General features: G+C 71.0%; 57 protein-coding genes and 1 pseudogene (2 of these 58 cut by a window edge). 26 read left to right on the top strand and 32 right to left on the bottom strand.

Features of this window, described 5'->3' with window-relative positions:
* Positions 1-140, bottom strand: partial view of an FUSC family protein gene (locus G3I54_RS21425; protein ID WP_164616486.1) — the 5' portion only. It extends 1963 nt beyond the left edge of the window; the window shows 140 of its 2103 coding nt (coding positions 1-140); the start codon lies at positions 138-140; the stop codon falls past the left edge of the window.
* A 372-nt stretch (positions 141-512) separates the two neighbouring features.
* Entirely contained in the window at positions 513-1553 is a 1041-nt protein-coding gene (locus G3I54_RS21420) for an NAD(P)-dependent alcohol dehydrogenase (RefSeq protein ID WP_164616485.1), read from the bottom strand.
* Positions 1554-1715: 162 nt separating this feature from the next.
* Between G3I54_RS21420 and G3I54_RS21415 the strand changes: the two genes are divergently transcribed.
* Positions 1716-2645, top strand: coding sequence for a helix-turn-helix transcriptional regulator (locus G3I54_RS21415; protein WP_164616484.1), 930 nt, complete (start codon positions 1716-1718; stop codon positions 2643-2645).
* Here the strand turns inward: G3I54_RS21415 and G3I54_RS21410 are convergent.
* From G3I54_RS21410 to G3I54_RS21395, 4 genes are all read right to left on the bottom strand, one after another.
* The gene (locus G3I54_RS21410) at positions 2608-3351 is read right to left on the bottom strand and encodes a class I SAM-dependent methyltransferase (protein WP_164616483.1); all 744 of its coding nucleotides are present in this window, start codon (positions 3349-3351) and stop codon (positions 2608-2610) included. The two genes, G3I54_RS21415 and G3I54_RS21410, sit on opposite strands and share 38 nt — an antisense overlap.
* An 83-nt stretch (positions 3352-3434) precedes the next feature.
* A complete protein-coding gene (locus G3I54_RS21405; RefSeq protein ID WP_164616482.1) occupies positions 3435-4151 on the bottom strand; it encodes a ScbR family autoregulator-binding transcription factor in 717 nt (238 codons plus the stop codon).
* A gap of 331 nt (positions 4152-4482) precedes the next feature.
* Positions 4483-5328: an NAD(P)H-binding protein gene (locus tag G3I54_RS21400; protein ID WP_164616481.1), complete on the bottom strand. Its 846-nt coding sequence runs from the start codon at positions 5326-5328 to the stop codon at positions 4483-4485.
* A gap of 12 nt (positions 5329-5340) precedes the next feature.
* Complete coding sequence (locus G3I54_RS21395; RefSeq protein ID WP_164616480.1) at positions 5341-6285, bottom strand: ScbA/BarX family gamma-butyrolactone biosynthesis protein; 945 nt, start codon at positions 6283-6285, stop codon at positions 5341-5343.
* A gap of 156 nt (positions 6286-6441) precedes the next feature.
* On the opposite strand from G3I54_RS21395, the gene G3I54_RS21390 reads away from it, so the two are divergent.
* Positions 6442-7080: a ScbR family autoregulator-binding transcription factor gene (locus tag G3I54_RS21390; protein WP_164616479.1), complete on the top strand. Its 639-nt coding sequence runs from the start codon at positions 6442-6444 to the stop codon at positions 7078-7080.
* Between the two features lie 56 nt (positions 7081-7136).
* Here G3I54_RS21390 and G3I54_RS21385 read toward each other — a convergent pair whose 3' ends face one another.
* Positions 7137-7748 (bottom strand): LysE family transporter, encoded by a 612-nt coding sequence (locus tag G3I54_RS21385; protein WP_164616478.1) that lies wholly within the window; start codon positions 7746-7748, stop codon positions 7137-7139.
* A gap of 67 nt (positions 7749-7815) precedes the next feature.
* On the opposite strand from G3I54_RS21385, the gene G3I54_RS21380 reads away from it, so the two are divergent.
* The 5 genes from G3I54_RS21380 to G3I54_RS21360 all read left to right on the top strand — a co-directional run bounded on the left by G3I54_RS21380 (position 7816) and on the right by G3I54_RS21360 (position 12953).
* Complete coding sequence (locus G3I54_RS21380) at positions 7816-8748, top strand: LysR family transcriptional regulator ArgP (RefSeq protein ID WP_164616477.1); 933 nt, start codon at positions 7816-7818, stop codon at positions 8746-8748.
* 123 nt (positions 8749-8871) lie between these two features.
* Positions 8872-9942, top strand: a complete 1071-nt coding sequence (locus G3I54_RS21375; protein ID WP_164616476.1) for a methyltransferase — start codon at positions 8872-8874, stop codon at positions 9940-9942.
* A gap of 81 nt (positions 9943-10023) precedes the next feature.
* Positions 10024-10698, top strand: coding sequence for a response regulator transcription factor (locus tag G3I54_RS21370; protein ID WP_164616587.1), 675 nt, complete (start codon positions 10024-10026; stop codon positions 10696-10698).
* Positions 10698-12038 (top strand): HAMP domain-containing sensor histidine kinase, encoded by a 1341-nt coding sequence (locus G3I54_RS21365; protein WP_164616475.1) that lies wholly within the window; start codon positions 10698-10700, stop codon positions 12036-12038. Before G3I54_RS21370 ends, G3I54_RS21365 begins: the two co-directional genes overlap by 1 nt.
* A gap of 54 nt (positions 12039-12092) precedes the next feature.
* A complete protein-coding gene (locus tag G3I54_RS21360; protein WP_164616474.1) occupies positions 12093-12953 on the top strand; it encodes an endo alpha-1,4 polygalactosaminidase in 861 nt (286 codons plus the stop codon).
* A 4-nt stretch (positions 12954-12957) separates the two neighbouring features.
* Here G3I54_RS21360 and G3I54_RS21355 read toward each other — a convergent pair whose 3' ends face one another.
* Positions 12958-13755 carry a VOC family protein gene (locus G3I54_RS21355; protein ID WP_164616473.1) on the bottom strand — a complete coding sequence of 266 codons (798 nt, stop codon included), beginning with the start codon at positions 13753-13755 and terminating at the stop codon, positions 12958-12960.
* Positions 13756-14018: 263 nt separating this feature from the next.
* Between G3I54_RS21355 and G3I54_RS21350 the strand changes: the two genes are divergently transcribed.
* On the top strand, positions 14019-14603 hold the full coding sequence (locus G3I54_RS21350; protein ID WP_164616472.1) for a DinB family protein: 585 nt from the start codon (positions 14019-14021) through the stop codon (positions 14601-14603).
* Between the two features lie 66 nt (positions 14604-14669).
* Here G3I54_RS21350 and G3I54_RS21345 read toward each other — a convergent pair whose 3' ends face one another.
* Positions 14670-15347 carry a lysophospholipid acyltransferase family protein gene (locus G3I54_RS21345; RefSeq protein ID WP_164616471.1) on the bottom strand — a complete coding sequence of 226 codons (678 nt, stop codon included), beginning with the start codon at positions 15345-15347 and terminating at the stop codon, positions 14670-14672.
* A 269-nt stretch (positions 15348-15616) separates the two neighbouring features.
* On the opposite strand from G3I54_RS21345, the gene tsaD reads away from it, so the two are divergent.
* Positions 15617-16687 (top strand): tRNA (adenosine(37)-N6)-threonylcarbamoyltransferase complex transferase subunit TsaD, encoded by a 1071-nt coding sequence (tsaD, locus tag G3I54_RS21340; RefSeq protein ID WP_164616470.1) that lies wholly within the window; start codon positions 15617-15619, stop codon positions 16685-16687.
* A gap of 107 nt (positions 16688-16794) precedes the next feature.
* On the opposite strand, the gene G3I54_RS21335 is transcribed toward tsaD, so the two are convergent.
* From G3I54_RS21335 to G3I54_RS21305, 8 genes are all read right to left on the bottom strand, one after another.
* Complete coding sequence (locus G3I54_RS21335) at positions 16795-18399, bottom strand: glycoside hydrolase family 13 protein (RefSeq protein WP_164616469.1); 1605 nt, start codon at positions 18397-18399, stop codon at positions 16795-16797.
* Positions 18400-18518: 119 nt separating this feature from the next.
* The gene (locus G3I54_RS21330) at positions 18519-19379 is read right to left on the bottom strand and encodes a carbohydrate ABC transporter permease (protein ID WP_164616586.1); all 861 of its coding nucleotides are present in this window, start codon (positions 19377-19379) and stop codon (positions 18519-18521) included.
* Between the two features lie 133 nt (positions 19380-19512).
* Positions 19513-20448, bottom strand: coding sequence for a sugar ABC transporter permease (locus G3I54_RS21325; RefSeq protein ID WP_164616468.1), 936 nt, complete (start codon positions 20446-20448; stop codon positions 19513-19515).
* An 84-nt stretch (positions 20449-20532) separates the two neighbouring features.
* Entirely contained in the window at positions 20533-21768 is a 1236-nt protein-coding gene (locus G3I54_RS21320; protein ID WP_343240375.1) for an extracellular solute-binding protein, read from the bottom strand.
* Between the two features lie 726 nt (positions 21769-22494).
* A complete protein-coding gene (locus tag G3I54_RS39025) occupies positions 22495-22656 on the bottom strand; it encodes a hypothetical protein (protein ID WP_170994476.1) in 162 nt (53 codons plus the stop codon).
* A 173-nt stretch (positions 22657-22829) separates the two neighbouring features.
* A complete protein-coding gene (locus G3I54_RS21315; RefSeq protein WP_164616466.1) occupies positions 22830-23369 on the bottom strand; it encodes a DUF6630 family protein in 540 nt (179 codons plus the stop codon).
* A gap of 113 nt (positions 23370-23482) precedes the next feature.
* Positions 23483-23686 carry a hypothetical protein gene (locus tag G3I54_RS21310; RefSeq protein WP_164616465.1) on the bottom strand — a complete coding sequence of 68 codons (204 nt, stop codon included), beginning with the start codon at positions 23684-23686 and terminating at the stop codon, positions 23483-23485.
* 2 nt (positions 23687-23688) lie between these two features.
* Positions 23689-24393, bottom strand: coding sequence for an alpha/beta fold hydrolase (locus G3I54_RS21305; RefSeq protein WP_164616464.1), 705 nt, complete (start codon positions 24391-24393; stop codon positions 23689-23691).
* Positions 24394-24539: 146 nt separating this feature from the next.
* On the opposite strand from G3I54_RS21305, the gene G3I54_RS21300 reads away from it, so the two are divergent.
* The 5 genes from G3I54_RS21300 (at position 24540) to G3I54_RS21280 (ending at position 30467) form a co-directional block, all read left to right on the top strand.
* Positions 24540-25568 carry an LLM class flavin-dependent oxidoreductase gene (locus G3I54_RS21300; protein WP_164616463.1) on the top strand — a complete coding sequence of 343 codons (1029 nt, stop codon included), beginning with the start codon at positions 24540-24542 and terminating at the stop codon, positions 25566-25568.
* A 112-nt stretch (positions 25569-25680) separates the two neighbouring features.
* Positions 25681-27714: a regulator gene (locus G3I54_RS21295; RefSeq protein ID WP_164616462.1), complete on the top strand. Its 2034-nt coding sequence runs from the start codon at positions 25681-25683 to the stop codon at positions 27712-27714.
* 228 nt (positions 27715-27942) lie between these two features.
* Complete coding sequence (locus tag G3I54_RS21290; protein WP_164616461.1) at positions 27943-28443, top strand: GNAT family N-acetyltransferase; 501 nt, start codon at positions 27943-27945, stop codon at positions 28441-28443.
* A gap of 409 nt (positions 28444-28852) precedes the next feature.
* A complete protein-coding gene (locus G3I54_RS21285) occupies positions 28853-29983 on the top strand; it encodes a serine hydrolase domain-containing protein (protein ID WP_164616585.1) in 1131 nt (376 codons plus the stop codon).
* Between the two features lie 157 nt (positions 29984-30140).
* Complete coding sequence (locus G3I54_RS21280) at positions 30141-30467, top strand: hypothetical protein (RefSeq protein ID WP_164616460.1); 327 nt, start codon at positions 30141-30143, stop codon at positions 30465-30467.
* Positions 30468-31053: 586 nt separating this feature from the next.
* Here the strand turns inward: G3I54_RS21280 and G3I54_RS21265 are convergent.
* Entirely contained in the window at positions 31054-31203 is a 150-nt protein-coding gene (locus G3I54_RS21265; RefSeq protein WP_164616457.1) for a hypothetical protein, read from the bottom strand.
* A 1232-nt stretch (positions 31204-32435) separates the two neighbouring features.
* Here G3I54_RS21265 and G3I54_RS21260 point away from each other — a divergent pair.
* The 3 genes and pseudogenes from G3I54_RS21260 (at position 32436) to G3I54_RS21245 (ending at position 35302) form a co-directional block, all read left to right on the top strand.
* Positions 32436-34022, top strand: a complete 1587-nt coding sequence (locus G3I54_RS21260; protein WP_343240374.1) for a M4 family metallopeptidase — start codon at positions 32436-32438, stop codon at positions 34020-34022.
* A 529-nt stretch (positions 34023-34551) separates the two neighbouring features.
* Positions 34552-34659: pseudogene (locus G3I54_RS39590) on the top strand (IS5/IS1182 family transposase); the annotation flags it as partial.
* A gap of 472 nt (positions 34660-35131) precedes the next feature.
* Complete coding sequence (locus tag G3I54_RS21245; protein ID WP_164616454.1) at positions 35132-35302, top strand: hypothetical protein; 171 nt, start codon at positions 35132-35134, stop codon at positions 35300-35302.
* A 656-nt stretch (positions 35303-35958) separates the two neighbouring features.
* Here the strand turns inward: G3I54_RS21245 and G3I54_RS21240 are convergent.
* Positions 35959-37419 (bottom strand): M28 family peptidase, encoded by a 1461-nt coding sequence (locus tag G3I54_RS21240; protein ID WP_239144462.1) that lies wholly within the window; start codon positions 37417-37419, stop codon positions 35959-35961.
* Positions 37420-37720: 301 nt separating this feature from the next.
* Between G3I54_RS21240 and G3I54_RS21235 the strand changes: the two genes are divergently transcribed.
* Positions 37721-38050 carry a hypothetical protein gene (locus tag G3I54_RS21235; RefSeq protein ID WP_164616453.1) on the top strand — a complete coding sequence of 110 codons (330 nt, stop codon included), beginning with the start codon at positions 37721-37723 and terminating at the stop codon, positions 38048-38050.
* Between the two features lie 282 nt (positions 38051-38332).
* Here G3I54_RS21235 and G3I54_RS21230 read toward each other — a convergent pair whose 3' ends face one another.
* Positions 38333-39142 (bottom strand): PepSY domain-containing protein, encoded by an 810-nt coding sequence (locus G3I54_RS21230; RefSeq protein ID WP_164616452.1) that lies wholly within the window; start codon positions 39140-39142, stop codon positions 38333-38335.
* 199 nt (positions 39143-39341) lie between these two features.
* Here G3I54_RS21230 and G3I54_RS21225 point away from each other — a divergent pair, with 199 nt between their 5' ends.
* From G3I54_RS21225 to G3I54_RS21200, 6 genes are all read left to right on the top strand, one after another.
* A complete protein-coding gene (locus G3I54_RS21225; protein WP_164616584.1) occupies positions 39342-39590 on the top strand; it encodes a DUF6296 family protein in 249 nt (82 codons plus the stop codon).
* A gap of 194 nt (positions 39591-39784) precedes the next feature.
* Entirely contained in the window at positions 39785-40546 is a 762-nt protein-coding gene (locus tag G3I54_RS21220; RefSeq protein WP_164616583.1) for a DeoR/GlpR family DNA-binding transcription regulator, read from the top strand.
* Positions 40543-41490: a 1-phosphofructokinase gene (pfkB, locus tag G3I54_RS21215; protein WP_164616451.1), complete on the top strand. Its 948-nt coding sequence runs from the start codon at positions 40543-40545 to the stop codon at positions 41488-41490. Before G3I54_RS21220 ends, pfkB begins: the two co-directional genes overlap by 4 nt.
* A 133-nt stretch (positions 41491-41623) precedes the next feature.
* Positions 41624-43654 (top strand): fructose-specific PTS transporter subunit EIIC, encoded by a 2031-nt coding sequence (locus tag G3I54_RS21210; RefSeq protein ID WP_164616450.1) that lies wholly within the window; start codon positions 41624-41626, stop codon positions 43652-43654.
* A gap of 49 nt (positions 43655-43703) precedes the next feature.
* Positions 43704-43976 (top strand): HPr family phosphocarrier protein, encoded by a 273-nt coding sequence (locus tag G3I54_RS21205; RefSeq protein ID WP_164616449.1) that lies wholly within the window; start codon positions 43704-43706, stop codon positions 43974-43976.
* Between the two features lie 61 nt (positions 43977-44037).
* Complete coding sequence (locus G3I54_RS21200; RefSeq protein ID WP_164616448.1) at positions 44038-44484, top strand: protein-tyrosine phosphatase family protein; 447 nt, start codon at positions 44038-44040, stop codon at positions 44482-44484.
* Here G3I54_RS21200 and lepB read toward each other — a convergent pair.
* The 10 genes from lepB to G3I54_RS21145 all read right to left on the bottom strand — a co-directional run bounded on the left by lepB (position 44481) and on the right by G3I54_RS21145 (position 52145).
* The gene (lepB, locus tag G3I54_RS21195) at positions 44481-45182 is read right to left on the bottom strand and encodes a signal peptidase I (protein ID WP_164616447.1); all 702 of its coding nucleotides are present in this window, start codon (positions 45180-45182) and stop codon (positions 44481-44483) included. The genes G3I54_RS21200 and lepB overlap by 4 nt on opposite strands.
* A 93-nt stretch (positions 45183-45275) precedes the next feature.
* On the bottom strand, positions 45276-45566 hold the full coding sequence (locus G3I54_RS21190) for a hypothetical protein (protein WP_164616446.1): 291 nt from the start codon (positions 45564-45566) through the stop codon (positions 45276-45278).
* 124 nt (positions 45567-45690) lie between these two features.
* Positions 45691-46200 (bottom strand): DUF664 domain-containing protein, encoded by a 510-nt coding sequence (locus G3I54_RS21185; protein ID WP_164616445.1) that lies wholly within the window; start codon positions 46198-46200, stop codon positions 45691-45693.
* Between the two features lie 208 nt (positions 46201-46408).
* Complete coding sequence (locus tag G3I54_RS21175; RefSeq protein ID WP_164616444.1) at positions 46409-47455, bottom strand: alpha/beta hydrolase; 1047 nt, start codon at positions 47453-47455, stop codon at positions 46409-46411.
* 158 nt (positions 47456-47613) lie between these two features.
* Positions 47614-47847 (bottom strand): hypothetical protein, encoded by a 234-nt coding sequence (locus G3I54_RS21170; RefSeq protein ID WP_164616443.1) that lies wholly within the window; start codon positions 47845-47847, stop codon positions 47614-47616.
* Between the two features lie 6 nt (positions 47848-47853).
* Positions 47854-48528 carry a TNT domain-containing protein gene (locus G3I54_RS21165; protein ID WP_164616442.1) on the bottom strand — a complete coding sequence of 225 codons (675 nt, stop codon included), beginning with the start codon at positions 48526-48528 and terminating at the stop codon, positions 47854-47856.
* Positions 48529-48715: 187 nt separating this feature from the next.
* Entirely contained in the window at positions 48716-49231 is a 516-nt protein-coding gene (locus tag G3I54_RS21160) for a lytic polysaccharide monooxygenase auxiliary activity family 9 protein (protein ID WP_164616441.1), read from the bottom strand.
* A 274-nt stretch (positions 49232-49505) separates the two neighbouring features.
* Complete coding sequence (locus tag G3I54_RS21155) at positions 49506-50210, bottom strand: DUF4230 domain-containing protein (protein WP_164616440.1); 705 nt, start codon at positions 50208-50210, stop codon at positions 49506-49508.
* A gap of 131 nt (positions 50211-50341) precedes the next feature.
* Positions 50342-51442 carry a winged helix DNA-binding domain-containing protein gene (locus G3I54_RS21150; RefSeq protein ID WP_164616439.1) on the bottom strand — a complete coding sequence of 367 codons (1101 nt, stop codon included), beginning with the start codon at positions 51440-51442 and terminating at the stop codon, positions 50342-50344.
* A gap of 133 nt (positions 51443-51575) precedes the next feature.
* The gene (locus tag G3I54_RS21145; RefSeq protein ID WP_164616438.1) at positions 51576-52145 is read right to left on the bottom strand and encodes a DinB family protein; all 570 of its coding nucleotides are present in this window, start codon (positions 52143-52145) and stop codon (positions 51576-51578) included.
* A 100-nt stretch (positions 52146-52245) separates the two neighbouring features.
* On the opposite strand from G3I54_RS21145, the gene G3I54_RS21140 reads away from it, so the two are divergent.
* Entirely contained in the window at positions 52246-53256 is a 1011-nt protein-coding gene (locus G3I54_RS21140) for a YafY family protein (protein ID WP_164616437.1), read from the top strand.
* Here the strand turns inward: G3I54_RS21140 and G3I54_RS21135 are convergent.
* Positions 53253-54044: a DUF4389 domain-containing protein gene (locus G3I54_RS21135; RefSeq protein WP_164616436.1), complete on the bottom strand. Its 792-nt coding sequence runs from the start codon at positions 54042-54044 to the stop codon at positions 53253-53255. The two genes, G3I54_RS21140 and G3I54_RS21135, sit on opposite strands and share 4 nt — an antisense overlap.
* A 112-nt stretch (positions 54045-54156) precedes the next feature.
* The gene (locus tag G3I54_RS21130) at positions 54157-54888 is read right to left on the bottom strand and encodes a VanZ family protein (protein WP_343240373.1); all 732 of its coding nucleotides are present in this window, start codon (positions 54886-54888) and stop codon (positions 54157-54159) included.
* A 147-nt stretch (positions 54889-55035) separates the two neighbouring features.
* Between G3I54_RS21130 and G3I54_RS21125 the strand changes: the two genes are divergently transcribed.
* A protein-coding gene (locus G3I54_RS21125; protein WP_164616434.1) for a tetratricopeptide repeat protein crosses the window boundary here: on the top strand, positions 55036-55194 show its beginning. Its footprint extends 342 nt past the window's final position; only the first 159 of its 501 coding nucleotides appear in the window; the start codon lies at positions 55036-55038; the stop codon falls past the right edge of the window.

Below are 55194 nucleotides of genomic sequence, written 5' to 3'. Positions count from 1 at the left end.
GCGATCGGCGCGAAGAGCGCGTACAACGCTGTGACCGGGAGCCCGGCGCCGTACAGCAGCGGGTAGAAGCCGACGCTCGCCGCGCCCGCGACCCGGAAGGACCGGCGGGTGATCGTCGCCCGCTCCTGCCCGGCGATCACCCGCGCACCCCCTCCGCGGGCGGGGCCCCGTACCTCGCCCGGCGGGGCACGCGGACGGTGGCGGGCGGGGGTCTTTGCGGGGGCCCGTGCGCCGGGAGCCGCTGTGCGCTCATGCCGCGCGCTCCTCTCCCGGGACCGGCCCCCGGTGCCGCCCGTCGGACTGCCTTCGGCCATTGTCGGCCGGGACCGGGCCGCCCGCGCGCGATGGCGGGACGACCTCGGGCGCAGGCGAGGGCAGCGCGATCAGGCCGTGCGGCCGGGCGGGCGGGCGGGCACTTCGCGGTGTACGGGAAAGGCGTCCGCCCCGAGCACCGGTGAGGTGCTCGGGGCGGACGCCTGCGAGGTGCGGGCCGCCGGGCGGGCCGTGGTCGCTCAGATGGTCGCCGTGTCGATCACGAAGCGGTAGCGGACGTCGCTCGCGAGCACCCGCTCGTACGCCTCGTTGACCTGGTTCGCGCCGATCACCTCGATCTCGGCGCCGAGCCCGTGCACGGCGCAGAAGTCCAGCATCTCCTGGGTCTCCGCGATACCGCCGATCGCCGAGCCCGCGATCGACCGGTTGCCCATGATCAGGGAGAAGAGGTTCAGCGAGATCGGCTCCTCGGGGGCGCCCACGTTGACGAGGGTGCCGTCCGTGCGCAGGAGGCCGAGGTAGGCGCCGAAGTCCAGCGGGGCCGAGACCGTGGAGAGGATGACGTCGAAGGTGCCGGCCAGCTCCTCGAAGGTCCGGGGGTCGCTGGTCGCGTAGTAGTGGTCGGCGCCCAGCTTGAGCCCGTCGTCCTTCTTCCGCAGGGACTGGGAGAGGACCGTGACCTCGGCGCCGAGCGCGTGCGCGATCTTGACGGCCATGTGGCCGAGACCGCCGAGGCCGACGACGGCGACCTTCTTGCCGGGGCCGGCGCCCCAGCGCTTCAGCGGCGAGTACGTGGTGATGCCCGCGCACAGGAGCGGCGCGGCCTCGTCGAGGGCGATGCCCTCGGGGATGGTGACGGCGAACTTCTCGGTCACGACGATGTGCGTCGAGTAGCCGCCGTAGGTGGGCTCGCCACTGCGGTCGAGAGCGTTGTACGTCTGGGTGTTGCCCTCGGCACAGTGCTGCTCGCGGCCCATCAGGCAGGCGTCGCACTTTCCGCAGGAGTCGACCATGCAGCCGACGCCGACGCGGTCGCCGACCTTGAACCGGGTGACCCCGGAGCCGGTCTCGGCGACGATCCCGGCGATCTCGTGGCCGGGCACCATCGGGAAGATGCCCTCGCCCCAGCCGTCGCGGGCCTGGTGGATGTCGGAGTGGCAGATGCCGGCGAACTTGATGTCGATCAGGATGTCGAACTCGCCCACCGGACGACGCTCGATCGTGGTGCGCTCCAGCGGGGCCTTGGCACGGGGAGCGGCGTAGGCGGCAACGGTGGTCATGCCGGAGGTTCTCCTCTGGGTGATGCGGTAGGAACGTGTCCCAGCTTCACGCCGTGTCCGACGTTTACCCAGTCCACCGCTTCGCCTACGACCAGTGGTCCTACTACTGACGGGGACAGGCTCGGCCGCCTACGACCACGAATCGCAGGAATAATGGAACCCATGGACGATCAGCCGGAGGCCGCCGCACCCGAGCCGCTGGACCGGCGTGCCGAGCTCAGCGAGTTCCTGCGCACCCGGAGGGCCAAGCTCCAGCCGCAGGACGTGGGACTGCCGGAGTTCGGCCGGCACCGCCGGGTGCCCGGGCTGCGCCGGGAGGAGCTGGCGCAGCTGGCCGGGGTGTCCGTGGCGTACTACACGCGCCTGGAGCAGGGCAACGGGCGCAATGTGTCGGCCGAGGTGCTCGACGCGATCGCCCGCGCGCTGCGGCTCACCGACGCCGAGCACGCGCATCTGAACCATCTGGCCCGGCCGGCCCGGCACAAGAAGAAGCGCCGCCCGGCCAAGGTGCAGCGGGTGCGGACCGGTCTGCTGTATCTCCTCGACAGCATGGAGGGCATTCCGGCGTACGTGGTCGGGGCGCGCTCCGACATCCTCGCCTGGAATCCGATGGCGGCGGCGGTGTTCGGCGACTGGGCCGCACTGCCACCGGCCGAGCGCAACTGGGCCCGCCTGGTGTTCCTCTCCCCCGCCTACCGGGACCTGTTCCTGAACTGGGACTCCAAGGCCTCGGACATGGTCAGCTATCTCCGGCTGTACGCGGGCTGCCACCCCGACGATCCGCAGCTGTCGGCGCTGGTGGGCGACCTCTCGCTGAAGAGCGAGGAGTTCCGGCGGCTGTGGGCCACGCACAACGTCAAGGAGAAGGGCCACGGCATCAAGCTGATCCGGCATCCGCTCGTCGGCGACCTGACCCTGTCGTACGAGACGCTGAACCTCCCGGACGACGAGGACCAGCAGCTGGTGACCTACCACGCGGAGCCGGGTTCAGAGTCCGCGCAGGCCCTGCGCCTGCTGGCGAGCTGGGGCGCCGACGCGGCCCGGGCGGACGTGATCAGCGGCGCGGGTCGGGGTCCGGACGACGAGCGATGAGGACGAACTCCCGGCCCGGCCGGTCGGGTGCGTCACGGACCTCGCGGACGACGAATCCCTGGGCCGTCAGGTCCGCCTCGACCTCCTGACGCTCGCGGAAGCGCAGGGTGGAGTCGGAGGTGAGGACCTGCCCCTCGGCCGGGAGGACGTAGGTCCAACGGAACGACACGAGCGGCCCGGCGGCCTCGGTCACCTCGACCCAGCTTTCGACGGGGCCGACGCCCGCGATCTCGGTGACACGGTGCGAACGCTCCCGGTTCCACGCCTCCCAGGCGCGCCGGGCCGGGTCCCGCGTCTCGAAGACCAGGTGCCCGCCCGGTCGCAGCGCTTCGTAGGCACCGCGCAAGGTGGCCCGCCAGTCGCGCGGGTCGGTGATCTCCTGGGCCACGTTGGCCGTCATGGTGACCAGGTCGACCCGCAACGGCGGCAGGGTCGAAGCGTCAGCGCAGATCCAGCGGACCCGGTCGCCTCCCGGCTTCGCGCGCGCCAGGTCGACCGAGGCCCGAGCGGGGTCGACGGCGACGACCTCGAACCCGCGATCCGCCAGCAGCAGGGCGAAGACACCTGTACCGCAGCCGATGTCCAGCACCCGCCGTGCCGCGAACTCCTCGGCGATGCGGACGTACGGGTCCAGGTCGCCCCGGTCGGGGTCGAGCGGATCGTAGAGAACGGCCAGTCGGGGATCCACGAACATCTCGTCAGCCATGCGGCGGAAGGTACCGGGTGGGGGGAGGGCCAACTCTCGCCGGGTCGGCGGGCGTTCGGTCGGTGCCGGGGTCGGACGACCGGTCAGGTGACCTCTGCCACGGCCGTCGGCACCGCCTCCTGCGACGACACCTCCGCCGCATCGGCGGCGAACGCCGTGGGCGCGGGGATCCGGGTCGACGCCACCGCACCCGTGCCGGCCGGATCCATGAGCGGCAGCGTGTGCGGGGCGGCGAGCCGGGGCAGCAGCAGCCGCCAGAAGCCGGTGAGCATGTACGGGGACAGCCACACGGAATCGTGCCGGCCGAGCACTTCGAACCCGGCCGTCGCGGCGACCGTGGCGGACGCCGCGTCCTCGTGGGAGACGTCGTCGGCGAGCGTTCCGGCGGCGGCCGCCTCGTCCAGCAGTTCCCGTACGCGGTGATGCCACTCCACCCTCAGGTCCGGGGCGGTGGTTCTCTCGGCGTCGCAGCTCAGCCGGAATCCGGCCCGGCTCACCGGGTCCTCGCGCAGCCGTTCCGCGAGAGCGTGCGAGCTGTCGACGAGCGCCTGCAGGGCGGTGTCCGTCCTGCGCCGGATCGTGTTGGACATCTCGCGCAGCCCTCGGGACGCCTCCACCACCACCGCTTCCGCGACCGCGGCCTTGTTCTCGAAGTGGAAGTGCAGCGCGCCCGTGCTGACGCCCGCGCCGGAGCTGATCAGCGTCAGCCGCGCCTGCGCGTAGCCGTGCTGCTCGAAGACGACGGCGGCGGAGCGGATCAGCGACCAGCGGGTACGGGTGGCCCGCTCCTGCTTGGTCACCGGGGCCTCCGCTCGAAGAATCGGCGGCCGGACAGAGGCCCGGAAAAGGGGGCGGTGCCGGTCGAGGACTCCCCGCCGGGGCAGTGGGACGGCTTCATGGAGTTATCAAACCAACTTACCGGTTTCATTTCCAGAGAACGGAAGAATACGGCGGGGCCCCGGGATCCCTTCCGGCCACTTCTTCTCTTCCGGCCACTTCTTCCCCGCGGGTCCGCAAAACCGGGCCGGAAAGAGAAAAGGGCGGATCGTCGCACTTATCGGAGGTCTGTCGGGCGGCCGACGCGTCGCACTCTCCCGCGAACGGGCCTTACTCACCCGTGGATTGACGGCATTACGCCGAGAACGCGTCCGCGTGGTCGGTCGACCAGACCCGGAACGGCCTGGCCGGACGCCCGGTCAGTTCCTCGACGGTGGGCACCACGGCCGCCTTCGCGCCGGCCCGCTGCCGCTCCGCGCTCTCCAGGAAGGCTTCCGCGACGGGCCGCGGGTACTTCGCCAGCAGGGCCGTGCGCGCGGCGTCCACACTCAACTCCTCGAAGCGCAACGGCCGCTCCAGCACCCGGGAGAGTTCGGCCGTCTGCTCCCGCGCGGTGATCGCCTCCGGGCCCGACACGGCGTACGCCCTGCCCTCGTGCCCCGTACCGGTGAGAGCGGCGACGGCCACCGCCGCGACGTCGCGCGGGTCGACGCACGCGACCGGCGTATCGCCGTACAGGGCGCGCACCACTCCGGTCGACCGGATGCCGGGCGCCCAGGACAGTGTGTTGGACATGAACGTCCTGGGGCGGACGAACGTCCAGGGCACTCCGGACTCCCGCACGGCCTGTTCGTTCTCCCGCTGCCGCCGGGTGATGAAGTCGTCGGCCCCCGGCTCCTCCACCGCCATCATGGACAGCTTGACCAGGTGGCGGACGCCCGCCGCGGACGCCGCCGCGGCGACCCACTCGTCGTGGGGCTCCGTGGGGCTTTTCGTCACCAGGAACACCGAGTTCACGCCGCGCAGGGCCCGGTCGAGTGCGGAGCGGTCCCCGTACTCCCCCTCGACGACCTCGACCCCGTCCCCTCGTACGGTCAGCCGCTCGGGACGGCGCGCGAGAATCCGTACGGGGCCTGCCGCCGCCAGCTGTCCGGCGACCTCGCGGCCCACCGCCCCGGTCGCACCCGTCACGAGAATCACTCGGAAACCCTCTCAGCCGTCGGCCCGCGGGCCGGACAGGACGGTGGAGAACACCGGCTCGCCGCCCTGATGACCTGTCACCTGGACCGTCACCGTATCCTCGGCCGTCCCCGGCACGACCACCGCCCCGATCGAGCACGGGCTGTCGAACTCGGCGTACCGGTGGAACCGGCTGCGCGCCTCCGCCGGAACGATTCCGCCGGGCCCCACCGCCAGGCAGGCCGCCTGACGGGCCGCCTCCAGCAGCAGCATGCCCGGGACATGGTCGTTGGGGCGCTGGAACAGGGTCGGGTGCCGGGTGTCCACGCGCAGTTCCCACACCCCGTCCCGGCCGGTCTCCGAGAGCACCACGTCCTCGGTTCTGGTGCGGCCCGCGCGGGCGGTGGAGACCGGCGCCGCCTCCGGTATCGATATCCCCTCGGGGGGTGTGTCGCCGCGCATCCGCCGGTACACCTTGGGGTTCGTGAAGCGGGTCGCGCCCGTCCCCGTCGCGGCCAGCTCCCCGTCGCGGTGGACCGCCCAGCCCACGCGCCCCTGTACGGGCAGTCCGCCCCGCCACTTCAGGTCGGAGCAGAACACCTCCACGTCGATCTCGGTGGGGGCGCCGCCGACGCCCAGGTGGTCCAGGTGGCACACGTAGTCGAGGTCCGCCATCAGGAAGTGGTAGCCCACCGGGACGCCGTACCCGGCGTGGAAGGAGAGCATGGCCGCCTGTCGCATCGCTTCCGCGACCAGCAGCGGATCGTGCCGGTCGCCGCTCACCGGGGCGAAGAACGGATGATCGTGCGGCAGGACCGCCGTGACCGAGAACCGATCGCTTGCCAGGCGCACCCAGTCACGCGGAAAGGCGTCCTCCGGCCTGGTCCGGTGCACCATGTCGATCCCCACGGGATGCACCACCTCGGCCTCCGAATCCATAGCCGGCACCGGATCGATCAAGACTGCTGCTTCGGGCATAACTCCCCCCAGGGGTCATGTGATGGCGAGCCGTTCCTGCGATGCACGTGCGCTGATAAGATACAGACTAAGCGGTTTTTTTTCTATCCCCGGCAGGGCCGTCCCCCCACATCGTCCCAGCCGTTTCCCGGGCCCTCGCCCAGCAAAGGAGACAGGATGGCCAAGCAGGACCGGGCGATCCGCACCCGCCAGACAATCCTGATGGCAGCGGCGCAGGCCTTCGAGAAATACGGCTACCAAGCCGCGACGATCACCGAAATACTCAAAAGCTCCGGCGTCACCAAAGGCGCTCTCTACTTCCATTTCCCGTCCAAGGAAGATCTCGCGCTCGGTGTTCTCGATGCGCAGGAGCCGCCTCAGACCGTTCCGGACCAGGCCCTCAAACTCCAGGAACTCATCGACCTTGGCATGCTGTTCAGCCATCGTCTGCAGACCAGCCTCCTCGCCCGGGCGGGCGTCCGCCTCTCCATGGACCAGCAGGCACAAGGCCTCGACCGCAGCGGCCCCTTTCTCCGCTGGCAGGAAGCCACCCATCACCTCCTCGCCAGTGCCAAACACAACGGCGAACTGCTCCCCCACGTCAACCCCACCGAGACGGCGGACCTGTACGTGGCCGCCTTCGCGGGAACCCAGGCGGTCTCCCAGACTCTCACCAACTACCAGGACCTGCAGCGCCGCCACATCACGCTGCAGCAGCACATACTCCCCAGCATCGCCACGCCCTCCATCCTCACCGCCCTCGATCTGACACCGGAGCGCGCCGAGCGCCTCGGCCTTCTGGACCCCGTCGGCTGAACCGGGGGGCGGGCTCCGGGCTTTCGAGGTCCGGCCGCGGAACTGGCGCCGGGCGTTCAGGCGTCCAGCGCCAGTTTCGCGCCGAGGCCGATCATCATCACGGCGACCAGAGCGTCCAGCACCCGCCAGGCGGAGGGCCGTGCGAGGACCCCGCTCAGCATCCGGGCGCCGTATCCGAGCGCGACGAACCAGCAGAGGCTGGCGAGGATCGCGCCGAGGCCGAAGGTCCAGCGCAACGGCCCCCGGTCGGCGGCGACGGACCCGAGCAGGAACACGGTGTCGAGGTACACGTGCGGATTGAGCCAGGTCATCGCCAGGCAGGTCAGCACGACGCCCCGGCGCGAGGTGGCCGGCGCGTCGGCGGCGTGCAGGGCCGACGGGCGCAGGACGCGGCGTGCGGCGAGCAGGCCGTAGCCGATCAGGAACAGGCCGCCGAGCAGCCCCACCGCCGTCAGCGCCGACGGCCAGGCCACGACGACCGCGCCGACCCCGGCGACCCCCAGCGCGATGAGCACCGCGTCGGACAGCGCGCAGATCCCGACCACCGCGAGCACACCGTCACGGCGGACGCCCTGGCGCAGCACCAGGGCGTTCTGGGCGCCGATGGCGACGATGAGGGACAGGCCGGTGCCGAATCCGGCGGCCGCGGTGGTCAGGGCGTTCATCATGCGGCCGACGCTACAAAGCGGGACAATGTGATGTCCAGCTAAGGATTCTTACGTATCATTAGCTGCCATGATGTCCGAGCTTCCTCTCGACCAGGTACGGACGCTGCTGGCCGTGGTCGACGAAGGCACCTTCGACGCGGCGGCGGGCGTCCTGCAACTGACGCCGTCGGCGGTCAGCCAGCGCGTGAAGGCGCTGGAGCAGCGCACGGGCCGGGTCCTGCTGATGCGCACGAAGCCGGTGCGGCCCACCGAGTCGGGTGAGGTGGTGGTGCGCTTCGCCCGCCAGCTGGCCCGGCTGGAGCGTGACGCGCGGACGGCGCTCGGGATGTCCGGGCCGGACGGGCCGACGCCCCTGTCGATCGCGGTGAACTCCGATTCCCTGGCGACCTGGTTCCTGCCCGCCCTGCGGCGTGTGCCGGAGGAGCTGGACCTCTGCTACGAGCTGCGCCGGGAGGACCAGGACCATACGGCGGCCCTGCTGCGGGAGGGGCTGGTGATGGCGGCGGTGACCTCGTCCCCCGAGGCGGTGACGGGCTGTTCGGTGCGCAGGCTGGGCCGGATGCGCTATCTGCCGGTGGCCAGTCCCGGTTTCGCCGACCGGTGGCTGGCGCGGCGGGCGGGCACGGCGTTGCGCGAGCTGATCGGTGACGCCCCGGTGATCGGCTTCGACCGGCGCGACGATCTTCAGGACGCCTTCGTGCGCCGGCTCGGCCTCGGGTCGCGGGCGAGCGCCCGGCGTCATCTGGTGCCCACCTCGGAGGGGTTCGTGAACGCCGTGGCGGCGGGCATGGGCTGGGGCATGGTGCCCGAGGTCCAGGCGGAGCCCTTGCTGGGCGACGGCCGACTGGTGCGGCTCGCCCCGGACGACACCCCGGACCGGACCGTCGTCGTCCCGCTGTACTGGCAGCAGTGGAAGCTGGACTCACCGGCCCTGGCGGCCGTGGCCGAGGCGGTGGCGGCAGAGGCCGCCGAGGCACTCGACGGCGGCCGGCCGGACTGACCTGATCCCCCGTCGGCCGCCACCGGCCCATCGCCACGTCACTCCCCACCCCCTGTCTACGGGTGATTGCAGCCCCCTCCGGGCGAGGTTAGGTTTACCTAATCAACCAGACAGGAGTGAAGAATGACGGACAGTCAGGACTCGGGATCGGTCAACGGCCAGGAGCCGACGCCGGATTGGCAGGCACGGGGCACGGTGTCCCGGCTCGTACTCGGCCAGATGGCCACCCAAGCTCTCGGTACGGCGGTGCGGTTGGGGGTGTTCGACCGGATCGGACCGGGTGAGCTGAGCGGCGACGCGCTCGCCGGTTCTCTCGGCACCCATCCGCAGGCGACGCTGCGTCTGCTGCGCGCGCTCGCCGGACTCCGGTTACTGTCCGAGACGGAGCCGGGCGTCTTCCGGACCACGGCGGCGGGCGACGTCCTGCGCGCCGACACGCCCGGCACGATGGTCGCCATGGCCCGGATGTTCACCGATCCGGTCATGCTGCGGGGCTGGGACCTGCTCGACGAGAGCGTCCGTACGGGAGAGACCACGTTCGACACGGTGTTCGGGACGGACTTCTTCGGCCATCTCAAGGAACAGCCCGAGCTGTCCGCCGCGTTCAACGAGGCGATGAGCCAGGGCACCCGGCTGACCGCCTCGAACGTGCCGCACCACTACGACTTCGGGCGCTTCCACACGCTCGTGGACATCGGCGGCGGCGACGGCACCCTGCTGGCCTCGGTCCTGCGCGAGCACGCGAAGCTGCGGGGCATCCTGTTCGACACGGCCGAGGGGCTCGCGCAGGCTCCGCGTCGGCTGGCCGAGGAGGGTGTGACCGGGCGCGTCGCCCTGGAGACCGGTGACTTCTTCGCCTCGGCCCCGGCCGGCGGCGACCTCTATCTGCTCAAGAGCATCATCCACGACTGGGACGACGAGAGGTGCGCGGCCATCCTGCGGCACATCCGGTCCGTCGTCCCCGACCACGGTGCGCTGCTGATCGTCGAGCCGGTGCTGCCCGCCACCGTGCCGCCGGACCCGGCGGGGGGCGTCTACCTCGGCGATCTCAACATGCTCGTCAATGTCGGCGGCCGGGAGCGGACCGAGGAGGACTTCGCCGCCCTGTGCACGGCGGGCGGTTTCGCCCTCCGGAGCGTGACGCCGTTGCCCGCGCCCGACATCTTCCGGATCATCGAGGCCTCACCGGTCTGACGGCCGCCTCGGGGCGGGCGCGCGGGACGCCTTAGGATGGCGGGTCTCTCCCCCTGGAACGACATCGGAGGCGTCCTCCCCATGCGTGTGCTGCTGGTGGAGGACGACGACGACCTGCGGGAGGTGATCGCGTCCGGGCTGCGGGACGGGGGCTTCGCCGTGGACTGCGCGGCGGACTGGCCGGAGGCGGACGTGCTGCTGCATGTCACCGCGTACGACTGTGTGGTGCTGGACCGAATGGTGCCCTCCGGCGACACCCTCGCCCCGCTGGAGGCCGGACGGCGGGCCGGCTGGTCGGTGCCCGTGCTGTGCCTCACCGCCCTGGACTCGCTGCCCGAGCGGTTGCGGGGGCTGGAGAGCGGGGCGGACGACTATCTGGCCAAGCCGTTCGCGATGCGCGAGCTGGTGCTGCGGGTCCGGGGCCTGAGCCGACGGGCGGCGGCCCGGCTGCCCTCCTACCTGAGCTGCGCGGACGTGGTCATGGACGTGGCGCGGTACGAGGTGCGGCGCGGCGGCGTGCTGCTGTCGCTGAGCCCGAAGGAGTACGCCGTGCTCCAGCAGCTCCTCGTCCACCGGGACGCCGTCGTCACCCGTACCGGGCTGCTGGAGCACTGCTGGGACGAGATGGCCGACCCGGTGTCCAATGTGGTGGACGCCGTCGTCGCGGGCCTGCGGCGCAAGCTCGGCTCCCCCGCCCTCGTGCACACCGTGCGCGGTCAGGGGTTCCTGCTGTCGGCGGAGCCGGGGCCCTCCTGATGGCGAAGCCCGTACGGCCGCGCCGCTCCCCCGCCCGGAGGCGGCTGCACCGGCTGCAGCTGCGGCTGACCGCCGCGTACACCCTGATCACCGTGGTCGGGCTGGCCTCTCTGTCCTGGCTGGTGATCCGTACCGACGACCGGGCGCGGCAGGACGCCGAGTACGACGAGATGCGCCGCCGGGCGTCCGTCGCGGCCTCTCTCGTCTACTACGAGGACGACCGGATCCAGCTGGACGGCCTCGAGGACGACGAGGCGACCTCGGGCACTCCGCAGATCCTGGTGCTAGAAAGGCGGCCCGGCGGTGATCCGGTGACCGTGTTCCGGGGCCGCACCGAGCAGTTCGCCGTACCGGCCGGGGCGGTCCGGGAGGTGACCCGATCGGCGATGGACGAGGAGGAGCCGGTACGGGCCGAGGCGCGCGACCGTGCGGGAGAGCCCGTGCATCTGCTGGCCGTGCCCTTCTACCACGACGCCACCGACGAGGTGGCGGGCGCGGCCGTCGCGGTCGGCGATCCGGAGCACGGCGCGGCCGAGCACCGCAGTCTGGTCCTCTCCCTCTTCGTCGGGGCCGGCGCGCTGACGGCGCTGGCCGCGCTGACCGGGCATGTGCTCTCCGGGCGGAGCATGCGGCCGGCCTGGCAGACGCTGGAGCAGCAGGAACGGCTGCTGGCCGACGCGGCGCACGAGTTGCGGACCCCGGTCGCGGTGATGCGCGGATCGGTGGAGGTGGCCGCGAGCTCTCCGGACGGGCCGGCGGCGCATCTGCCCCGGATCCGGCGGGCGGCGGACCGGATGGCCGACGTCGTGGAGAACCTGCTGACCCGGGGGCGGCTGGAGGCCGACGTGGACGTCGTACGGGCGGAGCCGCTGCGGCTGGACCAACTCGTCGAGGAGGTGTGCGCGGAGCTGCCGGACGGCGGTCGCCGTCCGGAGCTTCGGCTGACGGAGTCGGTGACGGAAGCCGACGCGGCCCTGGTGCGGGTCGCCGTGCGCAACCTGCTGGACAACGCCGTACGGCACGGCAGGGCGCCCGGTGCGCCGGCGGACCGGGCCGATCTGCTGGTGACCGTGCGCGGGCCGGAGGTGTGGGTCGCCGACCGGGGTCCGGGCGTGGATCCGGCCCGGCTGCCGGAGCTGATGGAGCGGTTCAGTTCGCCGGGCGGGAGCACGGGCATCGGCCTCTCGCTGGTACGGCGGATCGCGGAGGCGCACCGGGGAACACTCACCGTCCGGGACCGCCCCGGCGGCGGCGCGGAGTTCGTCCTGCGGCTCGCCCCGGCCGGGTCGCGGCGCGAGCGCCGACGTGGCACGGGGCGGACGCTCACGATTCGCTCATGATCGGTCGTCCATGATGCGGGTGCAGGTTCCGAAGCCCATCCACGGGAGTCCCGTATGCCCCAGCACGCCGTTCCTCCGTTCTTCCGCCGACGTAGCACGCTCGCCGGTCTGGCCTGCGGGGTCGTGGTCGCGACGGGAGCGGGGCTGCTCCTGTCCCACGCCTTCGCCTCGGGGTCGACAGGCGAGGCCGCGCCCGAGGTCGTACCGCCCCGGGCGAATGTGACCTTCGACTACCAGATCGGCGGCGCGTACACCCCGCCCGCCGGGGTCGGGGCCGTATCGCGGGACCGCGGCGACCGGCCGGCCGAGGGCCTGTACAACGTCTGTTACGTCAACGCCTTCCAGACCCAGCCCGACGCGCTGGACCAGTGGCAGAAGGACGACCCCGATCTGCTGCTGCGCGACGGCGACGGCGAGTTGGTCAGCGACGAGGCCTGGGACGAGGTGCTGCTCGACACCTCCACCGCGGGCAAGCGCGCCCGGCTGGCGGAGATCGTCGGGGACTGGATCGACGGCTGTGCGGAATCCGGCTTCCAGGCGGTGGAGCCGGACAACCTGGACTCCTTCGAGCGCTCCGACGGTCTGCTGACCCGGGCGGACAACGCGGCGTTCGCGAAGCTCCTGGCCGATCGGGCGCACACCGCCGGGCTGGCGATCGGCCAGAAGAACACCACTGATCTGCTGGAACAGCGGGACACGATCGGGTTCGATTTCGCCGTCGCCGAGGAGTGCGGCAGGTACGACGAGTGCGCCGACTACGCCTCCGCGTACGACGACAAGGTGTTCGTCGTCGAGTACACCGACGGCGATTTCACGAAGGCGTGTTCGTCCGTGGGGGCGGAGGTGTCGGTGGTGCGCCGGGATCTCGACGTCCGGCCGGCCGGGCAGCCGGGGTATGTGTTCCGCACCTGCTGAAGCCCTAAGGGGTGTCCGGCGGGTGGGCGCAGACCGTGAAGATGCCGCCGTCGGGGTCGCAGATGACCACTTCGGTTCCGTCGGCGGGCGAGTCCACCGGCGGCCCGGCCGTTCCGCCCGCCGCGCGTGCTGCCTCGGCGACCGCTTCCAGGTCCGCGACCTGGAAGCGGACGTGCCAGCGGGGGCGCAGCCGGGGATCGGGGTCCGACGCGTCCCCGCCGCCGCGCAGGGTGGCCACGGTGCGGCCGCCCTGCCGTACGACGACCGCGTCCTGCTGGTAGGCGTAGCCGACCTCGCAGCCGCCGGGTTCCTCCGAGGCCCAGCCGAACACCCCGGCGTAGAAGATCGCGCAGTCGAAGGCGTGGCTGGTGCGCAGTTCGAGGGAGGCCGGCATGTTGTCGCGGCCGAACGACCAGGGCGGGGTCCGGCCCTCCCAGAAGCCGAATCCGGCTCCTTCGCGGTCGGCGGCCACGGCTCCCCGGCCGGGGCCCAGCCGGATCGGGCCGACGGCGATGGTGCCGCCCCGTTCACGGACCCGGGCCGCGGCGGTGTCGACGTCCGCGACGGCGAAGTACGGGGTCCAGGAGACGGCTGTCGGCAGACCGGGCGCGATCTGTCCGATCCCGGCGACGGGCAGGGCGTCGACGTGGGCGACGGCGAAGCCCTCGCCGAGGGTGCCGGAGCGGAAGGTCCACCCCAGAACGGTTCCGTAGAAGTCCTGGGCGGCCCGCAGGTCCCGGGTCAGGAGGCTGACCCAGCACGGAATCCCGTGCACAGGGGTGCTCTGCTCTGCCTCGGTCATCGGGATCCGTCTCCTCGTCACCGGTCGTGAGCCGCCGCGCCGCCGACGCCGGTCCGGCGGGTGGGCCCGTTGGCTCCGGCCGTTCGCAGGCCGGAGCGCTCCGTGGCGTCGCACGTCCTCCGGAGCAGCCCGCCTCCATACCTACGCCGCCGGGGACGCCGCCGCCACCCGGGCCGCGTCCCAGGACGGGTGTGGCGTGCCCTCTCCGGCTACGTCCCGGGAAAGGGGCCCTGACTGTCAGTGCCCGGTGACAGACTTTCCGCATGAACGCTTCGCAGCCGAAGGCTGACCTCCAGCACTATCTGCAGTTCGCGCGCGACACCCTGTTGTGGAAGCTCGAAGGGCTCTCCGAGTACGACGTCCGCCGCCCCCTGACGCCGACCGGCACGAATCTCCTCGGGCTGGTCAAGCATGCCGCCGGGGTGGAGCTGGGCTATTTCGGCGAGACGTTCGGGCGGCCGTTCGGCGAGGCGCCGCCCGCCTACGAGGACGACGCCGAGGCGAACCAGGACATGTGGGCGACGCCCGACGAGTCGCGGGAGGACATCCTCGACCTCTACCGCCGGGTGGCGGAGCACGCGGACGCCACGATCGCCGAGCTGCCCCTCGACGCGGTCGGGCAGGTGCGGTGGTGGCCCGACGAGCGGAGCCGGGTGACGCTCCACCAGATCCTGGTCCATGTGATCTCCGACCTCCAGCGGCATGCCGGGCACGCGGACATCGTCCGGGAGCTCGTCGACGGGACGGTCGGGCTGCGGTCCGGCACCGACAACATGCCGCCGGGCGACCGCGCCTGGTGGGAGGAGTACCGGCAGCGCCTGGAGCGGGCGGCGCGGGAGGCGAAGTAGTCCTCTGCGGGTCACTCGCCCGTCCGTAGTCCTCTCCGGGCCGCTCCCGTTCGTAGCCTCCCCGGGTCACTCGCCCGTTCGGCGTCCGGTGAGCGCGGCGGGTTCGCCGAGGTGGTGCGCGGCGGTGCGCCAGGCTGCGGTGACGGCTTCGCGGGCCGTGGCGGTCGCCGCGCCGACCTCCGGCGGGAGGTGCAGCGGGGCGCCGACGTGGACGTGGAGCCGGGGGCGGCGGGCCGGGGCGGTGAGGAGCCCGGAGATCTGCTTGAGGCACGAGCCCGAGGTCACCCGGCGGGCGCCCGCCTGGCCGAGCGGCACGACGGGCGCCCCTGACACGTGCGCGAGGCGGGCGAGACCGCTGCGGAAGCTCTCCGGCGGGGCCTCCGCCGCGTCCGTGCGGCAGGGCAGCCGTCCTTCGCCGTAGATGAGCAGGTGGCGGCCGTCCCTGAGCGCGACGGCCGCAGCGTCGAGGGCGCCCGCCGCCCGGTGGGTGTTCCGGTGCACGGGCACATGGCCGCCGCCCTCCAGGAGGCGGCCGAGGACCGGGATCCGCCACAGGCCCGCGGTGGCCATGACGACGGGTTCGACGCCGAGACACAGGAGTGCGGCGAGGACGATGCCCGGGTCGGCCAGGGAGGTGTGGTTGGCGACGATGATGCTGCCGGCGGCCGGGGCCGTGGCGTGGTCGGAGGTGACCGTGAGGCGTCCGAGCGAAGGGACGACGGCGGCGGCGATTCGGCTGAGCACGGTTCTCCCGGGGTCCGGCGGGCGTGGCCGTCCTGGTGGACGGCGGAGCGGTCGGGGTGCGCCCGTCCCGGCTTCGCCCGCCACGCCCTCATCGTCGCGGCGGCCGGGGCGCGAGGCCTGAGTGCGGGTACTCAGGCTCCCTGGGGCGATCACCCCTGAACCGGCTCGCCGCCCGGGCACCAGCTCCCCGGGCGGTGAGCCGGTCACGTACCGTGGACTACCTTGTTGCACATAATTCGCAGTTACTTATTCATGGCAAGGAGGCTCCTATGGGCTCTCCCGTGGTGCTCGGGATCGAATCGTCGTGCGACGAGACCGGCGCGGGGCTGGTGCGCGACGGACGGCTGCTCGGTCTCGCGCTCGCGTCCAGCATGGACGAGCACGCCCGCTTCGGCGGGGTGGTGCCCGAGATCGCGGCGCGGGCCCATGTGCACGCCTTCGGCCCGGTGGTCCGGCAGGCGCTGGAGAGCGCCGGGCTGCGCATGGCGGACATCGGCGCGGTCGCCGTGACCACCGGCCCGGGGCTCTCCGGGGCGCTCCAGGTGGGGCTCGCCGGGGCGAAGGGGCTGGCGTACGCGCTCGGCGTCCCGCTGTACGGGGTGCATCATCTGGCGGGCCATGTCGCCGCCGACACCCTGGAGCACGGGCCGCTGCCCGATCCGTGCGTGGTGCTGATCGTCTCCGGCGGCCACACCTCGCTGCTGCTCGTCCGGGATCTGGCCCGCGATCCGATCGTTCATCTCGGGGACACCGTGGACGACGCCGCCGGGGAGTGCTTCGACAAGGTGGCCCGGGTGTTCGGGCTTCCCTATCCGGGTGGTCCGGCCATCGATCGGGCGGCGCGGGAGGGCGATCGGCGTGCGGTGCCGTTCCCGCGTCCGATGACCGGCGCGAAGGACGCCCCGTACGCCTTCTCCTTCTCGGGTCTCAAGACGGCGGCCGCCCGGTGGGCCGAGCAGCAGCGGATCGCGGGCCGGGAGCTGCCGTTGGCGGACGGTTCCGCGTCGCTCCAGGAGGCGGTGGCCGATGTGCTGACGCGTAAGGCCGTGGCGGCGTGCCGTGATCACGGGGTGGGGACGCTGGTGGTGGTCGGCGGGGTGGCCGCCAACTCACGGGTGCGGGAGCTGGCCGAGCGGCGGTGCCGGGCGGCCGGGATCGCGTTGCGGGTGCCGCCGCTGAAGCTGTGCACGGACAACGGCGCGATGATCGCGGCGGTCGGCGATCTGCTGGTGCGGGCCGGGGCAGAGCCGGCTCCGATGGATGTGTCGATCGATCCTTCGGCGCCGCTGGAGTACGCGGCGCTGTATCCGGTGGCGCGGAGCGCGGGCCGGGCCGCCTGAGGCCCGGCCCCCCGGGTTCTTCCGGTTCCGGATGCCGGGGGGCGTCCGGAACCGGGGCTCTCCCAGGCGTCGCACCGGAGAGTTCCCGACGTTCCAGGCCTTTGCGGTCAGCGCCGCAGCCACACCGCGGTGTCGGACGGCAGGCGGCCGTCGGCGTCCAGCGGCCCGCTCGCCAGCAGCTGTTCTTCGTGCACGGGCAGTTCGACACTGCGGTCGAGGAGGTTCACCACGCACACCAGGCCGTCGGTGCGGGCGAAGGCCAGCACCCCGTCCTCGGAGGGCAGCCAGGTCATCGGGCCGTCGCCGAAGCCGGAGGTCTCGCGGCGCAGGCGCAGGGCCGCGCGGTACAGGCTGAGCATCGACGCGGGGTCGGCGTTCTGCCGGTCGACGGCGTACGTCGGCCAGTCGGCGGGCTGTGGCAGCCAGGGCTCGGTGGTGGAGCCGAAGCCGCCGTACGGTTCGGCCGCCGCCCAGGGCAGCGGGACACGGCAGCCGTCGCGGCCGGGGTCGGTGCCGCCGGAGCGGAAGTGCATCGGGTCCTCGATGCGGTCGAGGGGGATGTCCGCCTCGGGCAGGCCCAGCTCCTCGCCCTGGTAGAGGTAGACCGAGCCGGGCAGGGCGAGGGTGAGGAGGGCCGCGGCGCGGGCGCGGCGGGTGCCGAGCTCCAGGTCGGCGGGGGTGCCGAACTCCTTCGTGGCGAAGTCGAAGGCGGTGTCCGTGCGGCCGTAGCGGGTGACGGTGCGGGTCACGTCGTGGTTGCACAGGACCCAGGTGGCGGGGGCCCGGACGGGTGCGTGCTCGGCGAGGGTGTCGTCGATGGTGCGGCGCAGGCGCTCGGGGTCCCAGGGGCAGGCGAGGAAGTTGAAGTTGAAGGCGGTGTGCAGTTCGTCGGGGCGGAGGTAGCGGGCGAAGCGCTCGGAGTCGGGGAGCCAGACCTCGCCGACGAACACGCCGTCGTACTCGTCCGCGATCGTCCGCCAGGAGCGGTAGACGTCGTGGATCTCGTCCTGGTCGATGTACGGGTGCGGGTCGACGCCCTCGGTGAAGTCGGGCAGGTCGGGGTGTTTGGTGAGCAGGGCAGCGGAGTCGATGCGGACACCGGCCACGCCGCGCTCGAACCAGAAGCGCAGGATGTCCTCGTGTTCGCGGCGGACGGTGGGATGGGACCAGTTGAGGTCGGGCTGTTCGGGGGCGAACAGGTGCAGGTACCACTCCCCGTCGGGGACCCGGGTCCAGGTGTCGCCGGAGAACTGGGAGGGCCAGTTGTTCGGGGGGAGTTCGCCGTTCTCGCCGCGCCCGGGGCGGAAGTGGAAGAGCTCGCGCTCCGGGCTGCCGGGTCCGGCCGCGAGGGCGGCCCGGAACCAGTCGTGCTGGTCGGAGAGGTGGTTGGGGACGATGTCGACGATGACCTTGATACCGAACTCAGCGGCTTCCGAGATCAGCTTCTCGGCCTCGTCGAGGGTGCCGAAGGCCGGGTCGATGGTGCGGTAGTCGGCCACGTCGTACCCGCCGTCGACGAGCGGCGACAGATACCACGGGGTGAACCAGACGGCGTCCACGCCGAGTGCGGCGAGATACGGCAGATTCGCCCGGACCCCCGCGAGGTCCCCGGTGCCGTCGCCGTCTCCGTCCGCGAAGCTGCGGGGGTAGATCTGGTAGATGACGGCGTCTCGCCACCATGTATCGGTTCGGGAGGAGGGCACAGCTGCCACGTGACGGTCCTTTCGGGCAGGTGGGGACTCCGCCGCCGGTCGCGGCGGGGCATGGATGTCACGACCGGCGGCGGAGAGCGTGTCGATGGTGGTGCGGAAGAGAGCTGAGGGGGCGCGGATCAGCCCTTGAGGCTGCCGGCGGTGAGGCCGGCCATGATGCTCCGCTGGAAGAAGAAGAACACGATGATCATCGGGATGCTCGCGATCACCAGACCCGCCATGATCTGGTTCTGTGTGACGGCTCCCGCGGTCTGCGAAAGCCCCACGCTGATCGTCATCTTCTCGCTGTCCGGCAGGACGAGCAGCGGCCAGACGAAGTCCTTGAAGACCAGGACGACGGTGAAGATGGAGACCACTCCGAGGATGGGCCGCGAGATCGGCAGGATGATCGAGACCAGAACGCGCCACGGGGGTACGCCGTCGATCTCGGCCGCTTCGAGGATCTCGTCGGGTATCGAGTCGAAGAACCGTTTGAGCAGGAAGATGTTGAAGCCGTTGGCGGCCACCGGGAACCAGATCGCCCAGGGCGAGTTGAGCAGCTGCCAGCCGAAGATCGGCACATCGGTGACCGTGATGTAGGCCGGAATCATCACGACGATCGGCGGTATCATCAAGGTGGCCAGCATCGCGCCGAGGATCACATTGCCGAACATCGGGCGCAGCTTGGACAGCGCGTAGGCGGCGGTGACATCGACGGCGAGGGCGAACAGCCAGGCGCCGACCGCGTAGAAGAGGGTGTTCTTCAGGAGCAGCCCGATGTCGAAGAGCTCCCAGGCGTCCGAGAACACCGAGAAGTCCGGCTTCTCGGGCCACAGCGTGGGCGGCATCTGGGCTATCTCCTCGCCCGACTTCATCGCCCCGGTGACCATCCAGTACAGCGGGAAGACGAAGACCAGGGTGAAGACGAGCAGGATGGCCACGAGGACCGTCCAGTAGATGCGGCTGCCCCAGCGGGACTTGAGTTCCAGGGGCGAGACGATGGTCCGGGCGTGACCGTCGGCCCAGGAGGCGCGGCGCCGCTTCTTCCTGTCGTGCGCCGGCGGCGGTGTCACCTCGCGGGTCTCTCCCGCCGTGTCGGAGTGGGCTGTTGTGTGGACTGCGTTGGCCACGGGACTACCTCTTCTCGTCACGGGTCAGCCGGAGCTGCACCGCGGCGACCGCAAGGAGAACGAGCATGAGCATCAGGCCGAGCGCGCTGCCGGCCCCGTAATTGCCGCCGTACACGAAGGCATACTGGTACATGAGGTACGCGACGGTGACCGTCGCGTTCTCCGGTCCGCCGCCGGTGAGCATGTACGGCTCGATGAACACCTGCATCGTGGCGACGATCTGCAGCATCAGCATCAGGAGCAGGATCAGTCGGGTCTGCGGGACGGTGACGTTCCAGATCCGTTTGAAGATCCCGGCTCCGTCCAGCTCCGCGGCCTCGTACAGATCGCCCGGGATGTTCTGCAGGGCGGCGAGGTAGATCAGGACGCCGGACCCCATGTTCATCCAGGTGGAGACGATCACCAAGGAGATCAGTGCGGTGTCCGAGGAGTCGAGCCAGGACAGCGCCGGCAGGCCGGCGAAGTCCAGGACCTGGTTGAACAGGCCCGGTCCTGGATCGTAGAACCAGCGGAAGAGCAGCACCGAGACGATCGGCGGCAGCATCACCGGCAGATAGACCACGAAGCGCAAGTAGCCGCGGGCGTGCCGCAGTTCGTTGAGCACGATCGCCACCGCGAACGGGATCACATAGCCGCAGACCAGGGCGAGCAGGGTGAAGACGACGGTGTTCTTCCAGGCCTGTCCGAAGGCCGGGTCCGCCACCACCGCACGGAAGTTGTCCAGGCCCACCCAGGTGGGTTCGTCGACGAGGTTGGTCTCCTGGAAGGAGAGGACGACCTGCCTGATGATCGGCCACCAGGCGAACATGGCGAAGCAGAACAGCGCCGCGCACAGGAAGCCGTACGCGGTGATATTGGCCCGGACCGCCCGTTTCCGTTTCGCCGAAGGCCTGCGAAGCGGCTTGGACGGCCGTTTCGGTTCGATGGTGAGTGTTTGCATGGTGATCTCCCGTTTCCGCCTCTCCCGCCGGCCCTGCTCGGGGTGCCGCCCTCCCCTCCTGGGCGGCACCCGGGACAGCTGCCGTCAGCCCCTGGCCAGAATCCCGTTGGCCTTGGACTCGGCGTCCGCGAGCAGCTTGGCTATGTCCGCGTCCTTCCGTGTGAGGACCGCGGACATGGGCACGTCGAGCACCGCGTAGAGCTCCTGGGCCTTCGCCGGCTCCAGCTTCAGCTCGACGCCCTTGGAGGTGTCCACGTAGGGCTGGTAGTACTCGACCGGCAGGACGGCGTTCGCCTCGCGGGCGTCCGCGATCCTCTGACCGGTCGGGGAGTCACCCATGTAGTCGTTGTTGGGCACGCCGACGGCCTCGCCGTTGGCCTTGCCGCGGGCGTAGTCGTGCCGGCCCTTGCCCGGGGTGTTGAACTGGAAGTCGATCCACTGCATGGCCGCCTCGGTCTGGGCGGCGTTCGCCTTCGGATTGACCATGTAGGCCTCGCCGCCGGTCAGGGACGCCTCGCCCTCGGGGATGCCGGTGATGCCGTAGTCGTCCTTCTTTCCCTGGAACTTCTGGACCACGTCGCTGACGACGTCCGGGGCTCCGAGCATCATGCCCGTCTTGCCGGCGGCCATCTGCTGCATCAGCGTCTCCCAGCCGATCAGCACTTTCTTGCCGACGCTGTCGTCCTTCCAGCGCATGTCGTGCAGCGTCTGCAGCACGGCCCTGCCCTCCGGGCTGTTGAACGCGGCCTTGTCGTCGACGACCATCTCGCCGCCGCGGCTGAAGATGGACTGCGCGAAGTGCCAGCCGCCGACGTTGCCGCCGCCGTACTCGCCGTATCCGACGTAGTCGTCACCGAGTCCGGCGATCTTCTTCGCCGCGGCACGGACCTCGTCCCACGTCTTCGGCGGGGCGTCGGGGTCGAGACCGGCGTCCTTGAACAGCTTGCGGTTGTAGACCAGGCCGACGCTGTAGCTCACGTTGGGGACGCCGTAGGTCTTGCCGTCCTTGATGACCATGTCCCTGACGTCCTGCTTGATGTCGCCGTAGTTCTTCACCAGGTCGGTGACGCCCGTGATGTCCTTCGCCTGCTTCTTGGAGATCACGTCGGCGTAGTTGGTGACCGGCACCATGAACACCGTCTCCATCTGCCCGCCTGCGAGCTTCGCGGCGAAGGTCTTCGGGTCGAAGCACGGCTGCTGGTCGGTGCTTCTGACCTTGACCCCCGGATGCGCCTTCTCGAAGGCGGCGACGTCGTCGTTCCACGCCTCGCGCTGCTTCGGTGCGGTCTTGGGTGGCTGACAGGCCACGGTGATCGCCACATCCCCTCCCGCATCGGACTCCGAGTCGCTGCCACAGGCAGCGAGGCTCACGACGAGACCTGTGGTCAGCAAGATCGCAAGATTGCGGGGCTTCATTACGGCTCCTCTGGGGTGACGCCCAAGCACTGCCTTGATCGGAGCGTCACGATAGAACGGCGAGCAGACCTACGCAATATTCCGATCCAAATTTGCAAGATTGCGACTGCATCACGTTCTGTCGGCACCGCTGGGCACCAGAAGCCGCACAGGGTCGCCTCGACCGCTCGGGCCGCGCCTACGGCTCGCACATGGCCGGCGGAACCATGGAGACGGGTATCGCCGGCCGTATCGACGGCGGAGGAAAGGGGGCACCTGGAGAAACACGCCGGAGACCGCTCGGGAGATCCGGCAGGGCGGCGGTCGGCCGGTGCGGCGTCGGCACCGGAGCTGCGGCCTCCCGCCCCTCGGCGGCCGGCTGGGAGCGCTCTCCACGCGAGTGCGTGGACCGCTCACCGAAGCACGGCCGCCGGGGCGGTCACGACGGGCGGCCGGGGGCCGCGGTGGCATCGGGCGCGATGTTCGGCGCCCGGCCTGCCGCGGCCTCGCCCGCTTCCACTTGCGACGGTTCTTCAGCAAACCATCGCGTCGTGAACGCAAGAATATGGCAATAGTTGCAGGACGTTCATCGTCCTGTGATGGACTTGGCCGCCCTCGGGCGGCTGCGGCCGGGGATTCCGGCTCGTCTCTCTAGCGGGCCGCGGCGGCTGTCCGCACGGCGCCGAAATCGATGGCGCGGTCGGCCTCGCGCAGGACCTCCTCGGCCACCCGGCGCACTTCGGCGAGCACGTCGCCGTGCTCCTCCACGAGGCCGGCGTAGATCGGTGCTTCGGTGCTGTCTGCGGAACTCATACGGTTCTTCCCCGTCGGTCTGGTGCGAAAAGCCCCTGCCGGTCGGCGGAGGCGGGGGCGAGTGTACGTGGTGGGCGGCGGCGGGGGCGATTCGTTATCAAGGGCCGGGACCACCCCGCACCTGCTGGAACGACGCCCCGCCCCTCCCCCGGCGGCCGCGGGCGGCTGCCCTGTCACCGCCTGCGGCGGCCCGCGCCGAGATGCCGTACGGGAAAGCCCGCACGGGCGGCGAGGGCGGTCAGCTCGTCGGCACGCGCCGCCCGCAGGCCCACCACCGGGTAGCAGTCGGAATCGATGTCGAGGACGGCGAGCGCCGCGCCGATCTCCCGGTAGCGGCGGCCACAGGCGTCCAGGAACGTGTCGGTCGGCAGAAGCATCTCCCGGGCCTCGAAGAGCACCCACGGGTCGATGGAGGGCCGCGATTCCAGCTTCTGCAGCTGGGACCGGATCTCCTGCGGGTCCTCCTTCCAGTCGAACTCCGCGAGCAGGCCGTGTGCGTCGAGCGCGTCGATGAGCGCGATCCAGGCGAGGTTGTCCACCGGTTCGTCGATGCCCCGGTCCGCCAGCCGGCCCGCGTAGGCGCTCACGTAGTCGTGCGGGCTGTCGTGGGCCCGCAGCACCTCCTCGGCCACGGCGGGGTGCGCCGGGGCGAGCAGTGCGGCGATCTCGGCCAGGGACGTGCGGACCGTGTCGTTGTCGTGCGGGTCGGACATGTCGTGCTCTCCTCCTGCGGCGAGGTCGCCGCCGGGTCGTCGTCGGTCTGTGGGTTCTGCGCCGTCACGGCGGACGGACCGCAGAGAGCTGTCACGGGAGCGATCCGGGGGGCCTAGGCGCGCCGCCGCCGGGCCGCGGGCAGCGGCCGGTGGCCCTCGGTCCACTCGTTGACCCAGCCGCAGCCCGAACAGGCGTACCGCCCGTCGAGTCCCGCGATCAGGGTGCCGCACCGGGCGCACCCGATGTAGGTGATCTCCGGGTGTTCCGTGGCCGCTTCGGCCGGGGTCCGCCGCTCCGGGCCGGAAGGGGTCGGCATCCTCACGCGGCCTTTCCCGCGGCGTCCAGCAGGATCCGGGCGAGCTCGCCCGGCTGCGAGAACATCGGCCAGTGACCGGTGTCCATGGTGACCAGCCGCCACCGCTCGCTCGACAGCAGCCCGGCCACCTCCGGGCTCGGCTCGGGCCAGTCGAGCAGGCACTTGACGTACGTCGTGGGCAGCAGCCCCGGGGACCGGGTCAGGGCGGCGGGCTCGGTGAGGGTGGCGCCGGGGTGGGGTGTCGAGCCGGCGACGAACCGGGCGATCTGTTCGTCGGTGAGGCCCTGGTCCACGCAGTCGGCGGCGGTCGGCGGAGGCCAGAAGCCTCCGTTGGCGGCGATGGCGGCCTCCACGCCGGCCCGGCCGTCCGGCCAGCCGGAGACGAAGGACTCGCCGTCGACCGGGACGTTGGAGTCGACGAACACGACGTGGGCGAGCCGGTCGCCGATCCGCTCGGCCGCCTGCCCGACCGGAATGCCGGCGTAGCTGTGCCCGACCAGCACCACCTCGCGCAGGTCGAGGCGCTCGACCAGCTCGACGATGTCCTCGACATGGGTCCGCTGCCCCGCCGCCGCTCCCTGCTTCTCGGCGAGGCCCGACAGCGTCAACGGGTGGACCCCGTGACCGGCCTCGCGCAGGACGGACTCCACGTCGCGCCACGCCCACGAGCCGAGCCAGGCCCCTGCCACCAGTACGAATTGCGTCATGCCAGCAACGTAGTGCAGGGGTACGACAACGCCGCCCGGCCGCCGTCCGGTCCGCCGTCGGCGCTTCGCTATCTTCACCGGACACGGAACGGGGCGGCGGGTGTGCTGATCGCCGTCGCCCGGCCGCCGACCGAAGGAGAACACCTGTGCGTTCCCCCGTCACCGACCGGACCGTGGGCGTCCTGCTGCCGCGCGATCTGCCCGCCGACCGGATCCTGCCGTACGCGCGCCGGGCCGAGGAGTTGGGGTTCGGCTCCGTCTGGGTGGTCGAGGACCTCGGCTTCCGCGGGGGGATCGCCCAGGCGGCCGCCGTGCTGGCCTCCACCGACCGCATCCGGGTCGGCATCGGGCTGCTGCCCGCCGGGGCCCGCAACGTGGCGTTCGCGGCGCTGGAGATCGCGTCGCTGGCGCAGCTCTTCCCCGGCCGGGTCGACGTCGCCGTGGGGCACGGCATGCCTCACTGGATGCGCAGCGTCGGTCAGTGGCCCCGGAGCCCGCTGACCTTCCTCCGCGAGTACGTCGACGCCCTGCGGGCGCTGTTGCGCGGTGAGCTCACGCGGCGGCGCGGGCAGTACGTCCACCTCGACGGCGTACAGCTCGACCCCAGCGCGCTGCCCGGGATCGTGCCCGACATCCTGGCCGGTGTCCGGGGCCCCAGGTCGCTGGCCGTCTCCGGCGAGGTGGCCGACGGAACGGTCCTAGCGGAGCCGGTCGCCCCCGAGTACGCGCGGGCGGCGCTCGGGCACATCGCCGCCGACCGCCCCCACCGCCTGGTCGCGTACAACGTCGCGTCCGTCGACGCCGATCGGCGTACCGCGCTGGCCGCCGCCCGCCCGGCACTGGAGTGGATCGGCGAGCCCGACTGGCGCGCGCACATCGCTCCGCTGCCGTTCGCCGACGAGTTGGCCGAGCTGCGGGCCGGGTGCGCCGACCGCGCGGAGTTCGTCCGGCGTCTGCCCGACGACCAGGTCGCGCGACTCGCCGTGGCCGGCACCCCGCAGGAGGCCCGCGCCCGCCTCGACGGACTGCGGTCGGCCGGCGTCACCGACACCGTCCTGGCCCCGGTCGGTCCCGACCCGGTGGCGGCCCTGGAGTCCCTGGCCGCCGTTCTCGACGCCGCGGAATCCACGGGTGGCACGGACACGGCGGACGCCGAGGCCCGGACGCCCCAATGACCTTTCGAAACCTGTCACTTGGGGATCGAACAGGATGCATTGTCGGCCGTTTCTGACTGCTTTTCGCTATGAACGGAGGCGGTGGGCCACGGCGAGGCAGGATGTCCCCGTGATGGGCAACCTCCCCGTCGTGACGACCAGCTTCGTCGGCCGCAACAGCGAACTGGTCAGCGTCGAACGGGCACTTCGAGATCATCGGCTGGTCACGCTCACCGGCCCCGGCGGGGTCGGCAAGAGCCGACTGGCCCTGCGCACGGCCGAGCGTGCCCGGGACCGCTACGCCGACGGCGTCTGGTGGGCCGACCTCTCCCATCTGCACGATGAGCAACTGCTCGCCACGACGGTCTGCGACGGCGTCGGGCTGCTGGACCACAGCCCCCGCCGGCCGGTGGCCGCGCTCGGTGAATGGCTGTCCGAACGCAGCCTGCTCCTCGTTCTCGACTGCTGCGAACGGCTCGTCGGCCCCTGCGGGCAGCTCGTCGCCGAACTGCTCGCCGCGGCCCCGGGGCTGACGGTCATGGCCACCAGCAGGGAGCCGTTGGGCGCCGCGGACGAGCTGTGCGTCGAGGTGCCCCCGCTGTCCGCGGGCGACGACGGCGACGAGGCCGTCCGGCTCTTCCACGAGCGCGCGGCCGCCGTCGCCCCGGGGCTCGCACTCGACGACCCCGGGAGCACGGCCGCCGTCAGCGAGATCTGCCACCGCCTCGACGGCATACCGCTCGCCGTCGAACTGGCCTGCGCCCAGCTCCGCGGGAGCAGTCCGCAGGAGATCACCGGGCGGCTGGCCTCCCGGATGGAGAACCTCACCGACGACACCCTCTGGCCCCGCCGCCACCGTGCCCTGCGCACCACGATCGGCTGGAGCCACGAGCTCTGCGCACCGCTGGAGCGACTGCTGTGGGCGCGGCTCTCCGTCTTCCGCGGCGTCATCACGACTCCGGACGCGGAGGCGGTGTGCGCGGGCGGACCGCTGGACGCCGAGGCCGTCGCCCCCGCTCTGGAACGCCTGGCGGACCAGTCCGTGCTCCGGCGGACCGGGGACGGCTACCGGATGCTGGACACGCTGCGCGAGTACGGGGCGATGTGGCTGGCCGAGCTGGCGGAGGACACGCTCCTCGCGGACCGGCACGCCCGGCACTTCGCGCATGTCTCCGTCCAGGCGTACGCGGGTTGGCTGGGGCCGTCGCAGGTCCTCTGGTACCACCGGATCGCCGACTCCCACCCGGACCTGTGCGCTGCCCTGGACCATCTGCTGGCCGAGGACCCGGAGATGGCGATGGAGATGGCCGGGTGCGTCGGCCTCTTCTGGAGCTGCTGCGGTCATCTGCACCAGGCCCGTACGTATCTGCGGCGGGTGCTCGCCCTGCCGCTCTCCGCCGGTCCGCACCGCACCCGGGCGCTCTGGGCCCTGGGGATCACGCTGACCTTGCAGGGTGACCACGAAGCGGCCCGCCGCACCGGCGAGGAGTGCCGGCACGCGGCCCGCCGGGACGAGGACCCCGAGGCCCTGCTCCTCGCGGCGCACTCCATGAGCTTCACGTATCTGATGATGGGCCGGCCGCTCACCGCGCACTCCGTCAGCGACCGCGCGCTGCGCCACCACCGCGGCGACCCCGCGGACGCGCCCTCGCAACTGCGCTGCCGGGTGATACGCCTGTTCGCGCTGTCCGCCCTCGGCAGGCTCGACGAGGCGTACGAGGAGGCCATGCGGCTCCAGCGGATCAGCCTGCGGTTCGGCGAGCACTGGGCACGGGCCTACGCCGATCACCAACTCGCCCTCATCCATCTGCTCCAGGGCCGCCCCCGGCACGCCGAGAGCCACGCGCGCGCGATGCTCGCGAGCAAGCACGAGCTCCATGACAGCCTCGGCATAGCGCTCGGCCTCGATCTGCTCGCCGGCGCCATCGCCGCGCAGGGGAACGGGGTCGCCGCGGCCCGTGCCTCCGGTACCGGACACGCGTACTGGCGCATGATCGGCCACCCGCACCGGGGCACCCCGGAGCTCGGGGCGATCCGCGAGCAGTGGGAGCTCCGGGCCCGGCAGGCCGCGGGCGACTCGGCGTACGAGCGGGCCTACCGGCGCGCCTCGGCCGACGACGCCGAACGCGGCCTGGCCAACGCGTTGGAGCGCGGGCAGCCCGGATAGCGCGGACAGCAAGGACGGTCCCGGACAGCCGGAGCCGCCCGCCGCACCGGCTCCGGCTCCCGGCTCCCGGCTCCCGGCTCCCGGCTCCCGGCTCCCGGCTCCCGGCTCCCGGCTCCCGGCTCCCGGCTCCCGGCTCCCGGCTCCCGGCTCCCGGCTCCCGGCTCCGGACCGTAAGGCGGTGATCGCCGGTCGCCGGACACCCGCCAGGACACCGCCTAGCATCCCGGTATGACGTCCATCAGCCGGCTCCGTCCCGACCATGCCGAGGCTCTGCTCGCCTTCGAGCGGGAGAACCGGGCCTATTTCGCCGCGTCCATCTCCGACCGGGGCGACGACTATTTCGCCGCGTTCGCCGAACGCCACCGTGAGTTGCTCGCCGAGCAGGACGCGGGGCTGCACCACTTCCACCTCATCGAGGACGACGACGGCGTCCTCGGCCGGATCAACCTCGTCGGGGTGCTGGACGGTTCGGCCGAGCTGGGCTACCGGATAGCGGAGAAGGCGGCGGGGCGGGGGCTGGCCACCTGGGCGGTCCAGCAGGTCTGCGTCCTGGCGGTCGAGGAGTACGGGCTCACCGCGTTGCGCGCGGAGACGACGCTCGACAACACGGGCTCCCGCGCGGTGCTGGCGCGTACGGGTTTCGAGCCGCTGGAGGACGTCAAGTTCGGCGACCGCCCCGGGCGGCGGTACGTCCTGGATCTGAGCGGCGGCGCTCCCCCGGTCCGCTGACCGGCGCTGCGGCCGGCGGGGTTACGGTGCGCGGCCCGGCTCCGGCGGTACGGCGGCGATCAGCCCGGATCCGCCGGCAGGCCGGGGCACGGCTCGGCGCCGGCGACAGCCCGGCGATGGGCCCGGCTCCGGCGGTGTGGCGGTGATCGGCCGGATGGTCCACCTCGGGGGCACGCCCCGTGCGGCCGCCCGATGCTGGGGCTCGCGGGAGCGGACCGTACCGCCTCCGCCCATCCGGCGCCGGGCTCGCGGAAGTGGACCGTACCGCCTCCGCCCGCCCGACGCCCACCGCCCTCAGGAGGCCCCCGTGCCCGCACGTTCCCTTCCGGACGCTCCGTTCCCGCGCAGTCGGCCGCTGCGGCGAAGAGCCGTCGTCGCGGCCCTGGCAGCCGCGTCGCTCGCCGGGCTGATGACCGGCCCGGCCCATGCGGGCGGCGACGGGGGCGGCGGCCCGCACGGATCGGTCGACCCCGCGTTGCGGCGCGGGCTCCAGGCGCTCGTGGACACCCCGGGAGGGCCGCCCGGCGCCATCGCCGTCCTCACGGCGGGCGGCAGGAGCGAGGTGTACCGGGCGGGTACGTCGGAGCTCGGCACCGGTCGCGCGCCCCGGGCGACCGACCACATGCGGATCGCCAGCACCGCGAAGGCCTTCAGCGGCTCGGTCGCCCTGCAGCTGACCGAGCGGGGCGCGCTCGGTCTGGACGACACCATCGGCCGGCGGCTGCCCCGGCTCCCCGCCGCCTGGCACCGGGTGACGCTCCGCCAGCTCCTCAACCACACGAGCGGGCTCCCCGACTACACGGAGGACCCCACGTTCATCGCCGAGCTGACGGCCGACCCGCGCCGGCGCTTCGACTCCCGCCGGCTGCTGGACTACGTCGCCGGTGACCCGCTGCGGTTCCGGCCGGGATCGGCGTACCGCTACTCCAACTCCGACAACATCGCCGTGGCGCTGATGGCCGAGGCGGCGACGGGGCAGCGGTACGAGAAGCTCCTCGCCGAACTCGTGTACCGGCCGCTCGGCCTGCGCGACACCAGCCTCCCGCAGGGCTACCGGCTGCCCGAGCCCTATCTGCACGGCTACGCGGTGGACCCGCCGAACGCACCGGAGGACGTCAGCACGGTGCTGGGCGCCTCGGGGGTGTGGGCGTCGGGCGGCATCGTCTCCACGCCCCGGGATCTGGGGGCCTTCATGCGCGGTTACGCCGGCGGGCTGGGGCTCGGCCCGGCGGTCCGCCGGCAGCAGCTGTCCTTCGTCGCGGGCAGCTCCGAACCCGCCGGTCCCGGACGCAACAGGGCCGGTCTCGCCGTGTTCTCGTACACGACGCGCTGCGGCACGGTGTACGGCCACACCGGCAACTTCCCCGGCTACACGCAGCTGGCCGCGGCGACCGAGGACGGCAAGCGGTCGCTGACCGTCTCCCTCACCTCCCAGGTGAACAGCACGACGAATCCACGACTGCTGGCCACCTTCCGCGAGCTCCAGGAGGACTTCGTCTGCCGACTGCTCGACCGCCGGAAGCCGGGCGGCGCGTACTAAAGGTTGTTGCACAAGGCCCGAACGATCTCCAGATCCAGCCTGCGGGCGCCGGTCAGGCCGGTGGAAAACGGTGCACAAGCGGGCAGTTAATCATGCCCGGGGTGGCCGAATCCGGGCGTGATCGCCGTTGTGCAACACCCTTTAGGACGCTGGCGGCGTGTCAGTTGCGGCGCTGGACATGGACGGTGCCGGCGCCGGTGTTGCATCGAAGACGACAGCGGCGACCCGTCGGGCGGCATCCGGGCGCAGGCTGAGTCCCGGCCTGATGCACGAACTGGCTGAGCTCGCCGCGTACAAGGGCCGCGATGGCAGACAGCGGTTGATGGGTGAGGGTGGCCTCCTGGGCGAGCTCACGCGCGAGTTGATGCAGGCCGCTGTCGATGCGGAGATGGACCTGCACCTGGGCGAGGAACCTGCCGCATCGGCGGGCGCGGCTCCCACTCGGGTGCGCCCGCAACGGGTACCGGCCGAGGAAGGTGACTAAGGAGTCATGCCGTCACGGTACAGGTGCCGCGGCACCGGCTGGGCACCTTCCACTCAGGCCTGCTGCCCAAGTACGCACGGCGGACCGGCGGTCTGGAGGACATGGTCCTCTCCCTCACGGCCAAGGGGCCAACCTCTGGGGAAATCGTTGCGCATCTCGCCGAAGAATATGGCATCCAGACCTCCTCGCAGGAGACGGTGTCCACCATCACCGACAAGGTCCTGGACTCGATGGCCGACTGGCGGCACGCGCCCGCTCTACGCGGTCTATTCTAAGAACCTGCCCAGGGCGGTCAACAGCGTCATCCCCACCACGGTGCTTCAGCTCTGCATCGTTCATTTCATCCGCACCACGCTGAAATGCGTCCCCCTCGCCCACTGGGACACGTCAGCCCGCGATCTGCGGCCCGCCCACCTCCGACCAGTGAGGGCCAAGCCCTCGCCCGACTCGCCGAGTTGAGCGAGAAATGGGAGGCCAAGTATCCGGCCGCGGTTCAGTGACGGAACCTCCCGTTCTCCGCCACTGGCGAGTTGGCCTTCGGGACATTTTCTTGACCACCGCAGACCTAGATGCGTGCGCCTTGGGCTCAACGTGCGTCGCTCTTGATGCTGTCCTTCCGGTACTCAATACGGTCGATCGCTAGATTGACAAGAGCGACCATCAGTGTTGCCAGCAGCGCTGGGAGCCATGGGTGTTCGACGTTAAGTCCGGGAGTGAAGGCTTCTACAAGCAGCACCCCCAGAAAGGTAGTCGCCATGGATATGGCCGCGTCCGAGATACTTTTTGCTCTTCCATAAACACCTATCAGGCGCAGCGAAAGACGTACTGGAACAGCGCATGCACTCGCGAGTAGGCCACAATGTAGGAGCAGCACGAGTGCCCAGACGAGAGTGCTGCCGCTGTCGGCTGGGCCACCTCGACCGACTCCCCCACCACGCTCTCCACCGAGGAGAAAAGTAACTCGGCAAGTTGAGGCCGTACTTCGGCCATGGTGCAGCACTGTCGAGCACACCGTGCACCGGCCGGGCGCGATTTTCGGGCTCTCAGCTACAGTCACGAGAAACCGATAGTTACCCTGCATAGGCGGCCGCACCAAGTGGACCAGAGCCCCAACAGGTGTCGGGAAACCAGGTTCCTCGCCGAACTGCTCACAGTCCTCGGTACGAATGTTTGGGATGGTATCTGCGGGTTGGGTGGCAACCATTGGCACCACCCTACACATTCACAGGCTGGGTGCCGGCGGTGAGGACGTATCTGCCAGTGTCGCCCTTTACCGTGGCGGTCTCGGGCCGTAGCGGCTTCCCGTTGCGGTGAGGCGGAGTTATTCACTGTACTGGCTGGGATGAGGGGGAGGAACGGAGTCCGATGCGCCCCACTCCCGCGCGCCGACCTTGCCGGGCCGCCCACCGAGTGGATGCGTTCCGGATGGATGGTGGGGCGGTCACCGATGCAGAGCACCTCATTCTCCGCCACCGGACGGGCCTGGTCCACCTGCTCATGCGGCGCGGCATCGCTATCCAGCCGCAGTCACCGAACCTGTGAAACCAGACGGGTGACCCGCCCGGTCGCGTCACAGCAGGGCTTGTTCGTACGGATCAGACCTGGCAGAAGCCCGTTGCTCGAAGCGCATCGTTGACGACGACTCCCGCGCCACCAGCCCTGCGCGGTCAGTTGAAGCGTCCGACGACTACCTTGCACTGGACCATGCCCTCACGGAAGTCGAAACCTACATACCGCAACCAGCTACAAGCAGATGAGTAACCCGCAGCCTTCCGCTTCCAGCTCTATTGCCGTCTATTGCGTGCACGTGAAAAATTCCTGTCACTCCTGCCAGCGCCCCCTTGAAATCCAGGTAGAGGGGTGACATGTCAATGCGTATGCGGCTATGTTCGCAATTGCTCGAAGGAACTAGCCCGAATGCAGGCGCCTTTGACGCCGCCCAACATCCCCCTCACACAGGAGAACTCTGTGTCTTCCTCCATATCGCGGCGCGCCATAGCTGCTTCCGCTGCTGCCGTCGTCGCGGCGACACTGTTGACGACCAAGGGAGTTGCATCCGCTGACACCGGCCCCTGGACCTCAAAGCCGGCCATCTCCGCATCCGGCACAGCCGCCGCGCTCGGCCTCGACGGCAAGGAAAAACTGATCGTCCGCGACGTCGTCAAGGACGCAGACGGCACGACGCACACCCGTTACGACCGCACCTACGCCGGACTCCCCGTTCTCGGCGGCGATGTCATTGTCCACAGCAACAGCAACGGCACGATCAAGAGCGTCACCCGCGCCTCCGCCCAGCCCATACGCGTCAGCTCGCTGTCCCCGAAGGTAACGCCGACCGCCGCGGACAAGGCCGCGGTGAAGGCGGCTGTCGCCACTCACGTAGACCGCCCGACCACCACCGGCGCCGGCCAGGAGCCGCGCAAGGTCATCTGGGCCGCCGACGGCACCCCCGTCCTCGCCTACGAGACCGTGGTCGACGGCACCCAGAAGAACAGCACGCCGAGCCGCCTCCACGTCATCACGGACGCGACCACCGGGGCGAAACTCCACGAGTACCAGGCGATCGACAACGTGGCCGACGACACCAGCCAACACAGCGGCAAAGTCGACCTCGTCACCACGCGTGCGGGCACCGACTACCAGCTCATCGACAAGTCTCGCGGCAACCACCGGGTCATCGACGCGCACAACACTGAGAGCAACGACGGCACCCTCTTTACCGATGCCGACGACATCTGGGGAGACGGTACCCCGGCCAATCGCCAGACCGCCGCGGTCGATGCCGCTTACGGCTTTGCCCAGACCCACGACTTCTACAAGAACGTCCTTGGGCGCAATGGCATACGCAACGACGGCTCGGCTCCGACCTCGTATGTCCATTACGGCAACAAGCTGGCCAACGCCTTCTATGACGACGAGAGCTACTCCATCCAGTACGGAGACGGTGCCTCAGGCGACAACCCTTGGACTCAACTTGACATCGCTGGGCACGAGTTCTCGCACGGTGTAACCGAAGCCACCGCCCGCCTGGTGTACGCGGACGAGTCGGGCGGCCTCAACGAAGCCACCTCAGACATCTTCGGCACCGCAGTCGAGTTCAACGCCGCCAACCCTGCCGACCCGGGCGACTACTTCCTGGCAGAGAAGGCCAACATTTACGGCGACGGCAAGCCGCTCCGTTACCAGGACACCCCCAGCCGCGACGGGCACTCCCAGGACTTCTGGGACGCCACCACCAAGGACAAGGATCCGCACTACTCCTCTGGCGTGGCCAATCACTTCTTCTACCTGCTCGCCGAGGGCAGCGGGAACAAGACCATCAACGGCGTCCGGCACGAAAGCGCCACCAAGGACGGCTCCACGCTCACGGGCATAGGGCGGGAAAAGGCCGTCAAGATCTGGTACCAGGCGCTCAGCGCCTACTTCACCTCCACGACCGACTACAAGGCGGCCCGTACGGCCACGGTGCAGGCCGCCTCCGACCTCCACGGCGCGAACAGCGACGAGGTCGCGGCCGTAAAGGCCGCCTGGACAGCCGTCAACGTCAAGGGCTGACACCCAAGGACCACCTGGATAACACGTTGAACATTTTCTGACACATAAAGCTCGTAGCGCGATCTTGACCGAGTGTGCTGGTCGAACGTGTCTGGTGTGATGATCTGGCCGTTGCTGGCTGCGTGAGTACTTGGCCGTGGGTCGTGGACGACGACCTGTGGGAGCTGATCGAGCCGCTGCTCCTGTCCTGGCCCAAGCGGTCGCCGGGGCCGAAGCCCGTCGATGACCGGCTGTGTCTGTAGGAGATCTTGTACGTTCTGCACCAGATCCTGCTGGCGAGCTGGCGCGGGCGGCGAGCTCGACTGGTCCCGTGCGTGTGTGGACGGCTCCCTTGTACGCGCGAGAAAGGAGGTGGCGCAGCCGGCCCGTCGTCGGTCGACCGGTGCAAGACGGGCGGGCAGCCAACACCACCTGATCTGCGGCGGGAAGGGCACTCCGCTGCACGTAATCACCACCGTGTCGAACGTCAACGACCTCACGTAAACCCTCGCCCTGGTCGACGGCATCCCGCCGGTGGCCGGACCACCCCGGCCGCCCGGGCCGACGTCCCGATGCGGTGCTAGGCGACACGGCGCACGACTCCCGGGTCGTGCGCCGTGAGCTGCGTCGGCGCCGGATCCTGCCGGTGATCTCCCAGAAGGGCTCCCCAAACATCAAGGACCGGGGCAAGCTTCGCTACGTTGTCGAACAGACCTTTGCCCTGCTCCACCAGTTCAAGCGTCTGACCGTCCGCTGGGAACGACGTCTCGAACTCCACAGGTGACCTCGCCGAGGCCGGGTTGGCCCGGGGCGGGAGAGGAAGCCTGGGCGACCACCCGTCTTTCGTCGAGCAGAATGCGGCACGAGCCCGTGTCGTTGCCCTTCGGGACTACTTCGAAGCGGGCGACCGTCGGTACGCTTGACGTTGTCGGCTTCTCTCCAGGTGAGGGGCACCGGGCCCGTCTCGTCCTCAAAGCGGTCGAGCTCATACCTGTTTGGGTTGTGCCGATAGCGCACCTGAGCTGCCGAGGCATCACCGAGTGTGGCCGGGTGCCTCGTACGTCAACGCCCAAGATGTGCCGCACACTTTCTGTCCGATCCAGCGGTTTTGCGAAACCGAGTAGAGGGCGATGGACGCGATCACCCAGACCGCGCCGATGATCAAGGATTGCCCGAAGAGTCACGCTGGTGCCGAGTGGAGCATGAAATTCCTCAAAAGGCGCGGCGCGGTGGAGGGAGAGCTTTCTGGTGGCAGCCGCCTGCCGACTGGGCACTGCCGATTGGCGATTCACAACGAGTGAGTTGTTAAGTTCACTTCATGCACAGGCGAACGGGATCTGCTCCCATCTGCGGGCTGCGACAGTTCCATTGGCGGCCAATTTTCTGGTCTGGGCCGTGCACGGCTCACCTCGTTCCGCCGTTAGAATTCCTCATCGGCGCAGCTGCCCAGCGGGATGCGGGGGCCATTCGTGAGGATTCAGAGTTCTGACTCCAGCAATAGCGGCCCGCACGGGTGACCAATACGGCCCCAGAGCAAGAGTCGTACCACTGAATCCCAGCACCCAACGGACCGCGGCTTACAGCCAGTCAACTTGAGGGCTCGGGATTTTTTTCCGTTACCTGGGTGGACCTGGCAGGCGCGGCAACCGAGCTGTTACCTGCACGCATCCTTGGCCGATGATTTTGGCCAGCCTCGCTGACGCGCCACGGACTGCCGGGTTATGAACGAGGTGAAGACCCAGTCGCGGGCCATGAGCAGTTCGGCGAAGTACCCCCGGTAAACGCGGGCGGCACGGTCGCGTTCAGAGGCAGCATGAAGTTTGAGGAGGTCGCCTGGCGACCTCCTCAAACTTCATGCTGAAGGCAGTATCTGAGTCACGATGAGGAGCGGACACCGTAGTGTCCGACCGGCATCGTGATGTTCAGAGTCCGTCTTTGCGGTGGCCGGGTCTGGAGGTTAGCTCCTGAGCGAGCTGAGGTCTTGTGCGTAGGTGCCCACCGCGTTTGCGATGACGTCGATGTTCACGTCGAAGGCCTTGCGGTTGATGTTCTTGATGTCATCGCCCTCGGCGTGGTAGTTCGGGTCGTAGGGGTGTCCTGCCTTGCCGCCCGCCTTCGCCACCTGCTCTGCGGTCTTGAGGCCCTCGGCACCGGTGAAGGTACCGCCGGCCGGGATACCGTTCGCGATGAACGGGCCGTAGTCGGAGCGGCCGTCGAAGTCGTGGCCCCAGTGCGGGACCTTCTTCTTGTCCAGGAAGCCGTTGATCAGCTTCTCGATCTGCGCCGAACCTGCCGGGCCCGCGCCCGCTCCCGTCTTGTCCGAGTCGTCGCCGTCGTAGACAAGTTCGGCCGGGTTGGGCGAGGCGATCATGTCGAAGTTCAGATACAGCTTGATGCTCTTCTTCTGCTTCGCGCTCAGGGTCTTCACGTAGTGGTCCGAGCCGAGCACGCCCAGCTCCTCGGCCGACCACCACGCGAAGCGGACCTTATGGGCAAGCTTCTTGCCGCCCTTGGACTCCTTGGCGAGCTTCTCCGCGACCTCGATCAGACCGGCCGACCCCGAGCCGTTGTCATTGATGCCCGGGCCCTCGGGCACGGAATCCAGGTGCGCGCCGAGCGCCACCACGCGGTCGGCGCGGCCGCCGCGGGTCTCCGCGACGACGTTGCGGGTCTTGTGGGGGATCGCCTTGGCGGCGACGTCCAGGGAAAGCCTGACCTCGCCCTGCTTCACCTGCTTGGCCAGCTTCTCGCCCTCGGCCTTGGTAATGCCGAGGGCGGGGATGTGCGCGTTCTCCGGAGTCTCCAGGTTGCCCTCGACGGGCGCGTCGCCGGAGTGGTCGTAAAGCACGAGGCCGACGGCGCCCGCCTTGGCCGCGGCGGCCTCTTTCTCGGCGAAGGTGCAGGTGCCGCGCTTCACCAGTGCGATCTTCCCGGTGAAGGTGTCCGAGGTGTAGTCGTCCGCCTCGCAGCCCGGACTGTCATCGAGGCGGGCCGCGGCGACCGGGGCCTGCAGACCGCCGTCGGGCGTGGACTTGCTGAAGTCGAACGCCCGGGCGTTCAGCTTGCGTGCCTCGGGTGACAGGACACTCGCGCCCTCCCGCACCGTCTGCGGCGTGTAGAACGTGAAGTCCTGGTACGCGACCTTGTAACCGGCCTTCTTCAGGCGGTCATACACGTACCTGGTGGAGGCCTTGTGGCCCGTGGTGCCCGCGGCACGGTTGCCGCCGTGGGCGTCGGCTATCTGCTGGAACTTCTCCAGGTGACGATGGGCGCTCTTACCGGTGGACTTCTCCACCAACTTCTTCGCGAGCTGCTGCGCCTTCTCGGCTTGCGGAGTCCGGTGCTTGTCGGACCGGACGGCGTCCTGCGCGCCCGCGGGGGGACGCGGCGGCGAACAGGACGGGGGCAGTGATGACAACCGAGAGCAGAGCGGCCGTAGTCCGCCTGCGGGGTACGCGCACGGATGGTCCTTCCTTACGTGATCGTGGGATGGCGCCGGTGATCACCGGCGGGCGTAAAAGGATCGTAAGACGATAAATTCGCAGATCAGACGGTTTATCCACAGCCGCAACCACGTTTTACACACGTGTCATGGGACGCAATGATCACCCCGGGCAAGAAGCTGTCCCCCATCGGCCTACATCGACCGCTTCGCCCCCGACATCCTTGCCGAACGCGATCGCCGCCAGTCTGAACAAGTCTGCGGGCCGCCCCCGCAGATGGACAGCGACCGCGAACTGGAGGAGTGGCTGGCGAACCCGCATACAAGCATCCCGCTCAACGCACGTAACCGAGGTGAGTCCCGTAGCGGCGAGGTGAACTGGTGGCGGGCCAGCAGGCTCGCCACCAACGGCCGTACCCCCGTGCTGTTCGCCGCGGAGAAGCCCCACGGTCTCAAGCGGCGTCAGCGCGTCCTCGACTGGCTCGCCGAGACCGACCGCAGTCACATCGGCCCGGTACGGGAACGACCTGCGCTCTGCCCACCGGAAAACGGCTCCCCCACCGCGACCAAGTGCTGCGCGAGTGGCTGGACAACCCGGACAACTTGATTCCCGTTCATCCGCCGCACGACCAGGTGGCGTGGGCCGGGGAACGGAACTGGACGGAACTAAAGGTTGTTGCACAACGGCGATCACGCCCGGATTCGGCCACCCCGGGCATGATCAACTGCCCGCTTGTGCACCGTTTTCCACCGGCCTGACCGGCGCCCGCAGGCTGGATCTGGAGATCGTTCGGGCCTTGTGCAACACCCTTTAGGCGGCGTACGGAGACACGGAAAGGGGTACGCCGGGTGTCCGGCGTACCCCTTCGCGGGTCAGGCGGGGCGGCGGTCAGTCGTTGTCGGTCTCCTCGCGGATGATGGTGTCGTTCTTGGCGTCCACGTCGAAGGTCGTCTTCTTCCAGTCGGAACCGACCACGTCGACCTGCCAGATCGCGCCGTTGCCCTCGTTGTCGTCGAGGCTGACGGAGGTGACCGTTCCCTTCTTCTTCTCGGTGGCGACCTTGGCCGCCTGCTGCGGGGTCTGGGTGGCCTGGGCGAGCCGGTCGGCCGTCTCCTTCTTGTCGTCCGCGTCCTGATCCGCGTCGACACGGGCCTCGATCACCTTGCCGTCGACCGCGTTGATCCGGACGGTGTGGATCGTGCCGTCCTTCTCCGCGACCTCGGCGACCCAGACCGGGCCCTCGGCGCCCGGGCTCGCGCTGGCGCTGGCGGAACCGGTCGGGCTCGCCGAACCGGTCGGGCTCGCCGAGCCCGTGGGACTGGCCGAGCCGGTGGGGCTGCCGGATCCGGTCGGGCTGGGGCTCTCGTCGCGGTCGTCGTCGTCCACACCCTCCAGGTCCAGATCGACCAGCTTGCCGCCGGCCACCTCGCCGGTGGCCGTGGTGGCCGCGTCGTCGAAGGTGACCTTCGTGGCGTCGAGTACCTTCTTGCGCTCCTGCTGGTCCTCGGTGAGCTCGGCGCTGGCCGAGGGCGAGGTCGTCTGCTTCTGCGGAACGACCTTCGCGGCCTCGGAGGTGGCCGCGCTCGTCGCGCTGTCCGAGCTCTGACCGCATCCGGTCATCAGCAGGGCCGTGGCGGCGGCCACGCCGAGGGCGCCGACCGCCTTGAGGGTGCGGGAACGGGGGGAGGCACTGTTCATTCGTCGAGGCTCAAGTCTCATGCACGCATGCCTAGCCCTCCGAGCCGCCGGTCATGTTGTCCTACCGGTCGGAGTCACCCGATCGACCGGGCGGGTCCGCCCGTTGGCCGTCGCTCCCCGGGCGGCGGGCGCCGGGGTGCGAAACAATGGCGGCAGGGCCGTATTCTCCGCGCCCGGCCCGGAGGCCGTCATGGATCACATGGTGCACACCGAGCGTTACGAGCTCATCTTCCAGATGTCCGGTGCCGCGGACGACGTGGTCTCCGTCCGGATGACCGACCGGCTGGGGGCGGGCGGATCCCCGGTGTACGAGGACGAGACGGGGATCGTGCGCGCCGAGATCAGCGACCGGGGCGAGGTCCGCATGCTCGCCAGCGGCGGCCATCAGGTCCCGGGGGCTCCCCTGCTGGCCCGCCCCCTGAGCGAGGACGCACCCGAACCGCAGTGACCGGACCCGCCGGGCGGGGCGCGCTGTCCACCACGGCGCGCCCCGCCCCGCTGTGCGCGTACGAGTCCGGTCGGCGTGCCCCGCCGCCTTCCGTTCATGCCCACTCTTCGCCCGAATGTGTTTACATTCCCGCACCCCGGACGTAACCTGAGCGCGAAACCACAGACTCAGGCATGAAACGGAAACGAAACCACATGTACGCACCGGAGCGTCAGCAGGAGATTCTCCGCCTCGCCCAGGAGAGCGGCCGGGTCGACGTGCTGTCGTTGGCCGAGGAGTTCCAGGTGACGGCCGAGACCGTCCGGCGCGATCTCAAGGCCCTGGACCGGGCGGGACTGCTGCGCCGGGTGCACGGTGGGGCCATCCCCGTCGGGCGGCTCGACTTCGAGCCCGACCTCGCCGAGCGCGACGCCCTCTCCGCCGACGAGAAGGACCGGATCGCGCGGGCCGCCCTCGCCGAGCTGCCCGCCGACGGCAATGTCATCGTCGACGCCGGGACCACGACCGCGCGGCTCGCCGCCGCCGTACCGGTCGACGCGACGCTGACCGTGGTGACCCACGCGCTGCCGGTGGCCGCCCGCCTCGCCGACCACCCCGGCATCGCGCTGCACCTGGTGGGCGGCCGGGTCCGGCACCGTACCCGCGCGGCGGTCGACGCCTGGGCGCTCGGTTCGTACGCCGAGATCAACGCCGACGTGGTCTTCCTCGCCACCAACGGCTTCTGTCCCGACAGCGGCCTGACCACGCCCGACCTCGCCGAGGCCGCGGTGAAGCGGGCCGTGATCAGGGCGGCCCGCCGGGTCGTCCTGCTCGCCGACTCCGGCAAGTTCGGGCAGGAGCACTTCGCCCGCTTCGGCGATCTCACCGATGTGGACCTGCTCATCACCGACACGGGCCTCAGCCCCGACGACGCCCGCTCCATCGAGAGCCGGGGCACGGAAGTAGTACGCGCATGATCCTCACCGTCACCCCCAACCCCAGCCTGGACCGGACCTACGAGCTGCCCGGCCTGACCCGCGGCACCGTGCTGCGCGCCACGGCCGACCGCGTCGACCCGGGCGGCAAGGGCGTCAACGTCTCCCGCGCGGTCGCGGCGGCCGGGCACCGCACGGTCGCCGTCGCCCCGATGGGCGGCCCGGAGGGCGCACTGCTCGCCCGGCTGCTCGGCGATCTCGGCATCGAGGCGGCCGGTGTGCCGATCGCCGGGAACACCAGGATCAACGTCACGCTCGTCGAACCCGACGGCACCCTCACCAAGGTCAACGCGACCGGCCCCGAACTGAGTCCGGCCGAGGCGGAGGACGTCCTGGAGGCGGTACGGGTCCGCTCGTCGGCCGCCGACTGGATCGCCTGCTGCGGGAGCCTGCCGCGCGGACTGCCGCCGCGGTGGTACGCGGAGCTGGTCGAGCGGAGCCACCGCGGCGGTGCACGGATCGCGCTGGACACCTCCGGAGCGGCGCTCACCGCCGCGCTGGAGAGGGGGCCCGATGTGATCAAGCCCAATGCCCAGGAGCTCGCGGAGGCCGTCGGCCGGCCGCTCGCCACGGTGGGCGACGCGCTGAAGGCCGCCGAGGAGCTGCGCGAGCGCGGCGCCCGGTCGGTGCTGGCGAGCCTGGGCGCGGACGGACAGCTGCTGGTCGAGGCGTCGGGCGCGTATTTCGCCACCGCCCCGGTGGCCGCCGTACGCAGCAACGTCGGCGCCGGGGACGCCTCGCTCGCCGGGTTCCTGGCGGCAGGCGGGCAGGGCCCGGAGGCCCTCACCTCGGCCGTCGCCCATGGGGCCGCGGCCGTACAGCTGGCCGGGAGCCTCATGCCCACCCCGGCCGACCTCGACCTGCCGTCGGTCGTGACGACCTCCGACGTGCCCCTGGACCGCGCGCTGACGGAGCCCGCCCCATGACCCCCGCACCACCACCCGACACCCCGGCAACCCCCGCAACTCCCGCATCTCCGGTACGGACCCCACCCGTACGAGCCCGCCGCCCCGTCCCCCCGAGCCGCCGCACGGCGGTCCCCGAGCAAGGAGCACCGCGATGAGTGAGCTGATCACCGCGGAACTGGTCGACCTCGATCTGTCCGCCGCAACGAAGGACGCCGCCGCGAGGTCGCTCGCCGAGCGCATGGTGGCCGCGCACCGCGTCACCGATCTCGACGGCTTTCTCGCCGATGTCGCGGCCCGCGAGGCGCAGATGCCGACCGGTCTCGACGGCGGCATCGGTATCCCGCACTGCCGGAGCGAGCATGTGAGCGCGCCGACGCTGGCCTTCGGGCGCAGCGGGGCGGGCATCGACTTCGGGGCGGCCGACGGTCCGGCCGACCTGATCTTCCTCATCGCCGCCCCGGCCGGCGCCGACGACGACCACCTCGCCATCCTGTCGGGTCTGGCCCGCAGGCTGATGGACCCGGAGTTCACCGCCGCACTGCGCGCCGGAACGGACCCGGCGGCGGTGGCCGCGCTGATCCGGGGCGAGGAACCCACGGAGGAACCCGCGCAGGAGCCGGCGGAGGCGGAGACCGAAGCTAAGGCCGAGGCGGGGGCCGAGACCTCCGCAGGGGCCGGGGCCGCGCCCTTCCGGATCGTCGCGGTCACCTCCTGCCCCACGGGCATCGCCCACACCTACATGGCGGCCGAGTCCCTGGCCGCCGCGGGCCGTGCCGAGGGGGTCGAGGTGACGGTGGAGACCCAGGGCTCGGCCGGCTTCAAGAAGCTGGACCCCGCAGTCGTCTCGGCAGCCGACGCCGTGATCTGGGCGCACGACGTGGAGGTCCGTGAGAAGGCCCGCTTCCGGGGCAAGCCGCTGGTCGACGTCGGGGTGAAGGCGGGCATCAACCGGCCCGCCGAACTGATCGCCGAGGCCCGTCGCAAGGCGGAACGCGGAGAGATCGCCGCCGTGTCCGAGGCGGACGGCGGCACGGAATCCGGCGACGGTGACGGATCCGGCGCGGATCACGCGCACTTCGGCGTCCGGCTCCGTACGTATCTGATGTCCGGCGTGAGCTACATGGTGCCGTTCGTCGCGGCGGGCGGTCTGCTGATCGCCCTGTCGTTCGCCATCGGCGGCTACGAGATAGCGAGCGCCAAGTCGGTGGCCGACCACTTCGTCTGGGGCGAGGCGGACAGCTGGGCCGCCCTGCTCAACCAGATCGGCTCGGCGGCCTTCGCGTTCCTGGTGCCGGTGCTGGCCGGGTACATCGCGTACGGGATGGCGGACCGGCCGGCGCTGGTGCCCGGTTTCGTCGGCGGCGCCATCGCGCTCACGGTGAACGCCGGGTTCCTCGGAGGCCTGGTCGCCGGTCTGCTGGCCGGTGCGGTGGTGATGGCCATCCAGCGGGTCCCGGTCCACGCGACCCTGCGCGGCATCATGCCGGTCCTGGTGATCCCCTTGATCGCCTCGGCAGTCGTGGGCTTCCTGATGTTCATCGTGGTCGGCAAGCCCATCGCCTCGCTCCAGAACGCGCTGACGGACTGGCTGAACGGTCTGTCGGGCTCCAACGCGGTGATCCTCGGCGTCGTCCTCGGGCTGATGATGTGCTTCGACATGGGCGGCCCGCTGAACAAGGTGGCGTATGCCTTCGCGGTCGGCGGTCTCGCCGACCCGACCGACGGCAGCCTCAAGGTGATGGCCGCGGTGATGGCCGCCGGAATGGTCCCGCCGCTGGCGATGGCGCTCGCCACCACCGTACGCAAGAAGCTGTTCACGAAGACCGAGCGCGAGAACGGCCGGGCCGCCTGGGTGCTGGGCGCCTCGTTCATCACCGAGGGCGCGATCCCCTTCGCCGCCGCCGACCCGCTGCGGGTCATCCCGTCGGTGATGGCGGGCGGCGCGGTCACCGGCGCCCTGTCGATGGCCTTCGGCGCGACGCTGCGCGCCCCGCACGGCGGCGCCTTCGTCGTCCCGCTGATCGGTGAGCCGTACCTCTACCTGCTCGCCATCGCCGTCGGGACGCTCGTGGCGACCGCGCTCGTCGTCCTGCTCAAGGGCGCACGCCGGACGGCGACGGACCCGGCCGGGGACGCGGAGGCCACGGGTTCCGAGGACTCCCGGGTCACCGTCGCCGCCTGAACATCCCGCACGTCCATCCGTATCCACAGACTCTTCCGAGGAGTGATCCATGCACCAGCAGACCGTCGCGATAGCCTCCCGCAGCGGGTTGCACGCCCGTCCGGCGTCGCTGTTCGTCAAGGCCGCCGCCCGCCAGCCGGTCAAGGTGACCATCGCCCGCGAGGGCCGCGACCCGGTCGACGCCCGCAGCATGCTCGCGGTGCTGGCCCTGGCCGCCCCGTACGGGGAGACCGTGGTGCTCAGCGCCGAGGGCGACGGGGCGCGAGCGGCGGTCGAGGAACTGGCGGAGCTGCTCGCGCAGGATCTCGACGCCGTCGTCTGATCCTCGCCCGCCTTTTCCGATGCGTACCACCGGCGGCTGCCGGGTCGTTAGGTTGGGACACGTGACCGATACGTGGAACGCCTCCGACCCGGCCGTCCTGGCCCTGCCCTCCGGACGCCTCGTGCGCGGCCGGGGTCTGCGCAAGCCCCTGCCCGCGGGCCCCGAACCGGAGTTCGCCGTCTACCTCCTGGGGCGCACCCCGCCTCCGGTCGCCTGGGAGTCGCGGTGGCTGCGGTGGCCGGACTTCCGGCTCCCGGCGGACCGGACGGCGGCGCGGGACCTCCTGGAGGAGGTCTGGGACCGGGCCGCCGGGAGCCGGGTCGAGGTGGCCTGCGGCGGTGGGATGGGGCGCACAGGGACGGCCCTGGCCTGCCTGGCCGTCCTGGACGGGGTCCCCGCCGACGAGGCGGTGGCGTTCGTGCGCGCCGGCTACCACCCGCGGGCGGTGGAGACGCCCTGGCAGCGCCGCTACGTACGGAACTTCCCCGCGCGCCAGGACGCCTCCTAGGACTTGTCGGGCACGCTCTTGAAGGTCTCCGGCACCGGCAGGGTGCTCCAGCGGCCGATCGGCCAGGCGACGACGACGGCCCGGCCGACGACCTCGTCGACGGGGACCATGCCCTGGTTCGGGTCGTCCTGGTGGTAGCGGGAGTCCGCGGAGGCCTGGCGGTGGTCCCCCATCACCCAGATCTTGCCGTCGGGCACGGTGACCTTGAACCGGCCGCCCTCGTCGTTGCTGCAGGGCGTGTTGCCGGGGAAGACGTACGGCTCGTCCAGGGCGGTGCCGTTGACCTTGACCGGCCCGTCGCCCGCGCACTCCACGGTGTCACCTCCGACGCCGATGACCCGCTTGATGAGGTCCTTCTCCTCGGCGGAGGGCATCACGCCGACGAAGCTCAGTACTTTCTGCACGGTGTTGGGCTCGTCCACGGGCACGCCCGCGAGCCAGTCCGCCGGGTCGTGGAAGACGACCACCTCACCGCGCTCCGGCTCCGACCCGAACCAGGGCGTCAGCTTGTCGACCAGGACCCGGTCGCCCTGCTGGAGGGTGTTCTGCATGGAGTCCGACGGGATCGAGAAGGCCTGCACCAGGAAGGTCTTGATGAGCAGCGCCAGCACCAGGGCGACGCCGATGAGGAGCGGCAGCTCCACCCAGAACGGCCGGTTCTTCCGGGTCCTCGACCGCCGTGTGCCCGCACGCCCCATTGCACCGCTCCTCGCCCCGTGTACCGCCCGCCCGTCCCTGGGGGAACGGATCCGGTGATCCACTCTATGGGGCGCGGTGGGCGGTGCGGAACGTCAGGCGGGTCCGGCGCCGACCGGTGGGACGGTCGCTCCCTCGCCGGCCCGGACGGCTTCGACCACGCTCTGGTGGAAGCGGCGGCTCTCCTCCTCGGAGGGGCACGGCACGGGGCTGCCGGTGAGGGTGAACCAGTCGGAGGATCCGCTGTACTGCACGGCCACCGCCGCCTGTCCGTCGGACCAGGTCGTATGCACCGTGAGATCGCCGCTCAGGATGCCCGCTTCCTCAGTGCGCACTCCGCCGGTGCCCGTGTAGACCCCGCTGGTCGTCCAAGATGCCCAACTCATGACGGTCACCTTTCGGACGATGGCAAGCCTGTCCAGCCGACTCCTTCCGAGTATGGCACCGCCGGTGGGACCGCGCACGGGTGTGCGCGGTCCCACCGGCGGCAGGTTCTCCGGGGGCGCCGTCTCAGGCGCGTTCCAGCATCCCGCGGACGAAGGCGGCCTGGCCCGCGTGCTGAAGATCCTCGGCGAGGACGCTGATCAGCCGGACACCCAGCGTCACCGGGGGCGACCAGCCCTGGTCGACGATCCGGTCGAGCGCGTGGCCCTCCAGTCCGGCGACGTAGTCCAGGGTCCGCTCGTGCACGGCGTCGAAGTAGCCGAGGAGGGGTTCGGCGGAGTCCACGCGGACGGCGGCGACCTCGTCGGCGGTGTGCCCGTAGCCGGTCGCCGTCTCGTCGAACGGCAGGGCGAATCGCTCGGCCCAGCCTTCGGTGAGCCAGATCTGTCCGGTTCCGGCGGCGTCGGCGATGTGGTCGTCCTGGACCCGGGTGAGATGCCAGACCAGCCAGGAGATCGAGTTCGCCTCCGCGTCGACTCGGGCGTTGAGGTCGTCGGGCGGGAGTCCTTCGACCGCCGCGTGGACCGCTTCCCCGACCCGGTCGAACGCTTCGGCCAGCATGCCTGCGGTATTCATCCGCCCACCTTCGCCCGAAGGCCCGGCGGCCCCGGGGCGCGACACACCGCCGGGCCGGGGGAAGCCGCCGTACGATCTCCTCATGGTCCGGAGCAGCGCGGAGAATGTCGAGCAGTACCTCACCGAGGCCCCGGAGGCTCGCCGGGAGGCCCTCACGGCGCTGCGCGCGACGGCGGCGACCCGCGGTACGCCCTGCTGACGCGGAACGTCACGGGCCGGGGGCCTCTCGGCGCAGGCCGTGCAGCCAGTCGGTCAGCAGGCGGTTGACCTCGTCGGGGCGTTCCTGCTGGATCCAGTGGCCGCAGCCTTCGAGGATGTGGGCGGCGGACAGGCCGGGGAGGGTCTTCGGGTAGGCGTCGATGGCGTCGGACATCCAGGTGGTGGAGGAGTCCAGGGCGCCGCCGATGAAGATCGAGGGCTGGGTGAGCGGTGTTCCGTCCCAGGCGGCGAGGTCCTCCCAGTCCCGGTCGACGTTGCGGTAGCGGTTGAGCGCGCCGGTCATGCCGGTGCGTTCGAACTCCTCGCCGTAGACGTCGAGGTCCCGCTCGTCGAGCCAGCCGGGGAGCCGGTCGGTGGGGAACCGGTCGGCCATGCGCGCACCCGGTGGTACGAAGAAGAGGCTGGGCCGGTCGGCGGGGGCGAGGGTGTCGCCGGAGAGGCCCGCGTAGAAGCCGGCGAGCCAGCCGCGTACGTCCGGTTCGATCTCCGCCTCGGCGCGGCCGGGGGTCTGGAAGTAGCTGACGTAGAACTCCTCCTCGCCGCCGATGGCCGCGAAGCCGTCGGTGGGGCGGGGGCCGCCGCGGGGTGCGTAGGGGACGCTGAGCAGGGCGACCGCGGTGAAGACGTCCGGCCGGAGCAGGGCGCTGTTCGCGGCGATGGGCGAGCCCCAGTCGTGTCCGACGACCGTGGCGGTCTCCTCGCCCAGGGCGTGGACGACGGCGGTGTTGTCGGCGACATGGGCGAGCATGCGGTAGGCGTCGGTGGCGGCGGGTGCGGAGGAACGTCCGTAGCCGCGTACGTCGATGGCGACGGCCCGGTGTCCGGCGGCGGCCAGGGCGGGGAGCTGGTGACGCCAGGAGTACCAGGACTCGGGGAAACCGTGGACGAGGAGGACGAGGGGGCCGGTGCCCTGCTCGACGCAGTGGATCCGGCCGCCGGGGACGTCGACGGTCCGGTGGGTCGCGCCGGGCAGGACGGTGGAGGGGCGGGCGGCACGGTCCGTGGGCGGCGCGGGTACGGGGGTGGGCTCCGGCATGGCTTCTCCTCGGGCGCCCCGTGCGGGCGGGGCGGTCGTGACGCTTCGGCGGGCGGCCGGGCCGGAAGGCCCGGCCGCCCGGTCACGATCATTCGGCCGGTGCGGGCGCCCGGACAAGGATTTTTGCCGATGCGGCAAAACGGTGGGGCGGGGGCGGTTCAGACGAGGAGGCCGAGCAGGTGGGCGCAGGCGGCGGCCTCGTCCGGGTGGTGGGCGAGGACTTCGTACGTGCCGCGCTCGAACGCCCCCGTCTCCCAGCCGCCGTTCCCACCCCGCCGGACGAAGAGGAAGTCCGGCGGGGTGGGTACGGGCTCGTGGACGCCCTCGATCCGGTAGTAGCCGCCGGGGATCCGTGCCTCGACGAGTGCGGCGTGCAGTGCCCGGCGGTCCATGGCCGGTTACGCGCCCGCGGGCGTCAGATAGGCGTTGTCCAGCAGCCACTTCACATTGAGCCGCTGGCCCTCGCCCGGGTCGAGGAACACGGCGTCGAGCTTGATCTGCCGGCCGCCGCCGGGCTGCTCGAACCACGGGGCGATGGAGCCCTCCCAGACCCAGAAGGGCTTGGCGACCTTGTAGACGCGGTAGTCGCACGGGGTGTCCGCGTCACGGGTGTTGAGGTTCTGCGGGGGCAGGGCGCGCTCGGCGTAGGCGTCGCCCGCGGGGGCGAGGTAGCCGCCGTACTCCGAGCCGAAGCGGTCCAGGCGCTGGCCGGTGCGGAGCTTGACGGGCTCCTTGTCGATCTCGCCGTTCACCTCGGCGAAGCCGTCGTTGGGCGGGTACTTCCAGCTGCCGGTGTCCGCGGGCCCTTCCCAGTACTTCTTCAGGAAGTCCTTCGGCGTGAGGTCGCCGGTGCGCTGGTAGCCCTTCAGGAGCGGCCCGACGGGAGCAAGCCGCTTGTTGGGCAGCCACTTGGGGCCGAGGCGGGCGTCGCCGCGGAACTCTCCGGTGCAGGGGTCATGCCGCTCGGCGGCTGGTGCGGGCCGCTCGGGCCCGGGTGCGGCGTTCGCCACGGGGGCGGAGAGCAGTCCGGCGGTGATGCCGAGCGCGGCGAGTACGGTACGCATGCGGTTCAATTCAGGAGTCCCCTCGAGCACTGATGATCCATCAGGACAGCTGACGTAGGGTAACCGCTCGGCTACATGAAGCTTCCGCGCCATGCCGTTTTCCGGCCACCGAACACAGCACCGCGCCCCGGCCGCGCGACGGGGCGCGACCGGGGCGTAGTGGGCGCGGGGGCATGGGCCCCCGACCTGTGCGGTTCTAGCTGACGTTGACGTCGATGCAGGCGTAGAACGCGTTCGAGGTGTCGGCGATGTTCCAGACGGCCAGGACCTTCTGCTGGCCGGTCTTGTTGCCGAAGTCGACCTGGTGGGTCACGGTCGCGCCGGGCTGCGCGCCGCCGTCGTCGAACTCGGCGATCTTCTCGCCGCCCACGAAGTACTGCCAGGTGCTGGTGGAGTGGCGTGCGGTGATCTTCCACTCGAACTGCTGGGAACGGTTCACCGGCGTGACCGACCAGCCCTTGGAGTCGTCGTCCAGCTCGGCGAAGCCGCTGTTGCCGCCGCTGCAGCTGGTGAGCCCCTTGGGGCCCTCGACGCTCTGCGGTTCGTACTTGATCGCACCACAGCTGACCGTGCCGGCGGCACACTGCGCCTGCCTGCTCGGCGGGTTGGAGATGTAGCCGTGGGCGCTGGCGGAGCTCGCCGGAAGGCTGAGGGCGAGGACCGGGGCGAGCAGGGCGCCGACGGCGAGTGCGGTCTTCCTTTTCGCGTGCATGCTTCTCCTTCACATGAGACCGCACCGCGCGGTGGCGGACCGTGGGGGGCCCGACTTCGACGGCGAGGCCTCGCGAGTGTGGGGCCAAGAGGCGCGAAGGGCTGCAAGTCCCTTGCCGGACAAGCCTGATGGCGGATGTCCGGAAAGGCCTTGCACTTGGACTAGACCATACCGACCGACGCGTTCACGTCAAGGGTGGTACGCGGTGGGCGGCCGCTCGCCGGATCCGCCCGGGCGGCCGCGCGCAGCCCGGCAGGCCGCCCGGGTGACGCGATCACTCCTGGTCGTCGCCGTACCGGACCGTGACGCGCTCGAAGCCGAGCGAGCCGAGCAGTCCTTTCAACATGGCGGCGGTGTTCTTCTCCGCGCGGGCGGTCAGTTCGCTCTCCTTCGCCGCTTCCGATATGTGCTGGACGGCGAGCTTGTTGACCGCCTGCTCGCTGCCGGGGTTGTCGGAGAAGAAGTCGCCCAGCCGGTCGAGGAGACCGCGCTGCTTGGACACCGCGTAGGAACGGTCGGGGTCGAGCGCCGGCCTGCCCAGCACCGCGTGCGGCAGCCGGATCTCGGCCGTGGTGCGGTCCTCGTTCACCGCGACGCCGTTCCCGGTGACCTTGCCCAGGTCGACGGAGGCGCCGACCGTGCCCGCGCCGACGAACAGGGTGCGGGTGCCGCGCACCGCGTCGGGCAGGAACTTCGCGTCCTTCTCCAGATCGACGACGACCTGGAAGTTGCCCGAGGCGGCCTCGTACGAGCTCATGTCCTGGATCGACTTGAGCACGGCGGGGCCGGACCGGTCGTGGGTCTCCTCGCCGAAGAGGTCGTCGAGTCCCGGCAGCAGGCTCAACCGGCTGCCGGCGAACAGCAGGACCAGGACGGCCGCGCCGATGCCGAGGACTTTCAGACACCCCCGGGAGGGGCGGGTGTTCCGCTTTCCGCCGTCGTACGGCGCGGGCTCTGTGGTTACGTCGCTGGACGTCATGCTCTGCGTGTGACCCGCGCCCGGTGCTTTCAGTCCCGCTCCCGCCGCCCCCCGTACGAACTCCCGCACAAAATGGGCCCGTTCCGGTACGGGCGGGCAGACGCGGGGCCCTCCCGGCGGCCGGGGACCGCTCAGTGCGGCGAGGCCGCCACCCGCACGCGGTCGCTCGCGCCGTCGGAGAGGAACGACGCCAGCTCGCGCCCCTGGTCGGCCACTGCGGCGCGGTCGGCGCGGGAGAAGGTGCGCAGGGGATCCACCGTGACGACGTCCTCGGTGACGCTCCAGGTGGCGGCCACCCGGCCGTCGACCAGCACGACGCGCTCGCCGGCCACCGAGAGGCCGCGGTGGGCGTCGTCGATGATCCGGCTCCGGTCCTGATAGCCGAGGATCACGTTGTCGAAGGCCGGCAGGAACCGCACCGGGGCGGGAGTGTCCGGATCCGGTCGCGGCGCGTCGGGCAGATCGAGCAGTTCCCGCCCCCGCTCGTCGCGGAAGGAGACCAGTTCGTCGCGGACGGCGGCCACCGCGCCGGGCAGTCCGGCCAGCCCGGACCAGGCGCGCAGGTCGGCCGTGGCGGCCGGACCGTAGGCGGCCAGATAGCGCCGTACCAGCGCCTGGCCAACCGGATCGGAGCCGTCGGCGGCGGGCGGGTCGACCGGGCGGCCGAGCCACGAGGAGAGCGCGACGTTGCGCACCCCGCCCTTCGTCCGCCACAGCCCCCGGGGCGGCGCCTGCGCCATCGGGACGAGCGCGGCGACCACCACCTCGCCCAGGGCCCGGGGTCCGGGACCTGGCCGGCCCGGGGCGAGCTCCCGCACGATCTCGGCCGCCGTGCGGGGCTCCCCGTCCGCCATCAAGTCCCGTGCCTCTGCCGCGAGTTCTTCGAGATCGACCCCTTTCAGCTCGTCGCGGTAGACGCCGAGCACCCGTTGCCGCAGCATCGCGTCGTGGCGGCACCGCCAGGCGAGGACGTCGGCGGCGGTGACCAGGTGGACCGTGCGGCGCATGAGGTGCGTGCGCACCACGCTCCGCCGGGTCAGCAGATCCGAGAGGGCCGCCGGATCGAAGGCGGTCAGCCGGGTCCAGAGACCGACGAAGGGCTCCTGCGGCTCCTGCGCCTGGAGGCCGCAGAGGTGGGCCACCGCGTCCACGACCGGCAGGTCGGCCCGGTCGAGCAGCAACTGCCGCGCGAGCACGGCACGGTTCAGCGCCCGGTTGTCGAGGACGGTCATCGTGTCGTTTCTTCCTCTCGGTTGCCCGCGGCCGGATCCTCGCACATCCTCGCGCAAGCACAGCGCCCCGGTGTCCTGGTGCCTTGGGTGTCTTGGTGCCTTGGGTGTCCTGGTGGCCCCGGCGCCGCGTCGGTCAGGTCGCCTGCCGCCCGTCGAGCGTCTCGCGCAGGATGTCCGCGTGGCCGGCGTGCTGTGCGGTCTCGGCGATGACGTGGGTCAGCACCCGCCGCGCACTCCACTCCCCGCCGGGCTCGTTCCAGGGCGCCTCGGGAAGCGGATGCACCGCCGAGAGGTCGGGAAGCTCAAGGACGATCTTCTCGGTGCGGGCGGCGACCTGCTCGTAGGCGTGGAGGACCCCGGCCGTCGTCTCACCGGGCAGCATCCGGAACTCCTTGTCCCGGTCGGCCATCCACGTCGGGAGCTCACGTGCGGTGCCGGCCGCCAGGTCGTCCCAGGTGACCCCGTCGGGCAGCGCGAAGGACATCGCCGACGGGCCCTCGGTCACAAAGCTCAGCCAGTTCTCCTCCATGGCCGTGACGTGCTTGACGAGACCGCCCAGGCACAGCGCGCTGACCGTCGGACGCTCACCCGCCTGCTCGTCGCCGAGGCCTTCGACCGAGCGGATCAGGGCGGCCCGCACGGTGGCGAGGGCGGCGAGGAGGTCGGTGCGTTCGGCGTCGAGGGACGTGGGGGCTGCGGTCATGGTGATCGGGTCCTTCCGATGTTTCCGTCGTTCGGTACGGATCAACCTTCGCAAGAGAAGAGGCCAGGGTGTGGCCTCTTCTCCCGGTCATACTGAGCTCATGCCGAAGACTTCAGCGCGACTGCTGGCGCTGCTCTCCCTGCTCCAGGCGCGCCGCGACTGGCCGGGCAGCCTGTTGGCCGAGCGGCTGGAGGTCAGTCCGCGCACCGTTCGCCGTGACGTCGACCGGCTGCGGGAGCTGGGCTATCCGATCGCGGCGTTCAAGGGGCCCGACGGCGGATACCGGCTGGACGCGGGCGCGCAGTTGCCGCCGTTGCTGTTCGACGACGATCAGGCCGTGGCGCTGGCCGTCGCGCTCCGGACCGCCGCCGCGACCGGAGCCGGGATCGGGGAGGCCGCGGCCCGCGCGCTCACCACCGTCCGGCAGGTCATGCCGGCCCGGCTGCGCCATCGCGTGGACGCGCTCCAGGTCACCGCCGTCGAGCGCACGGGAGGGCGGGCGCAGCCGCAGGCCGATCCACGCGTGCTCCTGACGCTCAGCGCGGCGGTGCACGCCCGCGAGGTGCTGCGCTTCGACCACTCCCCCGCGTACGTTCGGGCCGACGCCGACGCCGACGCCGCGCCCGCGGTGCGGCGGGTGGAGCCGCACCGCCTGGTCACCTGGGGCGGGCGCTGGTATCTCGTCGCCTGGGACCTGGACCGCGAGGACTGGCGGACCTTCCGCGCGGACCGGATCACCCCACGCACTCCCACAGGCCCCCGGTTCACGCCCCGCGAGGTGCCCGGAGGCGATGTGGCCGCCTTCGTCGCCGCCCGCTTCCAGGGCTCCGACACCCCCGGGGAGTGGCCCTGCCGCGGCGAGGCGATCCTCGCGGCACCCGCCTCCGAGGTGGCCGGCCATCTCCGCAGCGGAATCGTCGAGGAGCACGGCCCGGACCGCTGCCGGGTGATCCTGGGCGCCTGGTCCTGGCCCGGCCTGGCCGCCGAACTCGGCCGGTTCGACGTGGACATCGAGGTCGTCGGGCCGGACGCGCTCAGGGACGCCTTCGCGTACCTGGCCCGGCGTTACGCCGACGCGGCGGGAGCGGGCGCGGAGGCTGACCCCGCCTAGCGTCCGACGAGGCGGGTGTCGGAGGTGTCGTCGGTCGTCGAGGTGGTCACGGACGTGGTGACGTTCCCCGCGAGTCCCAGCACCAAGAACAGCACCACGAGCCACTTCGCGGCACTGCTCAGCACCAGCGGGCGGGTGGCGGAGCGCGACGGCTCCCGGGCCACGGCGAGGTCGCCGTCGTCGCCGAACAGGCCCTTGGGGTAGGCCGGGGTGAGCATCATGACGTACGAGGAGAACCGCATCCGGTAGCGCAGGGTGGCCGCCGTCGCCTCGAACAGCGGCCGGGGCATCCGGCCGAGACACAGCGTGATCAGCCACCAGACGAAGGCCAGCGCCCACCACCCGTAAACGGCGAGGCTCTGCACGATCGCCGCCGGGATCATCAGGAAGACGCGGAACAGCACCGCCAGGCGGTTGAGCGGGGTGGGCCGCACCTCGATCCGCGCCGGATAGTCGGCCGGCGGGGTCAGGGCGAAGGGCGGGTAGCGGTCGATGAGCAACATGTCGCTCGCCGACACACGCATGTCGTAGCCGAGGACCCCGGTCAGGAAGCGGAAGACGGGGTCCGGCAGCCGCCCCAGCACCAGGGCCGCGAACCAGCCCACGATCACGGTGAAGAACGCCGCGATGTGCAGGACGAACAGCACGATGAAGTGCGGGACGAGCAGCAGAAGTCGCAGAAGGACGGTCAGCCGCCGCTGACGTGCCGGTTCGACGATGTCCAGGACGGGCCTGAACTCGTCCGCGTCCGTCTCCTTGCGGCCCGGGCTCCACTGGCCTTCGGCCATGTCGCTCCTCCTCGGCAGGGGATCCGTACGGCATCCGCGCGCAGGACGTGTCCCCACCGTGCGTCCGGTCCGGGCCGCCCGCAAACGGCCCGGGACCGAACGGGTGCCCGGCTCAGCGGCTGCGCGTGCGCATACGGTCGAGCAGGGAGCGAGCCTTGTTCGTACCGGTGCCCTTCGTGCGGGCGGTCTTCGTACGGGCCGACTTCGCACTGGCGGTCTTCGTACGGGCCGACTTCGTGCCGGTGCCCTTCGTGCCAGTGCCCTTCGTACCGGCGGACTTCGTGTCGGCGGCCCTCGTACCGGCGGGCTTGGTACGAGCCGTCTTCGTGCGGGGGGTCGGCCTCGGTGTGCTCTTCGGCTCGGGCTCGGGCTCGGGATCTGTCGGCCGTTCGGAACGGCCGGGAGCGTCGGCGTACGTGTAATAGCGGTGGCTGATCCGGCGGCCCAGCACGAAGTAGCCCAGCAGCGCGCCCGCGGTGTTGAGGATGACGTCGTCGATGTCGAAGGCCCGTCCCGCGACCAGCGCGCCCTGGATCAGTTCGACCACGGCCATCACGACGGCCGTCAGCAGGGTCATCCGGATCATGCGCAGGCGGCGCGGTACGAAGAACGGCAGCAGCACGCCGAACGGCACGCCGAGCAGCAGGTTTCCGCCCGCCTGTTTGCACGCGGCGAGGAAGGTGTAGTCTTCGGCGTACTGGCGCAGCGAGCGGCCGGGGCGGAGGTTCGAGGTCACGAGGTCCTCGGAGGCCGGTGAGGGCGTGAGCGTCACCTTGGCCAGCAGGACGGAGAACACCACCAGCCCGAGCAGCACCACCGTCAGGACCGCCCCACGGACCAACACACGTACCCATGTCCCCTGGCCTGCCCGGGGATTCGCCTCTGCTGTCATGGCCGACGGATGCCCCCGCCCGGCCGGAACACACCCTTGGGCTGCCCCGTGGGGCGAAATCTCACCCGGCTGTCCGCGACCTCCTGCGACGATGTGCGCATGAACGCACGTAAGAAGAAGGACCTGCTGGACGAGGCCGACCGGTTGCGTACCGAGGGCCGGCCCGAGGAGGCGCGCGAACGGCTCCTCGCCCTGACCGCCGAGTACCCCGACGACGCGGAGGTGGCCTGTCGCACGGCGTGGATCCACGACGCGCTG

The sequence above is a fragment of the Streptomyces sp. SID14515 genome, from assembly GCF_010548505.1.
GTDB classification, from domain to species: domain Bacteria; phylum Actinomycetota; class Actinomycetes; order Streptomycetales; family Streptomycetaceae; genus Streptomyces; species Streptomyces caviscabies.
Note: the sequence above shows the minus strand (reverse complement) of the source record. Positions and strands in the feature narration are given on the sequence as shown.

What these genes read in the sequence shown, in the direction of transcription:
- G3I54_RS21385 (WP_164616478.1), bottom strand. Translation starts at nt 7,748, where the DNA reads ATGATGAACGCCCTGACCACCGCGGCCGCCGGATTCGGCACCGGCCTG.
- G3I54_RS21410 (WP_164616483.1), bottom strand. Translation starts at nt 3,351, where the DNA reads ATGGCTGACGAGATGTTCGTGGATCCCCGACTGGCCGTTCTCTACGAT.
- G3I54_RS21205 (WP_164616449.1), top strand. Translation starts at nt 43,704, where the DNA reads ATGCACCAGCAGACCGTCGCGATAGCCTCCCGCAGCGGGTTGCACGCC.
- G3I54_RS39025 (WP_170994476.1), bottom strand. Translation starts at nt 22,656, where the DNA reads ATGAGTTCCGCAGACAGCACCGAAGCACCGATCTACGCCGGCCTCGTG.
- G3I54_RS21235 (WP_164616453.1), top strand. Translation starts at nt 37,721, where the DNA reads ATGGACAGCGACCGCGAACTGGAGGAGTGGCTGGCGAACCCGCATACA.
- G3I54_RS21355 (WP_164616473.1), bottom strand. Translation starts at nt 13,755, where the DNA reads ATGACCGAGGCAGAGCAGAGCACCCCTGTGCACGGGATTCCGTGCTGG.
- G3I54_RS21140 (WP_164616437.1), top strand. Translation starts at nt 52,246, where the DNA reads ATGCCGAAGACTTCAGCGCGACTGCTGGCGCTGCTCTCCCTGCTCCAG.
- G3I54_RS21305 (WP_164616464.1), bottom strand. Translation starts at nt 24,393, where the DNA reads ATGACGCAATTCGTACTGGTGGCAGGGGCCTGGCTCGGCTCGTGGGCG.
- G3I54_RS21155 (WP_164616440.1), bottom strand. Translation starts at nt 50,210, where the DNA reads ATGACGTCCAGCGACGTAACCACAGAGCCCGCGCCGTACGACGGCGGA.
- G3I54_RS21290 (WP_164616461.1), top strand. Translation starts at nt 27,943, where the DNA reads ATGACGTCCATCAGCCGGCTCCGTCCCGACCATGCCGAGGCTCTGCTC.
- G3I54_RS21245 (WP_164616454.1), top strand. Translation starts at nt 35,132, where the DNA reads ATGGACGCGATCACCCAGACCGCGCCGATGATCAAGGATTGCCCGAAG.
- G3I54_RS21395 (WP_164616480.1), bottom strand. Translation starts at nt 6,285, where the DNA reads ATGCCCGAAGCAGCAGTCTTGATCGATCCGGTGCCGGCTATGGATTCG.
- G3I54_RS21230 (WP_164616452.1), bottom strand. Translation starts at nt 39,142, where the DNA reads ATGAACAGTGCCTCCCCCCGTTCCCGCACCCTCAAGGCGGTCGGCGCC.
- G3I54_RS21350 (WP_164616472.1), top strand. Translation starts at nt 14,019, where the DNA reads ATGAACGCTTCGCAGCCGAAGGCTGACCTCCAGCACTATCTGCAGTTC.
- G3I54_RS21135 (WP_164616436.1), bottom strand. Translation starts at nt 54,044, where the DNA reads ATGGCCGAAGGCCAGTGGAGCCCGGGCCGCAAGGAGACGGACGCGGAC.
- G3I54_RS21315 (WP_164616466.1), bottom strand. Translation starts at nt 23,369, where the DNA reads ATGTCCGACCCGCACGACAACGACACGGTCCGCACGTCCCTGGCCGAG.
- lepB (WP_164616447.1), bottom strand. Translation starts at nt 45,182, where the DNA reads ATGGGGCGTGCGGGCACACGGCGGTCGAGGACCCGGAAGAACCGGCCG.
- G3I54_RS21185 (WP_164616445.1), bottom strand. Translation starts at nt 46,200, where the DNA reads ATGAATACCGCAGGCATGCTGGCCGAAGCGTTCGACCGGGTCGGGGAA.
- G3I54_RS21210 (WP_164616450.1), top strand. Translation starts at nt 41,624, where the DNA reads ATGAGTGAGCTGATCACCGCGGAACTGGTCGACCTCGATCTGTCCGCC.
- G3I54_RS21375 (WP_164616476.1), top strand. Translation starts at nt 8,872, where the DNA reads ATGACGGACAGTCAGGACTCGGGATCGGTCAACGGCCAGGAGCCGACG.
- G3I54_RS21175 (WP_164616444.1), bottom strand. Translation starts at nt 47,455, where the DNA reads ATGCCGGAGCCCACCCCCGTACCCGCGCCGCCCACGGACCGTGCCGCC.
- G3I54_RS21380 (WP_164616477.1), top strand. Translation starts at nt 7,816, where the DNA reads ATGATGTCCGAGCTTCCTCTCGACCAGGTACGGACGCTGCTGGCCGTG.
- G3I54_RS21365 (WP_164616475.1), top strand. Translation starts at nt 10,698, where the DNA reads ATGGCGAAGCCCGTACGGCCGCGCCGCTCCCCCGCCCGGAGGCGGCTG.
- G3I54_RS21415 (WP_164616484.1), top strand. Translation starts at nt 1,716, where the DNA reads ATGGACGATCAGCCGGAGGCCGCCGCACCCGAGCCGCTGGACCGGCGT.
- G3I54_RS21390 (WP_164616479.1), top strand. Translation starts at nt 6,442, where the DNA reads ATGGCCAAGCAGGACCGGGCGATCCGCACCCGCCAGACAATCCTGATG.
- G3I54_RS21170 (WP_164616443.1), bottom strand. Translation starts at nt 47,847, where the DNA reads ATGGACCGCCGGGCACTGCACGCCGCACTCGTCGAGGCACGGATCCCC.
- G3I54_RS21370 (WP_164616587.1), top strand. Translation starts at nt 10,024, where the DNA reads ATGCGTGTGCTGCTGGTGGAGGACGACGACGACCTGCGGGAGGTGATC.
- G3I54_RS21325 (WP_164616468.1), bottom strand. Translation starts at nt 20,448, where the DNA reads ATGCAAACACTCACCATCGAACCGAAACGGCCGTCCAAGCCGCTTCGC.
- G3I54_RS21160 (WP_164616441.1), bottom strand. Translation starts at nt 49,231, where the DNA reads ATGCACGCGAAAAGGAAGACCGCACTCGCCGTCGGCGCCCTGCTCGCC.
- pfkB (WP_164616451.1), top strand. Translation starts at nt 40,543, where the DNA reads ATGATCCTCACCGTCACCCCCAACCCCAGCCTGGACCGGACCTACGAG.
- G3I54_RS21285 (WP_164616585.1), top strand. Translation starts at nt 28,853, where the DNA reads ATGACCGGCCCGGCCCATGCGGGCGGCGACGGGGGCGGCGGCCCGCAC.
- G3I54_RS21225 (WP_164616584.1), top strand. Translation starts at nt 39,342, where the DNA reads ATGGTGCACACCGAGCGTTACGAGCTCATCTTCCAGATGTCCGGTGCC.
- G3I54_RS21420 (WP_164616485.1), bottom strand. Translation starts at nt 1,553, where the DNA reads ATGACCACCGTTGCCGCCTACGCCGCTCCCCGTGCCAAGGCCCCGCTG.
- G3I54_RS21145 (WP_164616438.1), bottom strand. Translation starts at nt 52,145, where the DNA reads ATGACCGCAGCCCCCACGTCCCTCGACGCCGAACGCACCGACCTCCTC.
- G3I54_RS21150 (WP_164616439.1), bottom strand. Translation starts at nt 51,442, where the DNA reads ATGACCGTCCTCGACAACCGGGCGCTGAACCGTGCCGTGCTCGCGCGG.
- tsaD (WP_164616470.1), top strand. Translation starts at nt 15,617, where the DNA reads ATGGGCTCTCCCGTGGTGCTCGGGATCGAATCGTCGTGCGACGAGACC.
- G3I54_RS21295 (WP_164616462.1), top strand. Translation starts at nt 25,681, where the DNA reads ATGGGCAACCTCCCCGTCGTGACGACCAGCTTCGTCGGCCGCAACAGC.
- G3I54_RS21190 (WP_164616446.1), bottom strand. Translation starts at nt 45,566, where the DNA reads ATGAGTTGGGCATCTTGGACGACCAGCGGGGTCTACACGGGCACCGGC.
- G3I54_RS21220 (WP_164616583.1), top strand. Translation starts at nt 39,785, where the DNA reads ATGTACGCACCGGAGCGTCAGCAGGAGATTCTCCGCCTCGCCCAGGAG.
- G3I54_RS21310 (WP_164616465.1), bottom strand. Translation starts at nt 23,686, where the DNA reads ATGCCGACCCCTTCCGGCCCGGAGCGGCGGACCCCGGCCGAAGCGGCC.
- G3I54_RS21360 (WP_164616474.1), top strand. Translation starts at nt 12,093, where the DNA reads ATGCCCCAGCACGCCGTTCCTCCGTTCTTCCGCCGACGTAGCACGCTC.